Genomic DNA, 56817 nt, shown 5'->3' with positions numbered 1-56817 from the left:
GATCACGTCGTGCACGCCGTCGACGGCCTGCAGGTCGCTGCGGAAGGCGTCGAACGAGCGGGCGCCGAAGCGGGCGATGAAGTCGCCGGGCACCGGCCGCTCGATCAGCCGCTCGACGATGTCCAGCAGCACCGCTTCCGAGGTGCCCATGAAATGCGCGAAGGCCTGTTCCAGCGTTAGTTCGACACCTTCGTCGGCCAGCGTCTGCCGCAGGGCTTCATGACAGAGCCGCTCGCTGTCGACCAGCACGCCGTCGCAGTCGAAGATCACCAGCGCGGCGGACGGGGAATTGACCAATGACATGGGCGGCATTGTCGCCGCACCGATCCGGGGCTAACGCGCCTTCATCACCTTGACCACCGGATCGTCCCAGGCCGTCGCCACCACCGGCCGGCCCCAGAGCTCGATCGCCACCGGCGTGCCGGCATGCACCGCCTGCGCGGCCTCCCCGCGCACGTAGCCCAGGCCGACGCAGCGGCCGGCCGCGAGGCTCCAGCCGGCCGACGACAGCTCGCCGACCGGACGGCCGTCGATGAGGATGGACTCACCGCCCCAGGCCCAGGCCTCGCGGTCGTCGAGGATGAAGGACAGCAGCTTCTTCGCCGGCGGCTTGCCGTGCAGGGCGAGCAGCGCGTCACGGCCGGTGAAGCCCGGCTTGTCCAGCGCGACGCCGGCCCACAGCCCCGCTTCGTGCGGCGTGTCGTCCGGCCCCAGCTCGGCGCCCCAGGCGCGCCGACCCGCCTCGATGCGCAGCGCATCCAGCGCGTAGTAGCCGGCATCGACCAGGCCGCTGACGCGACCGTGCACGTGGTCCAGGCCGATCTGCAGCCCGGCCTCGTGCAGCACCGCGTCGACATGGCGCGCCATCTCCACCGGCACGTACAGCTCGTAGCCCGGCCCGCCGACGTAGCTCATGCGCGCCGCGCGCACCCGCGCCAGGCCGACGTCGACCAGCTTCGTCGTCGAGAACTTCAGCGCCGCCGGGGACAGGTCGTCGGGGCAGACCTGCGCCAGCAGCTCGGCCGCGCGCGGCCCCATCAGCGACAGCACGCACCACAACGCGCTGACATCGTCGAGCACCGCATGCTCGTGCGGGTGCACCTGGCGGCCGATCCATTCGAGGTCGCGGGTCACCTGCGCAGAGCCGGTGACGATCAGGAAACGCTCGCCGAAGCGGTCAGGTTCCAGCCGCATCACCGTCAGGTCGCTCTCGAAGCCGCCGCGGGCATTGAGCACCGCGCTGTAGACCATGCGGCCGGGCTCGACATCGGCATTCGCCGCGCAGGTGCGCTGCAGCACCGCCAGCGCATCGCGGCCGCGCAGCAGCAGCTTGCCGAAGCTGCTCTGGTCGTACAGCGCGACGCCTTCCCGCGTGGCGCGCATCTCGGCCTGCACCCACGGCAGCCAGCCGGGCATGCCCAACGTCGGCGCCGGCGTGCCTTCGCCCGCGGGCCGGACATAGTTGACCCGCTCCCAGCCGAACTTCGAGCCGAACTCGGCGCCGCGCGCGGCCAGCGCGTCGTACAGCGGCGAGGTGCGCAGCGGCCGCGCGGTGACCAGCTCCTGGCGCGGCCAGCGCATCGCGTAATGCAGCCCCAGCGTCTCGGCGGTGCGTTCGGCCAGCAGCCGCCGGTTGCCCATGAACGGGCCGAAGCGGCGGATGTCGACGTCCCAGAAGTCGCCCGGCGCTTCGCCCTCGGCAATCCAGTCGGCGATCAGCCGGCCCGCGCCGCCGCTGTTGGCGATGCCGGCGGAGTTGAAGCCGGCGCAGACGAAGTAGCCGTCCAGCCCGGGCGCGGCACCGAGGATGAAGTTGCCGTCCGGCGTGAAGCTCTCGGGGCCGTTCAGCAGCAGCTTGATCTCCGCGGTCTCCAGGCCCGGCGTGCGGTGCAGCGCGTTGTTCATCAGGATCTCGAACTGGTCCCAGTCCTCGCCCAGCAGCTGGAACTGGAAGGTCGACGGGATCGGGTCGACGCGCCACGGCTTGGCCTCGGGCTCGAAGCCGCCCATCACCAGGCCGCCGACCTCTTCCTTGTAGTAGATGAAGCCGTCGGGGTCGCGCATCACCGGCAGCATCGGGTGCACGCCGTCGACGCGGCCGGTGACGATGTAGAAATGCTCGGCCGAATACAGCGGCACGTTGACGCCGGCCAGCACGCCGAACTGCCGCGCCCACTGGCCGGCGCAGTTGACGAGGGTCTCGCAACCGATCTCCTGCTCGACCGCATCGGCCCCGCTGCCGCGGCGCACGCGCACGCCGGTCACCCGCCGGCCGCCCTCGCCCCTCGTGCTGCGCACCGCCAGCACCTCGACGTCCTCGATGAGCTTCGCGCCGCCCATGCGCGCGCCCTTGGCCAGCGACATCGTCAGGTCCGCCGGGTTGGCCTTGCCGTCGCCGGGTATCCACAGCGCGCCCTGCAGGTCGTCGGTGCGCATCGGCGGCCACAGCTCGCCGGCGCGCTGCGGCGTGATCACCTCGACCTCGACGCCGAAGCTGCGCGCCAGCGCGGCCTGCTTGTGCAGCGTCTGCATGCGCTCGGGCGTGCGCGCGACGTTGACGCTGCCGCAGGGCTTCCAGCCGGTCGCCAGGCCCGTCTCGGCCTCCAGCGACGCGTACAGCGCGATGCCGTACTGGCTCATGCGCGTCATCGCGCGGTTGGGCCGCATCTGCCCGACCAGCCCCGCGGCATGCCAGGTGGTGCCGCAGGTCAGCTTGCCCTGCTCCAGCAGCAGCACGTCGCGGAAGCCGCGCTTCGTCAGGTGGTAGGCGGTCGAGCAGCCGGCGATGCCGCCGCCGACGACGATGACCTGGGCAAACGAGGGCAGGTCCATGAAGCGCGCCTCCGGGCGATTCGGGATGGCCTGCATCCTAGGGGGTGTTGAAGCACGTGTTCGGCGCGCCCGTCCCGCTTGGGACGCTTTTGCAACGCCCGCTTCGAACAATCGCGGCCACGACCTCCACCCCTCGAAAGGCCCACGCCATGAACGCCCTGCCGTCCCTCGTCCGTCGCCTCGGCCCCGTGCTCGCGGCGACCGCCCTCGCCACGCCGTTCGCCGCGCCGATGAACGCCATTGCCGGGCCCTCGCTGCTCGTCAACGGCAGCTTCGAGGCCGACGTCATCGCCAACAACACCTGGCAGGTGCAAGCCTCGTGGACCGGCTGGCAGGGCGAGCCGACCATCGAGCTGCGCCACCAGAACTTCGGGCTCGCGCAGGACGGGCTGCAGTTCGTCGAGCTCGACACCTTCGGCAACAGCGGCATGCACCAGGACGTCGCGACGGCCGCCGGCGAGCACTACACGCTGAGCTGGTGGTACTCGCCGCGCCCCACGGTGGCCGCGCCGTCGAACCCGATCGAGGTCTACTGGAACGACCAGCTGCTGATGACCAATGGCGGCAGCGGCGTGGGCATCGGCGCGCACCAGTGGCAGCTGTTCACCTTCGACGTGATCGGCACCGGCGGCCTGGACCGCGTGCGCTTCCTGGCCACCGGCACGTCCGACTCGATCGGCGGCTCGCTCGACAACGTCGCGCTGGTCGGCGCCCCCGCCGCGGTGCCCGAGCCGGCCGCGCCGGCGCTGGTGCTGGCCGCGCTCACCGCGCTCGGCTTCGCGTCGCGCAACCGTCGCGACCGCCGCGACCGCTGACCCTCCCGCCTGCCCGCCCGGCGCACTTCGGGGTCGCGCCGGGCCTTCCGCTTGCTCCACAATCGCCGCTCCACGACCCCAACCCCCATTGCGCGATGAAGCAGGCCTTGTTGGTGATCGACGTCCAGGCGGGACTCTTCGACGGTGAACGCCAGCCCGGCGACGGCACCGCGGTGGTCGAACGCATCAACGCGCTGGCCGACCGCGCCCGCGCCGCCGGCGTGCCGGTGATCTACGTGCAGCACGAGCGAGAAGGGTCGCCGCTGGAATACGGCGCGCCCGGCTGGGCGCTGGCCAAGGGGCTGACAGCCCGGCCCGGCGACCCGCGGCTGCGCAAGACCACGCCCGACACCTTCCACCACACCCGGCTGGAGCCGCTGCTGCAGGAGCAGGACATCCGCCACTTGGTGATCTGCGGTTATGCCAGCGAGTTCTGCGTCGACACCACCACCCGCCGCGCCGCCGCGCTGGGTTACACGGTGACGCTGGCCGCCGATGCCCACACCACGCACGACAAGGACCACGCCAGCGCCGCGCAGATCCGCGCCCACGAGAACGCCACCTTGCCGAACCTGACGAGCTTCGGCCCGGTGATCCGCGCCGTGCCTGGCGCCGACATCCGCTTCGACTGACGTCGTGCCGGGCGAGGTCGCCGCACGCGCGGAATACGCGCGCCGCATGCAGCGCGTGCTCGAGCACATCGACGCCCACCTGGCCGAGCCGCTGGACCTGAAGGCGCTGGCAACGGTCGCTCACTTCTCGCCCTATCACTTCCACCGCCTGTTCGGCGCCTGGATGGGCCTGACCCTGGGCGACTACCTGCGCCACCGCCGCCTGGAAACCGCCGCGGCGCGCCTGCAGGCCGACCCGGCGCTGCCGGTGCTGACGGCCGCGCTCGACGTCGGCTTCGGTTCGGGCGAAGCCTTCAGCCGCGCCTTCCGCCAGCACTTCGGCAGCCCGCCCAGCACCTGGCGGCACCAGCACCCCGCGACGCAGGCGCCGCGCAAGGCCGATCAGGCGGTCGGCAATCCGGATCAGGCCGAAGGCAAGCCCGATCAGGCGCGGCCGCATGCCTGCCGCGACGATGGGCTTCCCTTCTACACCCTGGAGCTCACGAACATGGACGTACGCCTGATCGACCTGCCGCCCACCCGCATCGCCTACCTGCGCTACACCGGCCCCTACGGCCCGGCGCTGGGCGAATTTTTCGGCCGCGTCTTCATGCCCTGGGTGCACGCCCAAGGCCTGGGCGGCCGTACCACCTACGGCATTTCGCTGGACGACCCGTCAGTCACGCCGCCGTCCGAATGCCGCTGCGATTGCGCCGTCGAGGTCGACGACGGCTACCTGCCGCCCGGCGACGCGCACGTCACCACGCTGCCCGGCGGCCGGTATGCCGCGCTGCACTTCGAAGGCAGCGGGGCCGAGATCGGCGCCGCGTGGAAGGCGATCTTCGGCCAGTGGCTGCCGGCCAGCGGCTACCAGGTCGACCAGCGGCCGTGCTTCGAGCGCTACCTGCCGGAGCAACTGGCCCGGATGCAGGGCCAGGGCTTCGTGTGCGACATCTGCATCCCGGTGGTACCGCTGTAGCCGTCGACGGATCGCCCCGGGCTTCGGGGGCTTCCCCGCTGTCAGCGCCCGCTAACCGGACGTTACAGTGCCGGATGGCCAGCCCGTTCGGGCATTGAATGCATCGCGACTCCATCTTCCGCGACGGACAGCAGCGGCAACCCTACCAGGACGAGCTGCTGAGCCGCCTGCTGCGCTCGTGCTTCGGCGACATCGACGAGACCGCCATCGCGCTGCTGCGCCAGCACCTGGAGTGGGTGGAGATCGCCGGCGGGCAGACCCTGATCGAGCAGGGCGAGCCCGGGGATTCGATGTACCTGCTGGTCAGCGGCCGGCTGCGGGCCTACGTGCGCAACGACGACAACGGCAACGGCCATGGCCGCAGCGGCGCATCGTCCACCTCGCCCGGCGGCCAGCGCATGCTCGGCGAGATCACCCGCGGCCAGATCGTCGGCGAGATGAGCCTCTACACCGACGAGCCGCGCATGGCCACGGTCGTCGCGATCCGCGACTCGGTGCTGGTCAAGCTGGGCAAGGAAGCCTTCGACCGCCTGCTGGCCAGCAGCGCGCAGGTGTCGGTGGCGCTGACGCGGCAGATCATCCAGCGGCTGAAGCAGGCGCATCAGAACGCGCCCACCGTGTTCGTGCGGCCGATCACCATCGGTCTGCTGCCGATCAGCCCCGGCATCGACCTCGCCGAGCTCGGCGCGCAGCTGGCCGCGCAGCTGCAGCGCCTGGGTCGCGTCGAGGTCATCGACGCGCTGCGCATCGACGAGGAGCTCAATGCGCCCGAGGCCACGCTGGGCCCCGGCGCGATGGTCGACCTGCAGCGCCGCATGACACTGTTCCTCGACCGCGTCGAGGCCGACGCCGACTTCGTGCTGCTGCTCGGCGATGCGCTGCCCACCGCGTGGACCGAACGCTGCTGCCGCGATGCCGACGAGCTGCTGCTGCTGGCCGACGCGTCGCAGCCGCCGGCGATCCATTCGAACGAGAAGGCCTGCCTGCTGAACCGGCCGGCCCGCACCGAGGTGGCCGAGGTGCTGGTGCTGCTGCATGCCGCCGATGCGCCGGTGCCGGTGAATACGCGCGCGTGGCTGGACCGCCGGCCCGTCGCCGACCACTGGCACATCCGCCCGGCGCTGGAGCGCGACCTCGCCCGGCTGGCGCGCCTGCTGAGCCGCACCGCCACCGGCCTGGTGCTGGCCGGCGGCGGCGCCCGGGGCCTGGCGCACCTGGGCGTCTACCGCGCGCTGCAGGAGCAGGGCATCGAGGTCGATTGCGTCGGCGGCACCAGCATCGGCGCGGTGATGGCCACCTACGTGGCGTCCGACCGTCCCTGGGCGCAGGTGATGGCCAACGCGCGCCGCGCCTTCAGCACCAACCCCACCGGCGACTGGAATCCGCTGCCCTGGCTGTCGCTGTTCCGCGGCCGGCGGCTGAAACAGATCCTCGAGGTCGCGGTGCGCGACCTGCTGGGCGGCGATGCCGACGTCGAGGACCTGTGGAAGACCTGGTTCTGCGTCACGACGAACTACACCCATGCGCGCGAGCAGGTGCTGCGCCGCGGCCGGCTGGTCAAGGCGCTGCTGGCGAGCACCGCGATCCCCGGCGCGCTGCCGCCGGTGCTGCACGAAGGCGAGCTGCTGTGCGACGGCGGCAGCTTCAACAACTTCCCGGTCGACGTGATGCGCGCGCAGCGCGGCATTGGCCGCGTGATCGGCATCGACCTCGACTTCCGCCAGCCGCTGCGCGTCGACCTCGACGACGTGCCGGGCGGCTGGGCGCTGTTCGTCGACAGCTTCCGCCCGCTGCGCCAGCGCCGCTACCGGCTGCCCTCGCTGGCCGCCTACCTGATGACGGTGATGGTGCTGTACAGCATCTCGCGCAGCCGCCGTTCGCGTGCGCTGACTGACCTGTACTTCAACCCGCCGCTGGACCGCGTCGGCCTGCTGCAGTGGCACCGCTTCGACCGCATCGTGCAGCGCGGCTACGACCACGCGATCAACGTGCTGGGCGAGCAGGCCAAGGCCGCGGCAGCGATGCCCAGACCACCCGACGCGAACGACCTGAGCTGAAGAGCAGCGCCGAATCGGGGCACACTGCGCCCAACGCGGCGCCGTCGACGTGCACCGCAGGGGAGATTCGCCATGATCATCGCCATCTGGATCATCACGCTCGTGCTGCTGGCACTGTGGTCGGTGGCCGGCTGGGGGCTCTACGCCTTGCTCGCCAGCGGCACGCAGTGGATCGGAGACCTGAAGCCGCTGCTCGAGCAGATCCCGAACGCCGCCATCGTCGAGCGCTGGATTCCCGGCTGGATCGACGCGCTGAGGCTGATGCTCGACACGATGCAGGCGCTGTTCGCCTGGCTCGGCGGCGCCGCGCCCGTGCTGGTGTGGCTGATCTGGGGCGTCGGCACCAGCGTGCTGCTGCTGCTGGCGCTGGTCCTGACCATGGTCGTCGCGCTGATCCGCAAGAGCACGCCGCCGCCGACACCGCCGCAGCAGCCGAGCGCCGCCTGAAAGTCAAGCGCCGCTGTTCAGCCCGCGGCCGCTCGTCGACAGCACATGGCGGAAGGCCTTGCGCAGCCGGTACAGCTGCGCGGGCCGGTGCGCCCCGCCGGCGGTGAAGGCCCCGTCGATCGGCTCGACGATGCCCAGCTCGTCGATCTTGCGGCGGAAGCTCACCTTGTTGACCGGCTCGCCGAGCACCGCTTCGTAGGCCGCCTGCAGCTGCGGCAGGGTGAAGCGCTCGCCGCACAGATGCACCGGCAGCGACGAGTACTGGGCCTTGGCGCGCACGCGGGCGACCGCATGATCGACGATCTGGCGGTGGTCGAAGGGCAGCGCAGGCAGCCGCTCGACCGGCTTCCACGTCGCGGCCTCGGCCGGCGGGGGCAGCGCGGCCTCGGGCACCAGCGCGACGTAGGCGATCGAGACCGACCAGCCGCGCGGGTCGCGCGCCGCGCCGGAGAAGGTGGCCAGCTGCTCGAGGTACGGACTGCGGACGCCGGCCTTGTCGCGCAGCACACGGGCGGCGGCATCGGCCGCATCGAGGTCGGCCTGCGCATGGATGTAGCCGCCGGGCAGCGCCAGCGCGCCGGCAAAAGGCTCCGCGGCGCGGCGGTGCAGCAGCACCTGCAGGTCGCCGTCGCGCAGCGTGAGCAGCACGACGTCGACGGTGCACAGCACGTTGGGGTGTTCACGCGCCACGCTGGCGTTTCCTTTGTTCAGCTACGTTTGCAACGAAGCGACTATACCGCTCGACAAGGAAATCACGGTTACTTAGTTGCATTATTGATCTAACAAGCCTAGAGTCCGGCCAACGAACCGAGGAATCCGACCATGAGCCGCCTCCCCCGCACCCACCTGCTGATCATCGACCCGCAGAACGATTTCTGCGACCTGCCCGCCGAGGGCGCGAACCAGCCCGCGCTGCCGGTGGCCGGCGCGAACGCCGACATGCAGCGCCTGGCGCGCTTCATCGATGCCGCCGCGGCGCGGCTCGACGCGATCACCGTGACGCTGGACTCGCACCACCGCCTCGACATCGCCCACCCCGGCTTCTGGCGCACCGGGGACGGCGGGCCGGTGATGCCCTTCACCCCGATCACCGCCGCTGACGTGCGCAGCGGCCGCTTCCAACCGCGTGACGCCACGGCGCTGCCGCGCACCCTGGCCTACCTCGACGAGCTGGAAGCCCGCGGCCGCTACACGCTGATGGTGTGGCCTGTTCACTGCGAAATCGGCAGTTGGGGCCACAACGTGCACGACGCCGTGCGGGCCGCCTACAACCGCTGGGAGCTGCAGCACCAGGCCATCGTCGGCAAGGTGATGAAGGGCAGCAACCCGTGGACCGAGCACTACAGCGCCGTGCAGGCCGAAGTGCCCGAGCCCGGCGACGACCACACGCAGCTGAACCGCGCGCTGCTGGCCGAGCTGGACCGCGCCGAGACCATCCTGATCGCCGGCGAGGCCAGCAGCCACTGCGTGAAGGCCACCACCGAGCACATCGTCGAACACCTGCCCGGCGGCCGGCCCGAGCGCTTGGTGCTGCTGACCGACTGCATGAGCCCCGTCGGCGGCTTCGAGGCGCAGGCCGAGGGCTTCCTCGCCGCGATGCGCGCGCGCGGCGTGCGCACCGCGACCAGCGCCGAGGCGGCGGCGCTGACCGGTACCTGACGGTTCATGAAGCCTAACACCCGAAAGACACGAATGCCCTCCCCGATCACCAGCCTGCTCGAGACCGACCTCTACAAGTTCACGATGTGGCAGACCATGCTGCATCGCAACCCGCAGGCCCATGCCCGCTACCGCTTTGTCTGCCGCAACCAGCCCGCCTACCCGCTGGCGGAGCTGGTGCCCGACGTGAAGGCCGCGATCGACGAACTCTGCACGCTGCGCTTCCGTCGCGACGAGCTCGACTATCTGCGCGGCCTGCGCTTCATCAAGAGCGACTTCGTCGACTTCCTGCGCATCTTCCAGTTCCAGCGCGACTTCATCGACGTGCACGCCGACGGCGAGCGCCTGGTGGTCGAGGCCGCCGGCCCGCAGGTTCACGTGATGGGCTTCGAGATCTACGTGCTGGCGATCGTCAACGAGCTGTACTTCCGCCGCTTCGACACCGCCGCCGCGCTCGCCGAAGGCCGTCAGCGCCTGCAGGCGAAGATCGCGCAGCTGAAGGCCTTCAACCACGAGCCCGCGCGCCGCCACCCGTTCGAGTTCTTCGACTTCGGCCTGCGCCGGCGCTTCTCCGGCGCCTGGCACCGCGAGGTCGTGGCCACGCTGAAGGAACAGGTGCCCGAGACCTTCAAGGGCAGCTCCAACGTGCTGCTGGCGCGCGACCTCGGCCTGGTGCCCATCGGCACGATGGCCCACGAGTACCTGCAGAGCTATCAGGGCCTGGGCGTGCGCCTGCGCGACCACCAGAAGGCCGCGCTGGAGGACTGGGTGCAGGAATACCGCGGCGACCTGGGCGTCGCGCTGACCGACGTGGTCGGCATGGACGCCTTTCTCGCCGACTTCGACCTCTACTTCGCCAAGCTCTTCGACGGCCTGCGCCACGACTCCGGCGACCCGGTCGCGTGGGGCGAGAAGGCCCTCGCGCACTATGCGAAGCTGCGCATCGATGCCCACACCAAGCGCCTCGTCTTCAGCGACGGTCTCGACGTGCCGCGCGCCCTGGCGCTGTACCGCCACTTCGCCGACCGCGTGATGACCGGCTTCGGCATCGGCACCTCCTTGAGCAACGACGTGGGCCTGACCCCGCTGAACATCGTGATGAAGCTGATCGAATGCAACGGGCAGCCGGTGGCCAAGCTGTCGGACAGCCCGGGCAAGACGCTGTGCGAGGACGAGACCTTCCTGGCGTACCTGCGGCAGGTGTTCGGGGTGGCGCGATGAACATCACCCTCGCCCAGCTCAACCCCACCATCGGCGACATCGAAGGCAACGTCGCGAAGATCATAGTGGCCGCTCACGATGCGCGTCAGCACGGCGCCGAGCTGCTGGTCTGCCCCGAGCTGTCGCTGACCGGCTACTACCCGGGCGACCTGCTCGACGAGCCCGGCTTCATGCCGCGCGTGGCCGCCGGGCTCGATGCGCTGCTGCAGGCCTCGCGCGAACTGCCGGCGCTGTGCTGGGTGGTCGGCGCCCCGCGCCACCGGCCCGGCCCCGGCAAGCGGCTGCACAACGCGCTGCTGGTGCTGCAGGCCGGCGAGATCAAGCTCGAATACGCGAAGCAGCTGCTGCCGACCTACGACATCTTCGACGAGCGCCGCCACTTCGAACCCGGCCCGGATGTCGCGCGCGTGCTGCGCATCGGCGCCACGCAGGTCGGGCTGATGATCTGCGAGGACGGCTGGAACGACGAGGGCGAGGACTACATGGTCAACCCGTTCCAGCGCCTGGCCGACGCGGCGCCGGACCTCGTGGTGTCGATCAACGCCAGCCCGTCGAACGTCGGCAAGCGCGAGCAGCGCCACCGCATCTTCGGCGATGCCAGCCGGCGCCACGGGCTGCCGATCGTCTACGTCAACCAGATCGGCGGCCACGACCAGCTGGTGTACGACGGCGCCTCGTTCGCCGTCGAGCCGCGCGCGGGCGTGGTCTACGAGGCGAAGCGCTTCGTCGAGGACGTGACGACGCTGCGCTTCGACGCCGCCTCGGGCCGCTTCGCGCAGCTGGACGGCAGCCCCTTGCCGCCGGTGCCGGCCGCGGGCCTGCCGACGATGGCCTTCTACCAGGCGCAGATCCAGCTCGGGCTGGCGGACTACGCGCGGCGCTGCGGCTTCTCGCGCGTGGTGGTCGGCTCGTCCGGCGGCATCGACAGCGCGCTGACGCTGGCGCTGGCCGCGCAGGCGCTGGGGCCTGAGAACGTCGCGGCGGTGACGATGCCCTCGCGCTTCTCGTCGGCCGGCTCGGTCGACGATTCGGTGACCTTGTGCCGCAACCTCGGCATCGAGCTGCACACCCATCCGATCGCCGAGCTGGTGGCGGGTTATTCCGCCGGCTTCGACGCTGCGTTCGCGACGCCGCTCGAAGGCCTGCCGCTGGAGAACCTGCAGGCGCGCATCCGCGGCACGATCCTGATGGCCTACTCGAACCGCTTCGGGCACCTGCTGCTGACCACCGGCAACAAGAGCGAGGTGGCGGTGGGCTACTGCACCCTGTACGGCGACACCAACGGCGGCCTCGGGCTGCTGGGCGACCTGTACAAGACGGAGGTCTTCGCGCTGTCGCGCCATGTCAACGAGGCCGCGGGCCGCGAGCTGATCCCGGAGCCGATCCTCGTCAAGCCGCCGTCGGCCGAGCTGGCGCCCGGCCAGCGCGACACCGACAGCCTGCCGCCGTACGAGGTGCTCGACGAGATCCTGAAGGTGCTGGTCGAAGGCGAGCGCCTGGCCGCGCATGAACGCGCTTCAGCCGAGGCCTTCGTCGCCAGGCTGCGCGCGACGCCCGACGGCGCGGCGCTGGTCGACCGCATCCGCGGCATGATCGCGCGCAACGAATACAAGCGCCGGCAGTCGCCGCCGATCATCCGCGTGCGCTCTCGCGCCTTCGGCTTCGGCCGGCAGATGCCGATCGCCGCCAAGCACCACTGAGCCTTTCTCTGCCCGAACCCCGAAAGCCCTTCGTGACCACCGGACAACACCACGACGCCGCCGTCTTCATCGGCCGCTTCCAGCCCTTCCATTCCGGCCATGCGGCGCTGCTGCGCGCGGCGCTCGATGCGGCGCCGCTGTGCGTCGTGGTCATCGGCTCGGCCTTCCAGGCCCGCACGCCGAAGAACCCGTTCAGCTGGCAGGAGCGCGCCGAGATGTTCCGGCTGGCGCTGCCCGAAGAGCAGCGCGAGCGCCTGCGCTTCCTGCCGGTGCGCGACTACTACAACGAGGAGCGCTGGACGCAGCGCGTGCGCACCGGCGTGCATGCACTGCTGGCGCTGGCGGGCATCGAGAACCCGCGGGTGACGCTGGTCGGCCACTTCAAGGACGCCACCAGCGACTACCTGCGCGCCTTCCCCGGCTGGACGCTGCACAGCATCGACCGCAGCGGCCCGGTCGATGCCACCGGGCTGCGCGACGCCTACTTCGGCTGCGCGGGCGAGAACCTCGATGCGACGCTGGCCGCGCTGGTCGACCAGGCGCCGCCGTCGACCCTGGCGATGCTGCGCGCGTGGGCCGCGCTGCCGCAGTACCGGCTGCTGACCGCCGAGTGGCGCTTCATCCAGGCCTACCGCGAAGCGTGGTCCCAGGTGCCCTACCCGCCGGTCTTCGTCACCGTCGACGCGCTGGTGCGCTGCGGCGCCGAGGTGCTGCTGATCCGCCGCGGCGAAGCGCCGGGCAAGGGCCTCTACGCGCTGCCCGGCGGCTTCATCGACCCGCGCGAGACGGCCTGGCAATCGGCGCTGCGCGAGCTGAAGGAAGAGACCAAGCTGTCGCTGCTGGACGGCTCGATGCGCATGGCCCTGAAGGCCAACGTCGTCTTCGACCACCCCGACCGCAGCCAGCGCGGCCGCACGATCACCCACGCGTTCTACTTCGACCTCGGCGAGCGCGAGCGGCCCGAAGTGCTGGCCGGCGACGACGCGGCGCGGGTGGAATGGGTGCCGATCGAGCGCCTGGCCGGCCTGGAGGACCAGTTCCACGACGACCATTTCCACATGCTCGACCACTTCCTCGGGCTGACGGACGGTTGAGCCGCCGCCGGGCCGCCCCAAGGCGGCTCGCGCCCCCTCGGGAAGCCGGCGCATGTGACGAACTGCGGATTCCTGGGCACAGACGGCGGAAGTCCGAATTGACGGAGCGTGGGCTGCCGGCAACAGTCGCAGGCTTCATCCCATCCGCACGCCTGTTGCGGTGCGCCGCTACCCGCGGTGTGCCGGATTCGGGCGGCCCGTCGACGCCGTTCCCATGTTGCCCCTTCACGACCCGCACACCCCGTCCGCTGATTCCCGGCCCAATACCCCCCCGATCCCCCGCCCGCCGGCCGCGCTGCGACTGAGCGTGCTGGCCGCCGCCGCGCTGCTGCTCGGCGCCTGCGCGACGACACAGTCCGGCGCACCTGCCGCCGCGGCCACGCCGGCGTCGCCGGTCGCCCCGGCCACCGCCGGCGCCGCACCGTCGGCCCCCGCGCAGGCCGCCGCCGGCCCGGCCTCGGCCGCCTCCGGTCCGACCGCCACCGCCGCCGCGCGGCCGACGCCGCCGGACCCGAGCGCGCTGAAGCCCTTCGCCGAGATCTCCAAGGGCGCGACGCGCCAGGACGGCCTGTTCCCGATCTGGCGCAAGGACGAGAAGGTCTGGCTCGAGATCCCGCGCAGCGCGTTGAACAAGCCCTTCATGTTCGACGTCAACATCGCCAGCTCGATCGGCGAGCGCGGCCTGTACGCCAGCCAGATGGGCCCGTCGGCGCTGGTCGAATGGCGCCGCATCGGCAACCAGGTGCAGCTGATTGCGCTGAACACCGCGTTCCGCGCCGAAGGCGGCAACCAGCGCGCCGTCGAGCAGGCCTTCTCGCCCAGCCTGCTCGGCTCGATCAGCGCCGCGAGCGCCGACGATCCCGAACGCAAGGCCTTCCTGGTCGACGCCAGCTTCCTGCTCAGCGACATCCCCGGCTACTCCACCCGCATCGAGGCGGCGTTCCGCCTGCCCTACGGCCCGGACCGCGCGAACTCCTACTTCGAGGCGACGCGCGCCGAGGCGACGCTGACGACGCTGTCGGCCCGCATGCACTTCGCGACGCCGCGCATCCCCGCGCCGCCGCTGACGCCGACCCCCTTCCCGGTGCCGCCGCCACCGCAGGCCGTGCCCGATCCGCGCAGCTTCTTCGTCACCTACGTCTACAACTTCCAGGCCCTGCCCGAGGCGCCGATGCGGGCCCGGCTGATCGATCCGCGTGTCGGCCACTTCCCGCAGTCGCACACCGACCTGTCGTCGGACCTGAAGGCGAACCCGCGCGTGCACTACGTCAAGCGCTGGCGCCTCGAGAAGAAGGACCCGGCCGCCGAGTTGTCGGAGGCGGTGACGCCGATCACCTACTGGATCGACAAGAACGTGCCGCCGCGCTACCGCGGCGCGGTCGAGGCCGGCATCGTCGAGTGGAACAAGGCCTTCGAGCGCATCGGCTTCAAGAACGCCGTGGTCGCGAAGCAGCAGCCCGACGACGCGACCTGGGACAACATGGACGGCAACCATGCGTCGATCCGCTGGTTCGTCGGCGCCGACGTCGGCTTCGCGATCGGCCCCAGCCGCGCCGACCCGCGCACCGGCGAGATCCTGGATGCCGACATCGGCATGAGCGACGTCTTCGCGCGCGGCTCGCGCCGGCAGTTCGTCGAGGACGTCGGCCGCACCGCGCTCGCCGCGACGTTGCCCCACGCCCATGGCGCGCCGGGGGCGTTGCCGTCGTTCGGCGGCTACGGCTCTGACGCGCACTTCTGCAGTTATGCCCACGAAGCCGCGCAGGAGATGAGCTTCGCGCTCGACATCCTCGAGGCCCGCGGCGACATCGCGCCCGACAGCCCCGAGGCCGAGGCCTTCGTGCAGCAGGTGATCAAGGACACGATCATGCACGAGGTCGGGCACACGCTCGGCCTGAAGCACAACTTCAAGGCGTCGACGACGATCACGCGCGCGCAGCTGAAGGACAAGGCCTTCACCGACGCCAACGCGATCTCCGGCTCGGTGATGGACTACAACGCCCCCAACCTCGCGCTCAAGGGCGAGCCTCAGGCGGCCTATCACATGACGACGCTCGGCCCCTACGACTACTGGGCGATCGAGTACGCGTACAAGCCGATCGCGCCCGCCGACGAGGCCGCCGAGCTGGGCCGCATCGCCGCGCGCAGCACCGAGCCGGCGCTGGCCTTCGCCGACGACACCGACGCCGGTGGCTTCGGCCCCTACGACGGCATGGACCCGCTGGCCAACCGCTTCGACCTCGGCGACGACCCGCTGGCCTACTACAAGCGCCGGCTCCAGCTGAGCCAGGAGCTGTGGACCCGCGTGCAGGAACGCCCGCCGCAGGCCGGCGAGGACCCGCTGCGTCGCCCGCGCTCGTTGATGTCCGGCTTCCGCCAGCTCTACAACGCCGCCGAGCTCGTCGGCAAGTACGTCGGCGGCATGCACGCGGTACGCGACCTGCCCGGCACCACCGGCCGCGCCAGCCTGAAGCCGGTCGATCCGGCGAAGCAGCGCGAGGCGCTGCAGTTCCTGGCCACGGGTCTCTTCAGCATCGACAGCTTCCGCTTCAAGCCCGAGTTCCTGAGCTCGCTGACGGTCGATTACAGCGAATGGGAGCGTCCGGCGGTGAACGTGCCGGCGGCCGTCGCACGCGTGCAGCTCGTCGCGCTGGACCGCCTGCTCGGCGCGCCGACCGCGCAGCGCCTGCTCGACCTGCCGGGCTACGTGCCGGAAGGCCAGCGCAAGGGCCTGATCTCGCTGGCCGAGGTCTACGGCACGGTGCAGTCGTCGATCTGGAGCGAGTTGAAGACCGGCAGCAACATCGACCGCCTGCGCCGCAACCTGCAGCGCGAGCACCTGAAGCGCGTGCAGACGCTGCTGACCCGCGCGCCGGCCACGCTGCCGCCGGATGCGCTGAGCCTGGCGCGCCTGCATGCCGCGCAATTGCAGGCCGACCTGCGCAAGGCCGCCGCGAAACCGGGCCTGTCGATCGAGACGCAGGCCCACCTGAACGACAGCCTGGGCACGCTGACCGAAGCCTTGCGCGCGACGATGCAACGCAGCTAGCCCGCTTCCAAAAAGTGCTGCTATACTGCGAGGCTTCGCGGCTGTAGCTCAGTTGGATAGAGTACTTGGCTACGAACCAAGGGGTCGTGGGTTCGAATCCTGCCAGCCGCGCCAGAAAAACAAGAAACGGATCAACGGGTTAGATGCTTGAAGCGTCTAGCCCGTTTTTTTTTGCTGGGGGACTTTGGGGTCTTGGGGGACTCTCGACTTCCGCGTGACACGAACCGCCTGCGGCGGCACGCCACTTCGGCGCCGCACCCGGGGCGCCGCGCACGAGACGAGCGAGACGCCCGGCCATGCCTGCGAGACGCCGGGCCACCTCCGACGCGGCCGCGATTCCTACATTGACGGGCATGCCGCGACCGACGCGGCCCAACCCCCGCAAGAAAGGACCCTCCGTGAACCCGACCCCCGTCCGCGCCCGCCGGCTGGCCATCGCCGCCCTCATCGGCGCTGCCGCGACCCTGATGCCGCTGACCGGTCATGCGTACGACGAGAACTCCACCGCCGCCGTCAACGTCGACGCCAAGGGCATCGGCCTGAAGGGCCACGACCCGGTGGCCTACTTCACCGTCGGCGCGCCGACCGCCGGCAAGACCGAGTTCACGGCCACGCACGACGGCGTCACCTATCAGTTCGCCAGTGCGGCCAACCGCGACGCGTTCAAGGCCAACCCGGCGAAGTACGCGCCGCAGTTCGGGGGCTTCTGCGCGATGGGCGTGGCGCTGGACAGGAAGCTCGACGGCGACCCGACGGCCTGGACGATCGCCAACGACAAGCTCTACCTCAACGTCAACAAGGACGTGCAGAAGAAGTACCTGGAAGACGTCAGCGGCAACAACAAGAAGGCCGACGCCAACTGGCCGAAGATCCGCACCAGGACGCCGAAGTCGCTGGCTTGACGGTTCCGCGGCCCGCGCCCCGGCCATTGCGAGCCACACAACGCACTCTTGCCGCAGCCGGCGATTCCCCCGCCAGCGCCGGGGCGCCAACATCCACTCATGGATGACCGACTCTCGCCGCTGCTGCGGCGTTTCGAACTCAAGGCCCGTGTGTTCCACGCGGGCAACCTGTGCAGCCTGGTCGACTTCGACGCCGCCGACGGCGTGGGGCACTTCCACCTGCTCCATGCCGGACGGCTGCGCCTGGTGGCGCCGGATGCCCGGGTGACCGATCTGGACCAGCCGAGCCTGATCTTCCTGCCGCGCCCGAGCCGGCACCGCCTGGACGCCGGCGGAGGTGACGGCGCCGACCTGGTCTGCGCGTCGGTCGAACTGGGCGCTTCGGTAGGCCATCCGCTGCTGCACGGCCTGCCGCCGGTGCTGTTGCTGCCCCTGAGCGAAGTGCCCTCGATGGCGCGCGTGCTGGAGGTCCTGTTCGCCGAGGCCTTTGCCGAACACAGCGGCCGTGACGCGGCGCTGAACCGGCTGACCGAGGTGGTGCTCATCCACCTGCTGCGCCACGTGGTCGAGCGCGGGCTGCTGAAGGCGGGGGTGATGGCCGGACTGGCCGACACGCGCCTGGCGAGGGCACTGACCGCGATGCACGCCGAACCCGCCGCACCGTGGACGCTGCGCGAGCTCGCCGAGCTGGCGGGCATGTCGCGCGCCCGCTTTGCCGCGCACTTCGCCGGGGTGGTCGGCCAGCCCGCGATCGAGTACCTCGCCGGCTGGCGCCTGGCCATGGCGCAGCGGCTGCTGGCGCAGGGTCGGCAGCTCAAGACCATCGCCGACGAAGTGGGCTACGGCAGCCCGAACGCGCTCACGCGGGCGTTCACCCAACGCCTGGGCGTGTCGCCCATGCAGTGGCTGGCCCGCCGGGACGATCTCCCGGCCTGACCTGCGCCGGGCCGCGCGGCGCTCGCTGCGTAACCTCCGTGCTGCGCACTGCGGTGCGAGCCCGCTTCGGAACGGCAGGGCGGGGGCTCACGCGCCCGGACCGCAGTCCAGGCAGCGCTCGACCGGCACCGGTCCCATGTGCAGCGTGCGCTGCAACTGGCGCAGCGCGGTGCGCAGCCCCTCCTCCACCACCGGGTGGTAGAACGGGCTGTCGAGCATCTGCTGCACCGTGTCGCCGCGCTGCGCCGACCAGGCCAGCAGGTGCCCGATGTGCTCCGCGGCCGGGCCCAGCACCTCGGCGCCGAGGAAGCGCCCCGTGCCGCGTTCGCCGTAGACGTGGATTGCACCCTGGTTGCGGCCCATCACGCGGCTGCGGCCCTGGTCCTCGAACGAGGCGTGGCCGGTGTCGAAGGCCACGCCCGCGGCCTGCAGCTCGGCATGACTGGCGCCTGCCAGCGCGATCTGCGGCGCGCTGAACACCACCGCCAGCGGCGCGCGGCGCGGGCGCACGCGCACGTCCGGAAAGCGCCCGGCGTTGTCGCCGGCGATGCGGCCTTCGTCGGCGGCCTCATGAAGCAGCGGCCGGTCCGCGCTGGCGTCGCCGGCCAGGAAGACCGGGCGGTCGGCCACCTGCAGCGTGGCACGGTCGTGCACCGGAATGCCGGCGATGTCCAGCGGCAGCGTCGTGCGCTCGAGGCCGAGGTCATCGACGTTGGGCCGGCGCCCGGTGGCGGCGAGCAGCCAGTCGAACCGCTCCTCGTGCACGCGGCCGTCGCGGCCCGTGGCGCGCACGACGACGCTGTCGCCCTCGCGCCGCGGCTCCATGTGCGTGAGGTCCAGGCTCATCGGCAGTTCGGCCTCGAAGACCTGCCTGGCCAGTCGCTGCAGCGCCGGATCGGTCAGCGGGCCGACGCGTTCGCTGCGGCCGTACACGCGCACGCGCACGCCCAGGCGGTGCAGCGCCTGGGCCAGTTCGAGGCCGATCACGCCGGCGCCGGCCACCGCGACCGATCGCGGCAGGTCGGTCCAGTCGAAGAGGTCGTCGTTGACGATCAGCCGGTCGCCGAGCGCGCTGCGCCAGGCCTGCGGAACCGCCGGCCGCGAGCCGGTGGCGATGACGATGCGCCGGGCACGAACGCGTGTCGTGCCCACCTGCAGCAGGTGGTCGTCGAGGAAGCGGGCCTCGCCGTGCAGGCGGCGCTCGGCCGGCCAGCCCTGCACCGCATCGACGACGAAGCCGACGAAGCGGTCGCGCTCGCTGCGCACCCTGGCCATCACCGCCCGACCGTCGATCGCCGCGGCGCCGGCGGTCACGCCGAACCGCCCCGCGTCGGCCACGCCATGCGCGGCCTCGGCCGCGGCGATCAGCAGCTTGCTGGGCATGCAGCCCACGCGCGCGCAGGTGGTGCCGTACACGCCGCGTTCGATCAGCAGCACGTCCGGCGTGTGGGCCAGCGCTGCGCGGTAGGCGGACATGCCGGCGGTGCCGGCACCGATGACGGCGACGTCGGTCTCGATGAGCGAAGACGGGTTCATGCGGCCCTCCCGCTCACAGGCCCAGCGCGCTCAGGCCCGGATGGTCGTCCGGCCGGCGCCCTTGCGGCCAGTGGAACTTGCGGTCGGCGGCGGCGATGGGCTTGTCGTTGATGCTCGCGAAGCGGCGGTGCATGTAGCCGTGCTCGTCGAACTCCCAGTTCTCGTTGCCGTAGGACCTGAACCAGTTGCCGGCGTCGTCGTGCCATTCGTAGGCAAAGCGCACGGCGATGCGGCGGCCGTCGTGGGCCCAGAGTTCCTTGATCAGGCGGTAGTCGAGCTCGCGCGCCCACTTGCGTTCGAGGAAGGCCTGCACCTGGGCACGCCCGACCGGGAACTCGGCGCGGTTGCGCCAGACGGTGTCCACCGTGTAGGCCTGCGCCACCCGCGCGGGGTCACGCGTGTTCCAGGCATCCTCGGCAAGGCGCACCTTCTGCACCGCGGTCTCGAGGGTGAACGGCGGCAGCGGCGGGCGGGGCGAGGTCGTCTCGGGCATGGGGAGTTCCTGGTTGGTCATCGGCGGGCTGGTGTCGCAGCAGGCCCATCAAAGCCTGCATCACGTCGCGGCCCAGCCAGGCCGCCTCGTAGCCGAGGTCGTCGGGGACTTCACCGTAGAAGGGGGCGTTGAGCATGGTGGCGGTTTCGCAGGGACGCGACACCCGGACTGTCGGCCCTGCGGGCCGCGGCGAGAATCCCCGCGCCCGCCAACACAGCCTTTCTGAAAGGGAAACAGCGTGGACCGTCTGCAAGCCATGGCCACCTTCGTCGCCGTCGTCGACTGCGGCGGCTTCGCCAGCGCGGCCCGCAAGCTCAACCTCTCGCCGCCGGTCGTCACGCGCGCGATCGCCGAGCTCGAGGAGCGGCTCGGCCTGCGCCTGCTGGTCCGGACCACACGCGTCGTGCGCGTCACCGATGCCGGCGCCCGGTACTCGGAAGACTGCCGCCGCATCCTCGCCGAGATCGAGGAAGCCGAAAGTGCCGCCACCGGCGCCCACGCCGCGCCCCGCGGCACCCTCACGCTGACCGCGCCGGTGCTGTTCGGCCAGCTCCACGTGACGCCGATCGTCGTCGACTACCTGCGTGAATTTCCCGAAGTCGACGTGCAGTGCCTGTTCCTCGACCGCGTCGTCAACCTCGTCGAGGAAGGCATCGACGTCGCGGTGCGCATCGGCGAGCTGCCGGATTCCTCCCTGCAGGCCACCCGCGTGGGACGCGTCCGGCGCGTGCTGGTGGCCGCACCCGCGTACCTGGCGGCGCACGGCATGCCGCAGCGGCCCGAAGAGCTGGCCGGGCATGCCATCGTCTCGGCCGCCGGCGTGACCCCGGTGTCGGAGTGGCGCTTCAACGACGCCGGCAAGCCGCTGTCGCAGCGCGTGCTGCCGCGCCTGCGCACCACCACCAACGACTCCGCCATCGCCGCGGCGGTGGGCGGCCTGGGCATCACGCGGCTGCTGAGCTACCAGGTGGCCGAACACGTGCGCAGCGGTGCGCTGCAGTTGCTGCTGCAGGACTTCGAGACGGCGCCGCTGCCGGTGCACGTGGTGCACCACGAGGGCCGGCGCGCGACCCAGAAGGTGCGCGCCTTCATCGACCTGGTGGTGCAGCGGTTGCGCGGCGACCCCCGGCTGCACTGACGCCGCCGAAGACGCGCATCGTCAGAGGTCCAGTTCGATGCGCTCGCCGCCGCCCGCGGCCGGCACCGCGCAGCACAGCAGGACCTCGCCGTCGGCGGGCCGCCAGGCCGTGGGCTCCGGGTAGGTCACGCGGCCCGCAGTCATGCGGGTGGCGCAGGAGCCGCAGTGCCCGGCGCGGCAGGAGAACGGCGGACTGAGGCCCTTGCCCTCGGCGAACTCGAGCAGCGTGCCCCGTGCCGGCGTCCACTCGGCGGCCTCGCCCGCGCGCGTGAAGCTCACCGTCGCCTGCCGCGCCGGCGGCAGCACCGGTGCCGGCGCCGCGTCGGGGCTGTCCGGGCGCCGCTTCAGCGACGAGGGCCCGAAGGCTTCGGCGCGGATGCGGGCATCGCGCACGCCGAGGTCGCGCAGCCCTTCGTACAGCGACTGCATGAAGCCCGGCGGTCCGCAGAGCAGGAACTCGTGGTCGTCGAACGGCAGCAACGACTTCAGCAGGTCGATCGTCAGCGGCCCCTGGAGCGCGCCCGCGGGCGCGCCGTCGAGGCTGCCGAGCACCACGTGCAGCCTCATCGCGCCCTGGGCGCGCCGGACCAGTTCGTCCAGTTCGTCGCCGAAGGCGCGCACCGACGCGTCGTGCGCCACCTGGATGACATGCAAAGGACGCGTGCGACGGTGGCGAAACCCTTCGGCGACCAGGTGGCGCGCGAAGGCCACCATCGGCGTGATGCCCACGCCCGCGCCGATCAGCACCGCCGGCCGCCGCAGCGCGGCATCGATCGTGAACTGGCCGCGCGGGCCCAGCGCCTCGATCACGTCGCCCTCGCGCACGTGGTCGTGCAGGTGGCTCGACGCGGCGCCTTCGCGCTTGACGCTCAGTCGCAGGCCCTCGTCGCCGGGCGCCTGAGAGAGGGTGTAGGTGCGGCGCAGCTCGTCTCCCGCCGCGGTCTTGAGGCGGATCGGCAGATGCTGGCCGGCCTGGAACGGCGGCACCGCGCGGCCGTCGGCCGGCACCAGGTGGAAGGAGCGGATCACGGCGCTCTCGTCGACCACGCGGTTCACGCGCCACGGCCGCCAGGACTGCGCCAGTTGCGCGGCTTCGCGCCTGGCCTCGGCCTCGTGCCAGGTGCCGGTGATGAGCGAGTTGGCCGACCAGTCGCGGAACGCCCAGCGCAGCGGCAGCGCGTCGCGCAGGCGCCAGCCCGACTCGATGCGGAAGCGCCACGCACGCTCGGCGCCCTCGAAGGCCTTCAGGTCCTCCCCGTCCCAGACGACCTCCGCGCTGCCGGTCAGCGTGAGCAGGTCGCCGCTGTCGAAGTCGATGAAGAGCACGCCGGCGCGCGGGTCGAGCTGCAGGTTGCCCAGCGTCATGAAGAAGAAGTTGCCGGTGAAGTCGGGCACGAGCAAGGTCCGCTCGTCCTCGATCTTCACGAAGCCCGCGCGGCCGCCGCGGTGCGAGACGTCGGCGCCGCGGCTGCCGCGGGCACCGGCGATGCCATCGGCCGCGGGTGCATGGGTGGCGACGAACAGGGTGTCGGCGCGCGCGACCAGCGCCTGCGCCTGGGCATCCAGCGCTTCCAGCGCGTCGACGGCACGCGGGCGCTGGTCGCCGGCGTCGCGCACCCAGCGGAACTCACGCCCCTGGATGTACTGCGGGCAGTTGCCCACCGATTGATCGACGTCGACGGCGAAGCCGTGCTCGTCGGCGGCCACGACGTGGCCGTTGACCCGGTTGCGGCGGCGCGTGTGCAGCTCGATGCCCAGGAAGCCCAGCGACGCGCCGGGCGCCAGCCCCTGGGCGAGCGGGTCGCCGGGGATCGGGCGGGCGCGCAAGTCCAGCCGCGTCGGGCCCGGAGCCCGCACGAAGCCCGGCCGGCCCACCAGCGCGGAGGCCCAGGGCCGGCCCGCCGCATCGACCGAGCCGACCAGCATGAACGGCAGCTGCTCGAAGAAGCGCTGGTGCTGCTCGGGCATGAAGGGGCGGATCACCCGCTGCCCGACGCCGAGCATGCGCTCCCGGATGCCCAGCCGATCGTGCACGGCCTGCTCGCCGGGGTGAAACGGGTTGTCCTGGCGGGCGACGGTGGCGTCCATGGTCGGCTTTCGGTGGCAGGTGGAGTCGTGACGTCGCGTCAGGCCGCCAGGCCGACGGCCGTCTTCTGGAAAGGCACGAAGCCGGGCAGCGCCTCGACGCGGGCGAGCCAGGCGCGCACGCTCGGGTACGCCGAGAGGTCGACGTTGCCTTCGGGCGCGGCGGCGATGTAGCTGTAGGCCGCGACATCGGCCAGCGTGGCAGCGTCGCCGACGAGAAAGCCGCGCGAGGCCAGCACGCCCTCCATCACCTTCAGCAGGCCATGCGCGCGGCCGATGACGTCGTCGGGGTTGTACTTGGCGCCGAACACGGTGATCAGGCGCGCCGCCGCCGGACCGAAGGCGATCTGCCCGGCCGCCACCGACAGCCATGCCTGCACGTCGGCCTGCCCCTTGGGGTCGCGCGGCAGCCAGCGGCGATCGGCGTCGTACTTCGTCGCCAGGTACACGAGGATCGCGTTGGAGTCGAAGATCACGGTGCCGTCGTCGTCGAGCACCGGCACCTGGCCGAAGGGATTGAGCCTGAGGAACTCGGGCGCCTTGTGCGCGCCCTTCATCAGGTCGACGTCGACGAGCTCGTGCGGGACGCCGAGCAGCGACAGCGCAAGCTGCGCGCGGTGCGAGTGGCCGGACAGGGGATGGCGGTACAGCGTGACGGACATGGGGTTCTCCTTGTGGGGGTGGTGAAGAGCGGTCGTTCGCGGGAAAAGGCATGCCGGCGCCCCTGCGCGAACGAACCGAGGGGCGGACCGGGGTCGGGGTCGCGCGGCGGCGGCCGCGCCGCGTCAGGCCGGTGCGGGCGGACCGTCGGCGGGGCCGGCGCGTCCGTCGAGCGCCGCGAGCCTGCGCTCCAGCGCGGCGATGCGCTGGTCGCGTTCGTCGAGGGCGCGCTGCACATCCTCGGCGTCGAAGCGCACCGGGATGTGCTGCGGGCAGTTCCAGTCGAAGCCCTCGACGGTGACGCGCATCTGCCGCTGCGGCCGTGCGCGGTACGCGGGGTCGACGAGGACCGCGGCCGACGCATCGCCGGGCGCCAGGTCCCGCACGGACAGGCGGCCGAGGATCTTGAGCCGCACGCGCTGCGCGTAGTCGACCAGGATCAGCGCGACGCGGTCGTTCGCCGCCAGGTTGCCCACGCTGATCAGCTGGCGGTTGCCGGCGTAGTCGGCGAAGGCCAGGGTCCTGTCGTCCAGCACCTTCAGCAGGCCACGCGGTCCGCCGCGGTGCTGCACGTAGGGCCAGCCCGTCTCCGAGACGGTGGCCATGTAGAAGCTGCGCTGCGCGGCGATGAACTCGCGCTCGGCCTCGCCCAGGCGATCGTTGAACACCTCGGCATCGCCCTCGAAGCTGCGCGCGTAGCCGGCGCGGCTGCCGTCGCGCTGCTGCGCGGCCTTGACCGAGGGGGTGAATGCGATGTCGGCGAACGCGTGGGACACGAGGGGCTCCGGACGGTGCGGCGCCCGAGCGGCGCCGCATGACCGTGACTGTGTCCGACAGCGCGCCGCGGCGGAATACTCGCCGGCGCCAAGTCAGTATTCCCGGTCTCGCAAGAGTCGGCCGCCCGGGTGTGCCGCGCTCGCCGTGCTCACGCCTGCTGGAACGCGACCTCGCGCCTGGCACGCAGCGCCGGCAGGGTCGCGACCACGAGCAGGGCTCGACACCGCCGGCGGCATGCTGCCGGCATCCCTTTCGCGCGGCATCGCCGGCTTCAAAGCTGCCCTGGCCGCTGCCGCCCAAACGGAGCGGCGGAGCGTGGTTTCCATGCTGGAGGTGATGGTGCCGAGCTACTGCGGCGCGTGATGGGTCCAGCGAGCCGCCCGGCTCGACGTCTCGAGCGGGCGCGGACGCTGCTTCGGTGACATTGTCGGTTCGAGTGTTCCGTCCGACGACACGGCACCGTCAAACGGCCTGGAGCGCCACGGCGATCGGCTGGCGGCTTGCCGTTCGCGCCGGCATCCAGGCGGCGAGCGCCGCCAGCGTGGCATTGAGCGCGAGCCACACGACCACGCCCACCGTGTCGACGGCAAACGGCAGCGGCGCCACGAAGCCGAGGCGGCCGATCATCACGTCGAGCGCAGCGGTCACCGGCAAGGCCAGCAGCAGCGCCAGTGCCGCGCTGACCCAGGCGACCACCTGCGCCTCGCCCATCACCATCCGGACCAGCCGCGCCGGGCCGGCGCCGAGGGTCTTCATCACCGCGAGCTCGCGTTGCCGCTCGACGACGCTGACGCTCATGCTCGCCGCCAGCCCGAGTCCGCCGACGACGGCCATCACGCCCGCCATCGCCACCAGCGCGCGGATCAGGATCACGATGTGGTCGCCCATGGCCGTGCGCAGCTCCGACAGCGGCCGGGCGCTCTGCACCGCGACGCCGGCACGGGTCAGCGCCTCGTCGATCTCGTGGATGTGCCGCTGGCGCCGCTGCGCATCGCCGGCATCGGTCGAGATGCGCAGCACGCGGGCGTCGGTGGCCTCACCCGCCACCGCGGCCAGGGCGTCGCGACCGACATAGGCGATGCCCGCCGCGCCGATCTCCTCGACGACGCCGACGAGCCGCCACGGGCTGACCCGGCCACCGAACGACAGCCGCACCGGATCGCCCAGCCGCAGGTGCGGCTGCTGCGCGAGCGCGGCATGGTTCAGCACCACGCCATCGGCGTTGTCGCCGGCACGCAGCCAGCGTCCCTGCAGCACCGGGAAGGACACCATCGCCGCCGCCGGCGGTACGCCCATCACCGCGAAGCTGCCGTGGCCGCGATCGGGATAGGCATGCGACACGTCGATGCCTTGCGGCCGCGCGAACGCCGCTTCGGCGAAGCCCCAGGTCTCGACCGTGCGGATGCCTGGCATCGTCGCGATCCGAGCCGCCTCGGCCGACGGGATGGCGCGCGCGGCGCGCAGCTCCACGTCGTAGTGGCGCGTCGCGTAGACCTTGTCGATCGTGAGCTCCCAGCTGCTCGATACGTTGAGCGCCGTCATGAACATCGCGCCCGCGGCAGCGAGAAGTCCGACCGTCAGCGCGAGTCGTACCGGCCGGCGGGCGACGTTGCGCCACACGGCGGGCCACCGCGCCGAGAGCCGCCGGATGCGCTCACCGGCCACCCCGCGCTGATCGATCGCCTCGCGGATGCGGGTGCGGCAGGCGCGGCCGATCGGCCCCGTCGCCAGCGCGAGCGGCACGACGACCGCCGCCAGGCCTTGCGCCCCGAACACCCAGGGCGCCGGGTGATCGCTGGCGAGCGACAGGTTCAGCAAGTTGCCGACCGCGCCGGCAAACCCGCCGGCGGCCAGCCGGGCCAGCGGCATGGCGACGAGCCAGGCCACGAGGCCCAGCGCACCGACGAGGGCCGCGTACAGCCACGCCAGCTGGCCGGCGCGCGCGCCCAGGGTCTTCAACACCGCGATCTCGCGGGTCTGTCGCGCCAGCAGTGCGGCCAGCGCATTCGCCACCAGCACGGCGCTCAGCACCAGGGCCAGCGCGGCGAAGGCCAGCAGCATGAAGAGCACGGTCTCCATCTGCCGCTGGTGCGGATGCTGCCGTGGCGGCGGCACGCGCACCTCGTCCACCGGATGCCCGGCCGCGTGCAGCCGCGCCGCCAGCTGTTCGGCCTTCGCCTGGATGCGGTCCATCGTCTCGGGCGTGTCGCGCCAGCGCACGCGCAATTCGTGCAGCCCGGTGCCCGGCCATGCGCCGCGCAGCGTGGCGGCGTCGACGTAGGCGTAGCCGGCCCGTTCCTGCCAGGCCGGCGCCAGGCTGGGGTCGTGCACGAGGCCGGCAACGGTGAGCTGCCGCGGCGCCGAGCCCGGCAACAGCACGTCGATCCGACCGCCGGCGGCGGCGACGCCCAGCATGCCGGTCGCCGTGCGCTCGATCAGCGCCTGGCCCTCAGCGCCCGGCAGGGGGCCGTCCTGCGAGACGAAGCGGTTCAGGCGAAACGTTCGCAAGTCCTCGACCACGAACAGCAGCAGCGGACGCCACTCGCCTTCGACCCGTGTACGCGCCTGCAGCACATCGCCGGCTTCGGCCGTCTCGACATCGGGATCCAGGCGCGCCAGGGCCAGCGCCGCCGCATCAACGCCACCCGGCAGCTCCAGCGTCGCATGCGCCGGTGACGTGCCGAGGTAGTTGCGCGCCATCTCGCGCCGCAGCACGTCGCGCACGCCCAGCACCGTTCCGAAGGCCGCGACGCTGACGACGATCGCCAGCAGCATCAGCGCATAACGCCAGCGTTCGGCGGCCACGTCGCGCGCGAGCTTCGACCAGCGCGGGCTCATTGCAGCCCCGCATGCCGGTGCTCGGCGGCGCGTCCGTGGGGCCCGGTGGCGGGCGCGGCCGGCGGCGCGGCCGCGGGCGATCGGGTGTCGGCCACGACACGGCCGTCGGCCATCGTCACGACCCGATCGGCGCGCGCGCCGACATCGCGTTCGTGCGTCACCATCAGCACCGTCTTGCCCTGGCGGGCCAGGGCCACCAGCAGGTCGACCACGAGCCGCGCCGTGTGGCTGTCGAGGTTGCCGGTCGGCTCGTCGGCCACCAGCAGCGGCGGATCGTTGGCCAGCGCCCGGGCGATCGCCGCCCGCTGCTGCTGGCCGCCCGACAGCTCGGCCGGCAGCTTCGCTGCCTGGTCGGCGATGCCCATCGATTCGAGCAGCGCCGCGGCATGCCGCCGGGCATCGGCGCCGCGCCGCGTGCCGCACAGGTCCATCGGCAGCATGACGTTCTCCAGCACTGTCAGGGTCGGCAGCAGCTGGAAGAACTGGAACACGACGCCGACATGGCGGCCGCGCCAGGCCGCCAGCGCACTCTCGTCGAGGCGATGCACTGCCCTGCCGGCGACGAGCACATCGCCCGTCGTCGGGCGGTCGATGCCGGCCACCAGGTTCAGCAGCGTGGACTTGCCGCTGCCGGACTTGCCGACCAGCGCGACGAAGCGCCCCGGCTCGAAGGCGAGGGTCACGTCCACGAGCGCGGCGGTGCCGCCCGCGGGTCCGGGGAACACCTTGCCGACATGTCGCAGCTCTATCATCTTGGGCACCCGTTCGAAAATGGACACGTGCCCATGTTGTGTGGCCGGCGGCGGCGGCACCAATACGCCGGCCATCACGGCGTCCGCTACTGAACAAGACCGCACCCGATGTCCAGGAGTTCGAAGATGCCAGCCGAACGAGCCGGAACGAGCACAGGGGACCGGCGCACGGCCCGCACCCGGGCCGCGTTGCGCCACGCATTGCTCGCGCTGATGAGCGAGCGCGGCTGGGATGCGATCGGCGTGCAGGAGATCTGCGAACGCGCCAATGTCGGGCGCTCGACCTTCTACACGCACTTCCGCAACAAGGACGAGCTGCTCAGCGGCGGCTTCGACGACCTGCGGCAGGCCCTGCGCGGAACGCCCGCTGGCGGCGCGGCGCGTTCCTCCGCCACCGGCGGCGGCGTGACCGACATGCCCTTCGTGCTCGGTCTCATCGAGCATGCCTGCGAGAACCGCAAGCTCTTCCGCACGCTGATCGGACGGCGCAGCGGCTACGTCGTGCACCAGCGCTTCAAGCAGATGCTGGTGGCGCTGGTGGAGGAAGAGCTCCAGGCCGTCCCGCCGGACGTGCCACGCGCGGCCGCTGCACGATGGACGGCCGGCGCGCTGTTCGAGCTGCTGAGCTGGTGGGTGGAGTCGCGCAGCCCGGCCACGCCGAAGGACCTGCTCGAGATGGCGCGGCGCCTCTCGACGCTGTAGCCCGTCGAGTTCATCGACGACGCCACCGGCCGAATTGACACCGCCGCAGCCCAAGCGGCGGCCGAGTGGGTTGGCGCGTAGCAGTTCGATCCAGACTTGACGCCTTGCAAGAGATCATCAGGGCAGGCGATGGCATGTTCATTGCCCAGGGTTTGACGCCCGCCCAGCACACCCAGCATGCCCATGCCGATCAAGCTCAGCATCCCTCACCAGCTCGGACGCGTCGAAGCCCATCGCCGCATCGAGTCCGGCTTCGCGGACCTGATACGCCAGATGCCGGGCAGCGCCGGCGCCGTCAGTCAGCGCTGGGAGGGCGACCGCCTGAGCTTCAGCGTCGCCGTGATGGGCCAGGCGGTCAGCGGGGTGCTGGAGGTGCTGGAGTCGGAAGTGACGATGGAGATCGAGCTGCCGGGCCTGCTGGGCACGCTGGCCGGCCGGCTGCGTGGCCCCTTGCAGAAGGCGGGCCAGTTGCTGCTGACCCGCAAATGACGCGGCAAGCCCGTTGCCGGCCGGCAGACCGGCCGCCGCGCGTTCAGACCGTCTCGCTCCACTCGACGAGTGCCACGTCGTTGGCCGAGCGCAGCGTGTTGTGCACCTCGGCCACGGCGTCGGTTTCGCGCAGCAGCTGGACGACGCGTTCATGCGGCTCGTCGGTATCGATCCTGGCCTTGTAGCGGATGCTCGTCGCCGCGAGTCCGCGGCCGGCGAAGTCCGCGCTGGCCTGCACTTCGACCGCGCGCAGCACCATGCCGAGGCGGGTCGCCTCGCGGTAGAGGTCGTTGCAGTAGCAGGTGGCCAGGGCCAGCATCAGCAGCTCGCCGCCGTTCACCGCCGACCCGCCTTCGCTGCCCCGGGCCGGCAGCGTGAGCCGCTTGCTCACGCCGGCGGCGCTGACCTCGACGTCATGCTGCAGACCTGCGTTGCGCACGCGCGCGGTGATGTCCATGCCGGCTCCTGCCAAGTCGATGTGCCGGCTGATCGTGCGTCGCGCGCTCGCGGCTTGTCAACGCGGATCGCTCGGCCGTTCTGTTCCGAGACCGCGGCGATGGCCCCTCGCCGGTCGCGGCCGCCCGCTTCTAAGCCTGCGCTAAGCCGCGGCACCGATAGTGTGGCCAGGCCGTTCGTCGACCGGCCGTCACGCCAACGGGAATACACCATGAAGACTCCGATTCGCACGCTCCTCATCACCGCCGGGCTGAGCGCCCTGACCAGCCTGGCCATGGCGGCCGGAACCGCGGCCGCCGGCACCGAGGCGCCCACCGCCAAGACCGCCCAGGAAACCGGCGCGCAGCCGCCGGCATCGCCGGCCGCCCACAAGAAGGTCAAGAAGCACGCCGCGAAGGCGAAGTCGAAGAAGACGTCGGCGGACAGCCCGAAGAAGGCCTCCCAGCCCTCGTGAACCGCTGCCCGCCCGACCGCCGGCACGCCAGGCCGTGAGAGTCCTGCTCGTCGAGGACGATGACATGCTGGCCAGCGCCGTGTGCGTCGGCCTTGCGCGCGCGGGCATCACGGTCGATCGGGTGGCCGACGGCGCTTCGGGCATCGCCGCCGCGCGCAGCGAGCCCTTCGCAGCCGTGCTGCTCGACCTCGGCCTGCCGCGCCGCGATGGCCTGGACGTTCTGCGCGAGCTGCGCGACCGTGCATGCCGGGTGCCGGTCATCATCATCACCGCGCGCGACGGCGTCGAGGACCGCATCGCAGGTCTCGATGCCGGCGCCGACGACTACGTGGCCAAGCCCTTCGACATCGACGAGCTGGCCGCGCGCCTGCGCGCGGTGGTGCGGCGCCAGGAAGGGCCCGCAGCGCCGGTGCTGCAGGCCGCGGGCATGCGCCTCGATCCGGCGCGGCGCGAGGTCTTCGTCGACGGCCGCCAGATCGCGCTGTCGGCGCGCGAGTTCGCGCTGCTGGAGCTGCTGCTGAGGCGACCCGGCGTGCCGCTGTCACGCGCCCAGATCGAGGACCAGCTGCTCGGCTGGGGTGAAGAGGTGGTCAGCAACGCGATCGAGGTGCAGATCCACCACCTGCGCCGCAAGGTCGGCGCCGAGCGCATCCACAACATCCGCGGCGTGGGCTACTTCGTGCCGCGGTCCTGATGCGCTCGATCGAGTCGCGCATCAAGTGGCGGCTGCTGCTGGGCAGCCTGGGCCTCAGCGCGGTGCTCGGGCTGACCGCCTGGTGGTGGGTCGGGCGCCAGGTGCGGGACCTGCTGGACTACCAGCTCGAGCAGGTCGCCCGCACGCTGGTCGACCACGATTTCGCCCGCGCGGGCATGGCGTCGCAGGAAGACCCCGCCATGCACCTGGCCGTCGTCGCCTGGGACGACACGGGACGGCTGCTGTACCGCTCCAGCCCGGAGCTCGAGCTGCGCTTCGATGCGCCGCCGGGCTTTTCCCGCATGGACAGCGGCAGCCAGCCCGACGCCGTGACGCTGCGCGTCTTCACGCTGCGCAGCGGTGGCCGCGTGATCCAGGTCGCGCAGCCGCTGTCGCTGCGCCAGGAGCTGGCCCGCGAGGCCGGGCTCGAGATCCTCGCGCCCGCCCTCGCCGGCCTGGCGGCGCTGTCGCTGCTGATCGTCGTGACGGTGCGGCGCTCGCTGGCGCCGCTGCGCGACCTGGGCGAGGAGCTCACCCGCCGCGACGCCCAGTCGCTGGCGCCGATCGAACTGCCGCAGGCGCCGGGTGAACTGCAAGGCGCGTTGACGACGCTGAATGCGCTGCTGGAGCGCCTGCAGGCGAGCCTGACGCTGCACCGGCAGTTCATCGCCGACGCCGCCCACGAGCTGCGCACGCCGCTGGCCGCCGTGCGCGTGCAGGCCGACAACGTCGCGCACGCGGCCGATGCGCAGCAACGCGAGGCGGCGATGACGCAGCTGCGGGGCGGCATCGAACGCCTTCAGCGCCTGGTGGAGCAGTTGCTCGAGCTGGCGCGCATCGAATCCTCGTCCATGCAGCGGCGCACGCGCGTGGAACTGGTGCAGCTGGCACGCGACTGCCTGGTCGACCTGGCGGCACAGGCCGCGGTGCGGCGCATGGAGTTGGCGCTCGACAGCCGCGGCGAACACTGGATCGACGCCGACCCGCGCGCGATCCGATCACTGCTGGACAACCTGGTGGGCAACGCCCTGAAGCACGCGCCGGCGGGCACCGGCATCGTCGTCACCATCTCGGGCGGGCCCGGCGGTGTCGCGCTCTCGGTGCGCGATCACGGGCCCGGCATCGACCCCGGCCTGCGCGAGCGCATGCTGGAGCGCTTCCATCGCGGCGAGGGCGCTGCGCCCGGTAGCGGCCTGGGCCTGGCCATCGCCGCCGAGGCCGCCCGCCGCCACGGCGCGCGGCTCGAGCTGCGGGCGCCGGAGAACGGCCCGGGCCTCGAGGCGCGCGTGCTGTTCGCCGCCGGCCGTTGATCCGCAGGGGCGGTGGCCGCCCGCATCAACACCGGGCTGGCGCAGCGTCACCCGCCGCAGCCGCAGCAGCTGCCCTTCTTCGCGGGCTCATTCCCGGCCGGCGCCGCCTCGATGGCCACCGGCGTGTAACCCGCTTCGGTGATGGCATCGGCCACCTCGCGGGCATCGGCTTCGGTCGTCTCGACGGCGACGACGTGCTGCGCGAGATCGATCTGCACGCGGGCCCCGCGGTCGACCGCCCGCACGGCGCTGGTGATGGTGCTGGCGCAATGGCCGCAGGTCATGTCGTCGACTCGGTAGGTCAGCATCGCAGGCTCCTTGGTGGATGGATGCGCCCAGTCTCGGGCTTGACGCCGTGGCAAGGTCAAGCGGTCGCGCGTCGAGCCGAAGGCGGCCCCCGATGCGCGCGCAACATCCGGCCGGCGCCAAACGCGCACGCCGGACGCTCTGCTACGCTGCTCGCCGTGAAAGCGTTGCGCGTGTGGTTCGTGGTCCTGCTGGCCTGTCTGCTGCCCTTCAAGGGCGCCATGGCCGTGACGATGCCGCGCGTCTCGGCAGGCGACGTGCACGCCGTGGACCTGCAGGGGTCGAACAGTCACCAGCCGCACGCTGATCCAGCCACCGGACACGGGCATCCCTGCCTGGCCGAGACGCAGCGCGCGCCCGCGCACGACGACGGCGCGGACCCCGCATACAACCCCGCCGGCCCCGGCCAGCACACCCCCTGTTCCGCATCCTGCGCCGTGCCGCCGCTGCCGAGCGCGGCGGTGGCGGTGGCCGAGCCGCCGGCGCGACGCGCCGCGACCTTCCCGCGCCTGCGCGCACCGGCACCGACCTTCCAGTCGGACGGGCCGGAGCGTCCACCGAAATCACGCTGACTCCGCGCGGCCTCCGCCGAGAGGCCGATGGAGCTCGTGCGTCCGCTGCGCGGTCGTCGCGAGCGTCTCCAGGCTGCGGCATCGCCGCACCGATGAATCACGGGGTCCCGAACCATGACCATGTCCTTCCGCCAGCGCGCGCTGCGCTGCGCTCGTCCCCACCGCCGGGTGGATGGCTTTCCGACACGCAGCTGCTTCCTATGAAGATGCTCTCCATCCGTGCCGCCGCGACCGTCGCGGCCACCTGCGCCATCGTGGTGAGTGCGATGCCGGGCCACAGCGTCGCCCAGCATGCGGCACATCCGGCTGCGGCACATCCGGCCGCGGCGCATCCAGCATCGGCCCAACAAAGCGGCTATGCCGGCATGCAGTCGCGCGAGATCAAGGCGCTGTCGCCCGAGCAGGTCGCCGACCTGCGTGAAGGGCGCGGCATGGGCGCCTCCTTGCCGGCCGAGCTGAACGGCGTGCCCGGACCGCTGCATGTGCTGCAGCTGGCGCAGCAGCTCGAGGTCACGCCGCCGCAGCGCGACGCGCTCGAACGCCTCACCGCCGAGATGAAGGTCCAGGCACAGCACCTGGGCGCGCAGCTGATCGTCGCGGAAGAGACGCTGGACAGGGCGTTCCGGACCCGTTCGATCGACGAACGCGGGGTGCAGGAGGCGACGCGTCACATCGCATCGCTGCAGGGCCAGCTGCGCGCGGTCCACCTCGTCGCCCACCTGAAGACACGCGGGCTGCTGTCCGACGAGCAGGTGGCGGCCTACAACCGCGCGCGTGGCTACGCGGCCAGCACGGAATCTGTCCACCGGCATTGACCTGCCCGGCCGGCGCTCGCGGGGCGTAGTCCCGCGCGGGCAGCGACCGCGCTGACGCCCCGCCGCAGCGGCCGCGGGACGGGTCGCTCGCGGGCGTCCCGCATGCGGACCTTGACCTTCCCGTCAGGTCAACGATGAACCTGCAGGGCCTCGCCAACCACTGGCCGTCCGCAGGTCATCACCGCCATGCTGCTCATGCACCTGATCGATGCCACCGGCATCGCCGCGCTGTCGCTGAACATCAGCGGCCTCGTCCGACCGGGTGACGGTCGCCTGCTCAGGACGTCGGGCTGGGCGTCGGCCCTGTGGGCGCTGAACAGCCTGATGCTCGGCGCACCGACGGCCGCCGCGTTGAACGCGCTCAGCGTCGGACGCCAGGCCAGCGCCGCCGCGCTGCTGAACCGCCCCGGCCGGCTGAAGGCCGCGGCCTTCGCGGCCTTCGTGGCGGTCACGCTGGCGCTCGCCACGATCCTGTGGAGCGGCGCCCTCGGCCTCTTCGCCGTGGCCGGCTCGCTGCTCGGCACCTACGCGATGTTCTACCTGCGCGGGGCCTCGCTGCGCTGGGCGCTGGCGCTCGTCAATGCGCTGTGGCTGAGCAACGCCCTCGTCTACGACGCGTTCTGGCAGGTGGCCGCCAACCTGGTTTGCGGCATCGCGGCCGCGATCGGCGCGTGGAAGACGCGCGGCCACTGAACACACCGCCGCGCTTGACCTTGCCACCGCAGCAATGTCGAGCATCGCGCCACTTCGACCAACCACCCCAGGGCACCCCATGACGACGCCTCACGATCTTCCCCCGACGCCCGCCGCCGCGGCCTATCGCGTCGGTCTCGTCGCCGCCGCCTCGCTGCTCGCCGCAGCGGTGCTGGTGGCCTGCCAGCCGGCGATCGCGCCGGCGTCGGCGGCACCGGCCAGGGCCGCGCCGGCCGCACCCGCCGTGATGGTTGCGCCGGTGCTCGAGCGCACGATCGAGCAGCCGGTCACGCAGGTGGGCCGCGTCGAGGCCTCCCGGCGCGTCGAGCTGCGGCCGCGCGTGGCCGGTCACGTCGACGCGGTGCTCTTCACCGAAGGCGAACGCGTGCGCGCGGGTCAGCCGCTGTTCCGCATCGATCCGCGACCCTTCGAAGCCGCCGTGTCGCGTGCACGCGCCGACCTGGCCATGGCCCAGTCGCGCGAGATGCTCGCCCGCAACGAGTTCGAACGCGCGCAACGCCTGGCCGCCGACAACGCGATCGCCGCCGAGGAGCTCGAGCGCCGCCGTGCCGCGTTCGCCGAGTCGCGTGCGCGCACCGAAGCCGCGGACGCCGCGTTGCGCACGGCGGCGCTGGACCTCGAGTTCAGCGTGGTGCGGGCGCCGATCGACGGCCGCATCGGCCGCGCGCTGGTGACCGCCGGCAACGTCGTCGCGGCCGGCGCCGCGCAGCCGCCGCTGGCGACGCTGGTGGCCACCGCGCCGCTGCACGTGCACTTCGACGTCGCCGACCCGTCGACGCTCGAACGGCTGGGTGCCGGTCGTGGCAAGGGCGACTGGCGTGCGCGCGTGCTCGATGCGCGCAGCGGCCGGGAGCTCGCGGTCGCCCCGGTCGATTTCAGCGACAACGAGATGGCCCCCGGTTCGGGCACGCTGCGCCTGCGCGCGCGCATCGACCAGCCGGGCGCGCACCTGGTGCCCGGCCAGTTCGTGCGCACCCAGCTCACGACGGGCGACGCGACGTCGGCGCTGCTGGTGCAGGACAAGGCCGTCGGCACCGACCAGGGCCGGCGCTTCGTGCTCGTCGTCGACGACGGCGGCGCCGTCGAGTACCGCCCCGTGACGCTGGGCGCGCTGCACGGCGGCCTGCGCATCGTGACGTCCGGCCTGAAGGCCGGCGAACGCATCGTCGTCTCGGGCCAGATGCGCGCCCGTCCCGGCATGACGGTGCAGCCGCAGATGACCGACATGACCGCGGCGCCCGCCGCGCAGGCCGCGCGTGCCGAACCCGCCGCGCCAGGCGCGGCGTCGAAGCCGGCCCACTCCTGAAAGGCACCCCATGAAGTTCGCACGCCTGTTCATCGACCGGCCGATCATCGCGATCGTGCTGTCGCTGATGATGCTGCTCGCCGGACTGGCCAGCCTCGGCCGGCTGCCGCTGACCGAATACCCGAACGTGATGCCGCCGACGGTGACCGTGCGCGCGGCCTACCCCGGCGCCAACCCGCAGGTCATCGCCGACACCGTGGCCACGCCGCTGGAAGCCGAGCTCACCGGACTCGCCGGCCTGCAGTACATGGGCTCGCAGTCGACCGGCGACGGCCGCTACAGCCTGCGGCTGACCTTCGCGCAGGGCATCGATCCCGCGCGCGCCGAGACCGAGGTGCAGAACCGCGTCGCCCGGGCGCTGCCGCGGCTGCCTGCCGAGGTGCAGCGGCTGGGCGTGGTCAGCGAGCACGTGGCGCCCGACATGCTGATGGTGGTGCACCTGGTCTCGCCCGGCGAGCGGTACGACATGCTGCACCTGTCGAACTTCGCGCAGCTGAACGTGCGCGATGCGCTGCTGCGCGTGCCTGGCGTGCAGCGCGTCACCGTGTGGGGCGCCGGCGACTACAGCCTGCGCGTCTGGCTCGACCCGGACCGCATGGCCGCGCTCGGGCTCACCGCCGGTGATGTGATCGCTGCGATCCGCGCGCAGAACATGCAGGTGGCGGCCGGCTCGGTCGGCGCGCCGCCGGACGTGCGCACGGCGCAGCAGCTGCCGCTGACGGTGAGCGGCCGCCTCGGCTCGGTCGAGGCCTTCGGCGACATCGTGGTGCGCACCGGGCCGCAGGGCGAGCAGCTGCCGCTGAAGCGTGTCGCGCGCATCGAGCTCGGCGCCAGCCAGTACGCGCTGCGCAGCCTGCTCGACAACCAGCCGGCCGTCGCGCTGCAGATCGTGCAGGACCCGTCGGCCAGCGCGATCGAGGTGGCGCAGGCCGTGCGCGCGGCGATGGCCACGCTGCAGCAGGACTTCCCCGCCGGCATCGAGCACCGCGTCGCCTACGACCCGACGATCTTCGTCAAGGCCTCGATCGCCAACGTGCTGCAGACGCTGGGCGAGGCGGTGGTGCTGGTGGTGCTCGTCGTGCTGCTGTTCCTGCAGCGCTGGCGCGCGTCGCTGATCCCGATCGCCGCGGTGCCGGTGTCGCTGATCGGCACGCTGGCCGTGATGCAGCTGCTGGGCTTCTCGCTGAACACGCTGAGCCTCTTCGGCCTGGTGCTGTCGATCGGCATCGTCGTCGACGACGCGATCGTGGTCGTCGAGAACGTCGAGCGCCACCTGCGCACGGGCCGTTCGCCGCGCGACGCGGCACTCGCCGCGATGCGCGAGGTCACCGGCCCGATCCTGGCGATCACCGCGGTGCTGGCGGCCGTCTTCGTGCCCACCGCGTTCATGGGCGGGCTGACCGGCCAGTTCTACCGGCAGTTCGCGCTGACGATCGCCATCTCGACCCTGCTGTCGGCGGTGAATTCGCTGACCTTGAGCCCGGCACTCGCCGCGCTGCTGCTGCAAGCCCATCACGACGGCGCGCCGCGCGGGCTGGCGCGCTGGCTCGGCGGCTTCAACCGCGCCTTCGATGCGGCCGCGGCGCGCTACGGCCTGCTCGCGCGGGCCGGCGTGCGCCGCACGGGGCGCCTGCTGGTGCTGTACGCCGCGCTCGTCGCCGGGGCCGCGTGGAGCTTCCATGCGATGCCCACCGGCTTCGTGCCGGCGCAGGACAAGTACTTCCTGGTCGGCATCGTGCAGCTGCCGCCCGGCGCGTCGCTCGACCGCACCGAGGCGGTGACGCGCGAGATGACGCGCATCGCGCTGAAGCATCCGGGGGTCGAGAGCGTCGTCGCCTTCCCGGGCCTGTCGATCAACGGCTTCGTCAACAGCCCGAGCGCCGCGGTGCTGTTCGCGATGCTCGATCCGTTCGAGCGGCGCCGGGACAAGTCGCTCGCGGCCGGCGCGATCGCCGGTGCGCTCAATACCAAGTTCGGCGCCATCGACGAAGGCTTCGTCGCCATCTTCCCGCCACCACCGGTGCCGGGCCTCGGCATGACCGGCGGCTTCAAGCTGCAGGTGCAGGACCGCGCGCAGCGTGGGCCCGAGGCGCTGAACGAGGCGCTGCAGAAGGTGATGGCCGCCGCGGGCCAGGACCCGCGCATCGCCGGCCTGTACTCGGGCTACCAGGCCAACGTGCCGCAGCTCGCCGTCGACATCGACCGCGAGAAGGCGCAGGCGCTCGGCGTGCCGCTGCCCGCGGTGGCCGAAGCGCTGCAGGCCTACCTGGGCTCGGTCTACGTCAACGACTTCAACCACCTCGGCCGCGCCTGGCAGGTCAACGTGCAGGCCGATGCCGCCTACCGCGCCGACGGCGATGCGCTGTCGCGGCTGTGGACGCGCAACACCACCGGCGACATGGTGCCGCTCGCTTCGCTCGTCAGCACGCGGCCGGCGGTGGGGCCCGATCCGGTCAGCCGCCACAACGCCCATGCGTCGGCCGACCTCTCCGGCGGGCCGGCGCCGGGCGTCAGCGCGGGGGTTGCGCTCGATGCGATGCGCGAGATCCTGGCGCGCGAGCTGCCGCCGGGTTTCGGCTACGAATGGACCGACCTGAGCTACCAGCAGCAGCGCGAGGGCTCGAGCGGCCTGCTCGTCTTCCCGCTCGCCGTGGGCCTGGCGTTCCTGATCCTGGCGGCGCTCTACGGCAGCTGGAGCCTGCCGTTCGCGGTGCTCGCCGTCATGCCCACCGTCGTGCTCGGCGCGCTGGGCGGGGTGTGGCTCGCCCGGGGCGACAACAACCTGTTCACGCAGATCGCCTTCGTCGTGCTGGTCGGGCTGGCGACGAAGAACTCGATCCTGATGATCGAGTTCGCGCGCACGCTGCAGCGCGAGGGCCTCAGCGCGCTGGAGGCCATCGTGCAGGCGGCAAGGTTGCGGCTGAGGCCGATCCTGATGACCTCGCTGGCCTTCGTGATGGGCGTGCTGCCGCTGGTCTTCGCGACGGGCGCGGGCGCCGAGATGCGCCAGGCGGTCGGTATCGCGGTCTTCGCCGGCATGCTGGCGGTGACGCTGGCGGGCCTCGTCTTCACCCCGATGTTCTACGTGCTGCTGCAGCGGCGGCGTGCGGTTTCCGCGGCCGCGCCGGCGGCGACGGCCGCCTGAAGGAGCGTGTCATGCGTGCACTGAGACTCACCCTGGTCGCGGCTGCGGCCGCCTTGATGGGCGCCTGCGCGGCGGTGCCCGATCCGTCGGCCCCGGCGCCCTCCCTGCCGCCCGCCTTCAGCCAGGCGCAAGGCCTGCCGCAGGCGGCGACAGCCGACCGGGCGTGGTGGCTGGCGCTGCCCGACCCGGTGCTGGCGCAGCTGATCGAGCGCGGCCTGCAGGTCAACCTGGACCTCGTGCAGGCCGGCGAGCGCGTGCAGCGTTCGCGCGCACTGGCAGCCGGCAGCCGCGCCGCGCTGGCCCCCGCCGGCGGCGCGTCGATGCGCATGCAGGCCGCCCAGGCCAGCGCGCACGAGGCGCCCGGGCTGAGCAGCGACCGGCGCCGCGTCGAGACCACGAGCGTCGGCATCGAGCTGCAATGGGAGCTCGACCTGTTCGGCCGCCTGCGGGCGCAGGCCGCCGCCGCCGGCGCACGCCTGCAGGCCACCGAGGCCCAGGCGGCCGCGATGCGCCTGGCCGTCAGCGCCGAGATCGCCCAGGCCTACTTCACGCTGATCGGCGCGCGCGAGCAGCTGCAGCTGGCGCGCACGCTGATCGACAACCGGCGCAGCACCGTCGACCTGGTGCAACGGCGCGCCCGCGCCGGCCTGGTGGCGCCGATCGACGATGCGCGCGCGCGCGCCGATCTCGCCGCTGCCGAGGCGCAGGCGCCGGTGCACGAGACCGAGGCCACGGTGGCGACGCACCGGCTCGCGGTGCTGCTCGGCAGCGCGCCGTCGGACTTCGAGCTGCCGCCGCTGCAGGGCATCGATGCGTCGCAGGTCGCCGTCGACGTGCCGGCGCCGGCGCAGTGGCTGTCGCGGCGTGCCGACGTCGCCGAGGCCGAAGCCGCGCTGCGTGCCCAGGCGCTCGACGTCGCCGCGGTGCGCGCGGAGTTCATGCCGCGCGTATCGGTCACCGGCCTGCTCGCCTTCGTCGCGGGCTCGGCCAGCGGACTGGGCGCCGCGGGCAGCGCATCCTGGCTCGCCGCGCCGGCGCTGACGGTGCCCTTGTTCGACCACGCCCGCATCGACGCGCGGCTGGCCGCGGCCCGGGCGCAGCAGCGCGAGGCGCTGGCCGCGTACCGCCAGCGCATCCTGCTGGCGCTGGAAGAGGTCGAGAGCGCCCTCGCGCGCTACCGCCAGGCACAGCTGCAGCTTGCGGCGCTGCATGAGCGCAGCCGCCAGGCGACGGCCGCCGAGCGGCTCGCCCGCGTGCGCTACGACGCGGGGGCCTCCGACCTGCTGGAGCTGCTCGATGCCCAGCGCGGCGCGCAGCAGGCGCAGATGGCCCTGGCACAGGGGCTCGCGCAGCAGCGGCTCCAGGTGGTCGCGGTGCTGCGCGCGCTCGGTACGAGCGCATGACGGCGTGCCGTCGTCGCCAGGCGCCGGGCGCAGGCCCGGCAGCTCGGCGAGCCCCTGGCCGGTGCGTGGCAAATCGCTTGACCTTGACATGATGGCAAGGTCGAGACTGCCGGTACCGCTGACCCACAGGAGACGCACCATGGCCTACCCGATGAACATTGGCGAGGCAGCCCAGGCCGCCGGCGTGACGGCCAAGATGATCCGTCACTACGAAAGCCTGGGGCTGATTGCGCAGGCCAGCCGCAGCGACGGCGGCTACCGCCAGTACGGCCCGCGCGACGTGAGCGTGCTGCGCTTCATCCGCCAGGCCCGCTCGATGGGGTTCTCGATCAAGCAGATCGAACAGCTGCTCGGCCTGTGGGCCGATACGCAGCGCGAGAGCCGCGAGGTGATGGCGCTGGCGCGCGAGCACATCGCCGAGCTCGATCGCAAGATGGCCGAAATGGCCGAGATGAAGGCCGCGCTGCAGCAGCTGTCGCAGCACTGCCATGGCGACGACCGGCCGGATTGCCCCATCCTGGGCCAGCTCGCCGGCGAATCGGCCGCCCCGGCGGCCCGGCCGCCGGCTGCGCCGGCGCCGAAGTCGGCCCGCCCGGCACGTGCCGCGCGGGCAGCCGGCCTGCGCGACGAGAGCACGGCGCACGGCGGCCTGATGGCCTGGATGCAGGGCCTGCACCGCACCACGGCGGCCGGACATCCCTGATTGCGCTTGACCTTGCCCTGGCGGCAAGGACGAACCTGCGGCCTGTCGCGCTGTTGCGACCGCACTTCAGGACTCACGCCATGACCATCGCCCTCATCGCAGGCCTCGCCAGGATCTTCTGGCGCATGCTCGAAAGCCGCCGCCTTCGCGCGAAGGCGCGGAAGTCGGATCCGGCGGCCGGCGCCCGCGGGTGACGCCCGACGCAGCGCGGGCTCGGCATGCTTTCAAGCGCCGCCCCTGGCGCCGAGCTTGCGCAGGATGATCTCCAGCGGGCACCAGCGCGTGAACGCGCTCTGCAGCAGGTTCGCGCCGACGAAGGCGGTCAGCGCGAGCCACCAGGGGCTGACGAACAGCGGGCTGCCCGGGATGCCGAGCGCGAGCGAGACGAGGATGAAGGTGCCGGCGAACATGCGAACGATCTGCCAGGACGTCATGGGGGTGCTCATGCGGAAACTCCTTGCGGGGTGGACGAAATCGGGGCGGGCTGCGCACGCCGTCGCCAGGCGACGAAGTACAGCAGCGGAATCACGACCAGCGTCAGCACCGTGCTGACGAGGATGCCGAAGATCAGAGAGACGGCCAGGCCGTTGAAGATCGGGTCGTCGAGGATGAAGAAGGCGCCCAGCATCGCGGCCAGGCCGGTCAGCAGGATCGGCTGCGCGCGCGTGGCGGCCGAGCGCATCACCGCGTCCTTCAAGGCGACGCCGCGGTTGATCTCGAGCTCGATGAAATCGACCAGCAGGATCGAGTTGCGCACGATGATGCCGGCCAGCGCGATCATGCCGATCATGCTGGTGGCGGTGAACTGCGCGCCCAGCAGCGCGTGGCCGGGCATCACGCCGACGATGGTCAGCGGGATCGGCGCCATGATGATCAGCGGCGTCAGATAACTCTTGAACTGCGCGACCACGAGCAGGTAGATCAGCACCAGCCCCACCGCGTAGGCCAGGCCCATGTCGCGGAAGGTCTCGTAGGTGATCTGCCACTCGCCGTCCCACTTGACGGCATAGCCGCGCCAGGCGTCGTCGGGCTGGCGGATGAAGTACTCGGCCAGCGGGGCGCCGTCCGGCGCGACGATGCCGGCGAGCGCCGCGCGCATGCCGAACATGCCGTACAGCGGGCTGTCGACCCGGCCGGCCATGTCGCCGACGACGTAGCTCACCGGCAGCAGGTCCTTGTGATGCACCGGCTGCTCGCGCATGGTGTCGCTCACCGTCACCAGCTCGCGGATCGGCACCAGCTGCCCGGCCGCGCCGCGCACGGCCAGCTGCAGCAGCGCATCGAGCTCGCCGTGCCGCTCGGCCGGCAGCTGCACCACCGCCGCCGCGGGGTACTTGCTCTCGTCGTGCAGGTACGCGGCGGCGTCGCCCGCCAGCCCGGTGCGCAGCGTGGCGACGATCGCCTGCTGCGGCACGCCCAGCAGCGCCGCCTTGCGGCGATCCACCAGCAGCAGCTTGCGCGGCGCGGCGGCGATGCTGCTGTCGTCGACGTCGACGACGCCCGTCGTGCGTTCGAACACCGCGCGCACGGCCTTGGCGACCTGGCGCCGGCCCTCGGCCTCCGGCCCGTAGACCTCGGCCACGATCGGGGCGAGCACCGGCGGACCGGGCGGCACCTCGACCAGCTTGACGTTGGCGCCGAAGCGCGCGCCGATGCGCTGCAGCTCGGGGCGCAGCCGCGTCGCGATGGCATGGCTCTGCGCGGCACGCTGGTGCTTGTCGACCAGGTTGACCTGCAGGTCGCCGACCTCGCCGCCGGCGCGCAGGTAGTACTGGCGCACGAGGCCGTTGAAGTTGATCGGCGACGCAGTGCCGGCATAGGCCTGGTACGTCGTGACCTCGGGCTGGCGCGCGATGTGCGCGCCCAGTTCGCGCAGCACCGCGGCGGTGCGCTCCACCGGCGTGCCGGCGGGCATGTCGACGATCACCTGCAGTTCCGACTTGTTGTCGAAAGGCAGCATCTTCAGCACCACGAGCCCGAGCACCGGCAGCGCCAGCGACAGCGCGATCAGGCCGGCCACCGCCAGCCCCAGCAGACGGCGCCGGCGGGCGCCGCGCTGCTCGTCCAGCAGCGGGCCGAAGACCGCGGCGGAGGCCTTCGCGAAGCGGCCGGCCAGGCCCGAACCCTCGGCATGGCCCGCGTGCGGCGCCTGCTTCATCCACAGCCGCGCCAGCCACGGCGTCACGACGAAGGCGATCGCCAGCGACAGCAGCATGCCCATGCTCGCGTTGATGGGGATCGGGCTCATGTACGGGCCCATCAGCCCGCTGACGAAGGCCATCGGCAGCAGCGCCGCGATGACGGTCAGCGTCGCCAGGATCGTCGGCCCGCCGACCTCGTCGACCGCGCCGGGGATCAGCTCGACCAGGCGCTTGTCCGGATGCAGCGCCATGTGGCGATGGATGTTCTCGACGACGACGATCGCGTCGTCGACCAGGATGCCGATCGAGAAGATCAGCGCAAACAGCGACACGCGGTTGAGCGTGAAGCCCCAGGCCCAGGACGCGAACAAGGTCACCGTCAGCGTCAGCACGACCGCGGCGCCGACGATCGCCGCCTCGCGCCGTCCGAGCGCGAAGAAGACCAGCGCGACGACCGAGGCGGTCGCGAACAGCAGCTTCTGGATCAGCTTGGTGGCCTTGTCGTTCGCCGTCTCGCCGTAGTTGCGCGTCACCGAGACCTCGACGTCGTGCGGGATCACCGCGTTGTGCAGCGACTGCACGCGCCGGATCACGGCGTCGGCGACGTCGATGGCGTTCTCGCCGGGCTTCTTGGTCACGGCCAGCGTCACCGCGGGGTACTCGCCGCCCTGAACGCCATCTTGAGCGCCATCGTGGGCGCCCGCGATGCCGTGCCAGACGTGGCGCTGCGCCGGCAGCGGGCCGTCGCGCACCGCGGCCACCTCGTGCAGGAACACCGGCTTGCCCGCGCGCACGCCGACCACCAGGTCCGCGACGTCGCGCGCATCGCGCAGGAAGGGGCCGGCTTCGATCGCGACGGCGCGGTTGCCGCCCAGCAGCTCGCCCACCGGCAGGCCCAGGTTCGCCGACTGCAGCGCCTGGCGCAGGTCGGTGACCGTGACGCCGGCACCGGCCAGGCGCGCCGGATCGATCTCGACCAGCACCGCGCGTCCCGGGCCGCCGATGGTGATGACCTCGCGCGTGCCCGGCACGCGCTTGAGGTCGGCCTCGACGCTGTGGGCCACGCGTTCGAGGTCGAAGGCGCCGCGGGCGGCATCGCGCGTGAAGAGCGTCAGCGCAACGATGGGCACGTCGTCGATGCCCTTGGGCTTGACCAGCGGCGCGCCGACGCCGAGCCCGGCCGGAAGCCAGTCGGCATTGGCATTGACCGTGTCGTACAGGCGCACCAGCGCCTCGGTGCGCGGCACGCCGACCTTGAACTGCACGGTGACGATCGCCAGCCCCGGGCGCGAGACCGACATCACGTGCTCGATGCCGGCAATCTGCGACAGCACCTGCTCGGCCGGCGTGGCGACCATCTGCTCGACGTCGCGCACCGAGGCCCCGGGGAACGGGATCAGCACGTTGGCCATCGTGACGTTGATCTGCGGCTCTTCCTCGCGGGGCGTCACCAGCACGGCGAAGGCGCCGAGCAGCAGCGCCACCAGCGCCAGCAGCGGCGTCAGCTGGGCCGCCTGGAAATAACCCGCGATGCGGCCGGAGATCCCGAGCTTCATGGCCGGACCTCGCGCTGGCTGCGGCCGGCGGCCTGCGGCTCGATCGCGACGCGCTCGCCGGCGGACAGGCCGGTCAGCACTTCGACGTCGCCGCCGCTGGTGCGCCCGAGGCGCACCTGCCGCAGCATCGGGCGGCCATCGGCCCCGACGACATAAACCGCGCTCAGCTCGGCACGGCGCACCACCGCCGCCGCCGGCACGTACAGCCGCGTATCGGCCGAATCCGCCGGCAGCCAGGCGCGCGCGAACATGCCCGGCGCGAGCCCGGCGAGGCCGGGCGGCAGGTCGAGCCGCAGCTCCTGCGTATGGCTGGCCGCATCGACCATCGGCAGCACCTGCACGCGCAGCGGCGCCAGGCGGCCGGCGATGACCCCCGGAACGTCGGCCGTCACCGCGGCGGACTGGCTCAGGCGGGCGACGGCGGTCCGGGGCACGGCGACGCTGATGCGCAGCACCGACGGGTCGTACAGCGTCAGCAGCGGGCGGCCGGGCATCGCCATGTCGCCCTGCACGACGGCGACGTCGGCCACCACCGCCGCGTACGGCGCACGCACGACGTAGAAGCCGGACTCGGTGCGCGCGGCGCCGGCGCTGGCCAGCTGCGCCGCGGCCTGCGCCTGGGCGGCCTTGTGCTGCGCTTCGGCGCGCTCCAGCGCGGAGCGGCTGATGAACTGCTTCTCGTAGAGCTGCTGCTGCCGTTCGAACTCGCGCGTCGCGGCGTCCTGCGCCGCCTTCGCCGCCAGCACCTGGGCGGCACCAGCCGCCGCCACCTGATCGGCCGCCCGCGCGTCCAGGCGCAGCAGCACCTGGCCGGCCTTGACCGCATCGCCGGCCCGCACTTCGATCGCCACCACCGCGCCGGGAACCTGCGCGCCGACCGTCGTCTGGCGCACGGCCTGCACCACGCCGTCGTAGCTGGCACCGTCGACGGACCCGGCACTGCGCACGGCCACCGTCGCCAGCGGCGCGCGGACCGGGCCGTCCGGCGCGGCGGGCGTGCCGCCCGCCGCCGCGTCGGCCAGCAGCGCGGCTGCGCACAGGGCCGTCGCGGCAATCACGGCGGCCGATCGGCGGGGGGCTTGCAGGATTCGATTCATATCGATAGTATTTAACTAGATACGCAAATAGTCAAGTAGGCAGTTTGACCTTGAACTCACTGAGCAACAACGCGTTGGGGCATCATCGCGATCCCGTTCCCGCACCCTGCCCGCTCATGGAAGGCCTGCCGCCCGAGGCGCTGCAACGCGTCGCGACCTACTTCCAGGCGCTGTCCGATCCGACGCGCCTGCAGATCCTCAACCTGCTGCGCAGCGGCGAGCGCAACGTGGGCGATCTGGCGCAGCTGTGCGGCTACACCTCGGCCAACATCTCGCGCCACCTCTCGTTCCTGATGCAGAACGGCCTGGTGCAGCGTGAAGGCCGCGGCACGTCGGTGTACTACCGCATCGCCGACGAGTCGGTCTACGCGCTGTGCGACCTGGTCTGCGGCAACATCGCCCGGGCCTTCGAACGTGCGGCCGACGGCCACAAGGCGTTCGCACAGGGCGCCAGGCAGCCGCCCAAGGCGCCACGCGCAGGGCGCCGCTGAACCGGCTCGGCGTCGCCGTCCCGACAGTCGCATGGGCGGTTTATGCGGCGCCACCCCCACCGCGGCATTGCGAAGCGTCAATCGGATGCGCGCCGTCGCCCCGGCCCGGGGCGATCGCGCCGCACGAATTCAGGCCGAATTCAGGCCGCGCTAAGGACGCTTCAGCACCCCCCTCTCGACACTGGCCCTACCGCCAACGTCGACCCAGGAGGTGCCGCGTGAACATGACCGCTGAAGTGATGGCCTGCGTCAAGCGTCATCCGACCCTGCATCGATGGGCGCTGAAGGCGTACGCGGTGAAGCATCCGCCGCCGTACCGGCGGGCGAACATGGAGTTCGAGTACGACGCGTGGGCCGGCATCTCGTCGCTGCATAACCGGGTCGGGCGCCAGATCGGCGAGGACAACGCCGGCCCCTACCCCTACGGGCAGGTCACGCAGAACCGGTACGAGACGTGCAAGTTCGCGGATTCGCGCCGCGGGATGCCGATGAACATCACCAGCCTGCGGCTGATCATGCCGCACGCCAAGGACGCCTACCGGCTGACGACGGCGCTGCGGGACCGGTACATCGCGCACCGGGGCCTGCCCGGCCCGCGTTTCAACCTCATCCAGGCCTACCTGTTCTCGAAGTTCTCGGTGGGCCTGCCGGCCTACCTGACGCGGCGCCGCGAGCGTCCGGTCCAGGAAGGCGAGCTCGGGCCGCTCGAGACGGCGTTCTACATGCTGGCGACGGCGCCCTTCATGCTCGTGCGGCAGACGATGGCCCGTGGCGATGCGATCAGCCTCGACCCGGCGCCGATGAGCGGGCAGCGCTTCTACGAGCTGGCCGATGCATCCGGCGTGCTGATCTCGCCGCGGGACTGCGTCTGCCCGGCGAGCACGCGGCTGATCGGCGAGTTCTTCGACGTCATCATGAACGGCGGCTACGAGGGCGAGGTGAATTCGCCCGAGGTGCAGCGCGTGCTCGAGCTGATCGGCGACTGGGATCGCTTCTACGCCTACATGCAGGCCTCGTCGCGGGTCGAGCTGCTGGTCAAGCTCGGCCAGGCCTGGACGGCCTCGGCCCTGCTCGCCCTGCACCGCGGCCGTGTCGCCGAAGGCAGCGCGATCGAGCCGGCGCTGCAGTCGGTGCTGGCTGTCGCGCTGCGCCGCAGCTACGTGAAAGCCTCGCCGGAGCGCGACGAAGCGACCGTCCTGCGCTGCATCCGGAAAGTGCTCGCCGCGCTGCTGCGCGACCATGGCGACGAGCAGACGCTGCAGGCGCTGCCACCGATCGACGGCCCCGGGTCGGCGCTCGCGTCGTCGCCGCCCACCCCGGTCGCCACCGCCGAGCGCATCCGCCGCAGCACCGGGGTGATCCTGAACGCGTGCCGGCGCGACCTGCTGGCCGTTCAGCAGGCGCTCGGCCAGCCGTGCCGGCACAGCCTGTCCGAAGCCGACATGCTCGAACGCACCGGCGGGCCCGATCTGGCCGCGCTGATCGACCGCCTGCGTGCCATCGACTGCCGAGGACGGCGCCCGCGCGAGGTCCTGGTGCCCCGCCCCTGCTGACCGGCCGCCTGCGATCGCGATCGCGGGCGCGGGTGCCGCGTGCACCCGGCGCCCGCTCATGCGCGATCAGCGCGTGTTCCGCCCAGGCCTGACTTGTGCCGGCAATGCCGCCACGCCCGTCAACGCCGTCACCGCCGCCGCCGCCGCAAGCGCGTCGCGCACGCCGTCGTCGAGCCGCGCATTGCAGCCCTGGCGCTGCGCCGCCTGGAAGTCGGCGTCGGCCAGCGCGCCCGCTGCCCGCGCCAGTGCGCCGTGCAGCCGGCGCTCGGCGCGCGGCGTGCGCATCAGGCTCAGCCGCTCGCGCGCCGCGGAGGCCGTGGCATACAGGCGCACGGCGTGCCCGGGGTCGCCGCAGGCCTGCGCCAGCGCGGCGAAGTCCTCCAGGCACGCGACCATCTCGGGCTTCATCCCCAGGCCCTGGAACACACGCATCGAGGTCTCGAGCTGGCCACGCGCCTGCGCGGTGTCGCCGGCGGCGAGGTCGGCGCGCGCCATGCAGCACAGCGAGATCGCCTCGTTGCGCCGATCGCCCGCCTCCCGGCATGCCGCCAGCGAGGAGCCGAAGCGCAGGCGCGCGCCGGCGACGTCGCCGTGCTCGAGCGCCAGCTCGCCCAGCATGCGCTCGCACTCGCTGCGCACTTCGGCGTGGCCGAGCTCGCGGGCGATCGCCAGGCAGGCCTCCAGGCGCTCCTGCGCCCGGCCGTCGTCGTCGACGAACATCTCGATCTGGCCGAGGTGCAGCAGGCCGATCGCTTCGCCGATGCGGTCGCCGAGCTCGCGGAAGATCGCCAGCGCCGCCTCCTCGCCTTCGCGTGCGCGCACCGCGTCGCCCTCCTGCAGCCGGAGCAGCGCCAGCGTCGACAGCGTCGCCGCGGTGTCGACGGGGTTGCCGATGCCGCGGCGCAGCGCCAGGCAGGCCTGCAGCAGCCGCGCCGCCTCCGCGCAGTCGCCCTGGTTGGCCGCCAGTCCGGCGGCCACGTACAACGCGTGGGCATGGGCCACGTCGGCGGCGCGCACCGCGGGCAGCTCGAGTGCGGCATGGATGAGCTTGCGGCCCTCGCCGACATGGCCGCGCACCAGACGGAACTTCAGCAGCGCGACCTCGAACTTCACCGCCACGATCGGATCGACGCCGCCCGACAGCGCCAGGTCGATGGCCGCGCGCAGGTTGTCGAGCTCGGCCTCGATGCGCTCGGTCCAGGCCCCCTGCTGCGGGCCCCGCACGCCCTGGTTGGCCGCCTTGGCGACGGCCAGGAAGTGATGGCAGTGGCGCTGCGACGTCGCTTCGACCTCGCCGCGCGCCGCGAGCTTGTCGCGCGCGTAGTCGCGCATCGTCTCGAGCATGCGGTAGCGCGTGACGTCGCGCGAGGGCACGGCCAGCACCAGCGACTTGTCGGCGAGCGACGACAGCAGGTCGGCGATGCCCTCGGGCGCCAGCGGCGCATCGCCGCAGACCGCCTCGGCGGCGGCCCCGTCGAAACCGCCGCAGAACACGCTCAGGCGCTCGCACAGCACGCGCTCCTCGGGCGACAGCAGCTCCCAGGACCAGTCGAGCAGCGCGCGCAGCGTGCGCTGGCGCTCGACCAGCACGCGACCGCCATCGGCGAGCAGCCTGAAGCGGTCGCGCAGGCGGCGGTTGATGTCGCCGATCGACAGCGTGCGCATGCGCGCCGCGGCGAGCTCCAGCGCCAGCGGGATGCCCTCCAGGCGGGTGCAGACCTCGGCCAGCAGCGGCAGCTCGCCCGCGCCGGGCATGAAGCCGGGCTGGTGCAGCCGCGCGCGATCGACGAACAGCCGCACGGCGTCGCCCGACTCGGCCGCGTCCGCGCCGCCCTGCGGCTCCACGCCCATCGGCAGCAGGGCATAGAGCTGCTCGCCGGGCACGCGCAGCGGTTCGCGGCTGGTGGCCAGGATGCGCAGGGCCGGCGCGGCGCGCAGCAGCCCATCGCACAGCGCGGCGCAGGCGTCGATCAGGTGCTCGCAGTTGTCGAGCACGATCAAGGCGCGGCTTGCCTGCAGGTGCGCGCACAGCGTGTCCATCACCGCGCGCCCGGCCTCCTCCTGCACACCGAGCGCCTGCGCGACCTGGTTCGCGACCAGCGACGGATCGCGCAGCGGCGCGAGATCGACGAAGCACGCGCCTTCCGGGCCGGCGTGCTCGGCATCGGCGGCCAGCCGCAGCGACAGGCGCGTCTTGCCGATGCCCCCCATGCCGACCAAAGTGAGCAGCCGCGATGCGGCGAGCAGCCGCGCGGTCTCGGCGATCTCGCGTTCGCGGCCGATGAACGAGGTCAGCTGCACCGGCAGCCGCCCCGGCGCCGACGGCGGCGCGCGGCGCTCCGGCAGCCGCTGCGGCTGCAGCTCGAAGCGGTAGCCGCGACCGGTGACCGTGCTGATCGCGTCGGCGCCGACCAGGCGGCGCAGCACCGCGATCTGCTGCTGCAGGTTGTTGTCCTCGACGATCAGCCCGGGCCACACCCGCTCGTGCAGCTCGTCCTTGGTCACGAGGTGGTTCGCGCGCTCGACGAGGGCCAGCAGCACGTCGAACGCCCGCGGCGTGAGCACGGCCGGCTCGCCCCCGGCCAGCAACCGGCGCTCGGCCGGCTGCAGCTCGAACTGGGCGAATCGATAGACGCAGGCGCCAGCGTGCTCGGGCATGGGGGCGGCGCACAACGATCACGCCGGTTCGCGGCAGTGTAGTCCCCGACTCAGGCGTCGGCCGGCGCCGTGCGGCGCAGCGCCGACGGCGGCACGCCGAGCAGGCGCAGGAAGCTGCGCCGCATGCGCTCGACGTCACCGAAGCCGCAGTCGAGCGCCACGCGCTGCACCGAGGCCGCGCCTTCTTCCAGCGCGGTGCGCGCCGCCTCGACGCGCAGGCGCTCGACCGCCTTGGCCGGCGTGACGCCGGTGCGGGCGCCGAACTCGCGCGCGAAGTGGCGCGGGCTCATGCAGGCGCGCTGCGCCAGGTCCTCGACGCTGTGGCGGTCGGCCAGGTGGCGCCGCACGTGGTCGAGCAGCGCATCGAAGCGGCTCTCGCCGCCCTGCAGCGCCAGCAGCGACGAGAACTGCGACTGCCCGCCCGGCCGGCGGTAGTAGACGACCAGTTCCTGCGCCACCGCGCGCGCCAGCGCCTGGCCATGGTCCTCGGCGATCATCGCCACCGCCAGGTCGATGCCGGCGCTGATGCCGGCACTGGTCCACACCGACCCCTGCTTCACGAAGATGCGGTCGGCGTCGAGCCGGATCTGCGGGAACAGCTGCTGGAACTGATCGCTGCGCGACCAGTGGGTGGTGGCGCTGCGGCCGTCGAGCACGCCGGCCGCGCCCAGCAGCAGGCTGCCCGAGCAGACGCTGGCCACACGCGCGCGCTCACGCGCGGCGACGCGGCGCACGAAGCGCAGCAGCCGGTCGTCCTGCAGCGCCTCGTCCACGCCCTGGCCGCCGGACACCAGCAGCGTATCGATCTCGCTGGCGCGCGGCAGCGCATCCGTGATCCAGGTGATGCCCGACGAGCTGCGCACCGGCCCGCCGTCGCGCGAGACCACGCGCAGGCCATAACGCCCGGCCACCTCGAAGGCCGCGATCGGCCCGGCCGCATCCAGCAGCTGGAAGCGCGGGAACACCAGCATCGCGATCCGGTGCGGCATGGCAGAAAAGGAGGCTTCCTCGCTGTGGCTGCCAGCACGATAGGCAGCGCGACCGGGGCTGTCAAACATCGCGGCGCACGCTCAGGCGAGGTCCAGCCGCGCGGCCGCGCGCGCGATGCGCTCTTCCACCGCGGCGATGCGCGCCGCCTGCAGCGCACGCAGGTGGGCGACACGCGCCGCGCCGGCCTTCTCCGGCGAACCGCAATCGAAGGGCGGCGCGGGGTCGTATTCGAAGGCCAGCTGCAGCGTCCGGGCGAGCTCGTCGCCGGCCAGTTCCGCGGCCAGCGCCAGGCCGAAGTCGATGCCTGCGGTGACGCCGCCGCCGGACAGGCGGTTGCGGTCGCGCACGACGCGCTCGGCCACCGGATGGGCGCCGAAGCGGGCGAGGTACGGCCGCCAGAGCCAGTGGCAGGCGGATCGATAGCCCTTGAGCAGGCCCGCGGCGCCGAGCACCAGCGCACCGTTGCAGACCGACGTGACGTAGCGCGCGCCTTCGGCCTGGCGGCGCAGGAAGTCGAGCGTCTGCGCGTCCTCCAACTGCTCGCCGATGCCGAAGCCGCCGGGCACGCACAGCACCGTCAGCGGCGGGCAGTCCGCGAAGGTCGTCGTCGGGTTGATGGTGAAGCCGACGTCGGTGGGCACCGGGTCGAGGTTCTTCCACAGCAGGTGGACCTTGGCGTCCGGCACCCGGCTCAGCACCTGGGCCGGGCCGGTCAGGTCGAGCTGGGTGACCATCGGAAAGAGCAGGAAGCCGATGTGCAGCGGTGGGTTCATGGCGGCGATGTCGAAGGTGGTCGGACCCCTCAGCATCGCTGCCCGCCGCCGTGGCGGCAATGTCGTTCCGGCCTCGTTTCCTGCCAAGCCCCCGGGTACGCCCGGCTTGAGCCCGGCTCAGCCCGGCTCAACCCGGTTCGCCCCGGCTCAGGCCACCGGCCGCTTCAGCACCAGCGTCAGGATGTCGTAGCTCGCGACCAGCTCGCCGTGCTGGTTGGTGACCTGCACGTCCCAGGCGACGACCCCCTGCGGCGCGGTGCCGGGCTTGGCCGGCTTGTCGATCTTGCGCTTGCAGGTCAGGCGCGCCTGGATCGTGTCGCCGATGCCCACCGGCTTCACGAAGCGCAGCGTGTCGAGCCCGTAGTTGGCGAGCACCGGTCCGACCTGCGGCCAGACGAACAGCCCCGCGGCCGCTGACAATACGAAATAGCCGTGCGCGATGCGCTTGCCGAACTGCGAGTCCTTCGCGGCGATCTCGTCGAAGTGCATGTAGAAATAGTCGCCCGAGATGCCGCCGAAGTTGACGATGTCGGCTTCGCTGACCGTGCGGCGGTGCGTCAGCAGCGAGTCGCCGATCTGCAGCTCGTCGAAGTGGCGGCGGAACGGATGCAGCTCGGACTCGTTGAGCGCCGCGCCGCGCACGTATTCGCCGCTCGCCGCGGCCAGCATCGTCGGCGAGCCCTGCACCGCCGCACGCTGCAGGTAGTGGTGCACCGCGCGCACGCCGCCCAGTTCCTCGCCGCCGCCGGCGCGCCCCGGGCCGCCGTGCTTGAGCATCGGCAGCGGCGAGCCGTGGCCGGTGGACTCCGGCGCCGCTTCGCGCTCGAGGATGTGCACCCGGCCATGCCAGGCCGCGAGCTGCGGCACCACGTGCGCCGCGGTGCGCGGGTCCTTCGTCACCAGCGAGCAGACCAGGCTGCCGCGGCCGCGCGCGGCCAGCGTGACCGCCTCGTCGATCTCGTCATAGGGCATCAGCGTGCTGACCGGACCGAAGGCCTCGACCTCGTGCACCGCCGCGTTGGCCAGCGGCTGCTCGCACAGCAGCAAGGTCGGCGCGAAGAAGGCGCCCTCGCCCACCCCGTCGCCACGCGGCGCGAAGCCTTCGGCGCCATGCAGCACCGTGTTGCCGCGCGCCAGCTGCTCGACGCGCTCGGCGACGTCGCGCTGCTGCGCCTTCGAGGCCAGCGCCCCCATCTTCACGCCCTCCAGCGCCGGGTCGCCGACCACCGTCTTCGCCAGGCGCTCGCGCAGGCGCGCCGCCACCGCATCGAGGTGCCGCCGCGGCACGATCGCGCGGCGGATCGCGGTGCACTTCTGCCCGGCCTTGACCGTCATCTCGCGGTGCACCTCGCGCACGAAGAGATCGAACTCCTCGTCGTCGGGCGTCACGTCGGGCGCGAGGATCGCGCAGTTCAGCGAATCGGCCTCGGCATTGAACGGGATGCCGTTCCTCAGCAGGTTCGCATGCGCGCGCAGTTTCGCCGCGGTGTCGGCGCTGCCGGTGAAGGTGACGACGTCCTGGCCGTCGAGGCGGTTTAGCAGGTCGCCGGTGCCGCCGATCACCAGCTGCAGGCTGCCCGCGGGCAGCAGGCCGGAGTCGAGCATCAGCCGCACCGTGGCTTCGGTCAGGTAGCTGGTGGCGCTGGCCGGCTTCGCGATGCAGGGCATGCCGGCCAGGAAGCTCGGCGCGAACTTCTCCAGCAGGCCCCAGACCGGGAAGTTGAAGGCGTTGATGTGCACCGCGACGCCGCGCCGCGGTACCAGCAGGTGCGTGCCGGCGAAGCGGCCCTGCTTGCCCAGCGGCAGCGCCGGGCCTTCGTGCACCACGTTGCCCGACGGCAGCTCGTTGGCACCGATGCCGGCGTACGCGATGAGCGTGCCCGCGCCGCCTTCGATGTCGATCCAGCTGTCGCTGCGCGTCGCGCCGGTGTGCGCGGAGACCGCGTACAGCGCCTCCTTGTGCTCGGTGAGGTGCTTGGCCAGCGCGCGCAGCCGCTGCGCGCGTTCCTGGAAGTCCAGCGCCAGCAAGGCCGGCACGCCGGTGCGGCGCGCGTGGTCCACCGCCTCGCCGAAGTCGATCGCCTCGGCATGCGTGTGGTAGACGGTGCGGCCGTCGATCGCGCTGGTCAAGGCGCTGGCCGGCGCCGCGCCGAGCCAGCGGCCGGCGATCAGGCTCTGCACGGTGGGAATGGTCGTCGTCATGTCGGTCTCCTGGTGCGGATTCTGCGACGGCGGCGGTCATGCCGCCGCTGCGGCCGCACGGCAGGTCGATCCGAAGGGCGGCTGGGCGCGGCGCGGGGCGCCGCGCGCGCCGAAGGCTACTTCAGCACCAGCACCGGGATCTTCGACAGCGCCAGCACCTTGGTCGTGACGCTGCCCAGCACCAGGTGCTCCAGGCCGCTGCGCCCGTGCGAGCCCATCGCGATCAGGTCGGCGCCGCAGGCCTGCGCCGCGTCGACGATGCCGGCGGCGGTGTGGTGGTTCTCGACCACCACGGTGTCGACCGGCACGCCGGCCTCGCGCGCGGCCTCGGCGATCTTCTGCGTCGCGGCCAGCCCCTGCGCGCGGGCCGCGGTCGTGTAGGCCAGCACGCCGGCGGCGTTGGCCTCGCCGATGCCGCCGTAGGCATAGACGTCCTGCACGTACACCACCGTGGCGGCGGCACCGGCCAGCCGGGCCAGGCTGACGGCGCGCACGCCGGCCTCGTTGGCGATGTCGGAGCCGTCGGTCGGGATCAGAACCTTCTTGAACATGGGCGTTCTCCTTGTCTGGACACCCGAGTGTGCGGCAGCTTGGCGGCGCCGCCTGGACCGGCGTCAAGGAATGACTTCGACGGCAACTGGCCTGGCTGGCATGGAGCCCTCCATCGATGCCGTTCTTCGACACCGAGCGTGGCTCGCCGACATCGCCGCGGACGGTGCACTGATGGCGCCGCGGCGGATCGCCACGACCGGTCATGGCCGCGCCCATCGCGAGCTATTGGATCACCGCAGCGTGAGCGCCTCCGCGGGGAGATCTCAAGGCGGTGGCGCAGCCCCCCGGCCTCCGGGTGCGCCTGGACGAATTCCGAGGCCGCATCGAGCGGGCCGGACGCCAATCGACCTGCGGCGCGCTACTTCAGCCGGCCCGGGGGAACCGCAGTGCCGACCCTGGGTAGCATCCCTGCGCGCGCCATCCGAGGCATCGGCTTGCACACTTCGATGAACTGCGCGCGAACATCCGGCGGCAGCTTGCCGCTGCGCGTGGCCACCCCCCGGAGTCGGTCGACCAGGCGTTCGATCCTGTCCAGGCTGCCGACACCGCCAGCGCCGGAAGTCGCTCCCTGCCCTGGGGTCACGCCGCCGCCGGCCGGCGCTCGGCCGCCGACCGCTGCGGCTGCCTCGCCGACCAGCCTCGCGGCCCGCCTGAGGTGTTCGAGCATCGCTTCGCGCTCGGGACGCCGGGCATCGATGCGGTCGGCGTCATCTCTGCGGGCCCGGAGTCTGCCAATCTCGGCTTCGAGGTTGGCCACCGCCGTCCGGATCGAAGCCGATTCACCGCGCAGGCGTTTCCCGACTTCCCGGCCCTCCGCGACGGTACGCGCCACTGCAAACGCCGCCACTGCAACGCCGACACGGATGACGCCAGTCGCGACGCGCTCCGCTGCCTGACTCGTCGTCTTGTAGCCGGCCACGACGATCCCGATGATCGTGACCAACACGGCCACGCTGACCATGATCACGGCGCCTGTCACATCGACCACGCTCGTCACGCCCTCGTCGACGCGTGCCACGAGGCGACCGCGAGCTTCTTCCTGGGCGGCCATCGCCAGCAGCAGGCTCGCTTTGAGCACCTTCAATGCCTCTTCGGCGTTCTCCGGCGACACCTCCCCAGCGGCACCGATCAACGCCTCGAACACCTGCTCCGCG

At 72.2% G+C, this 56817-nt stretch carries 49 protein-coding genes and 1 tRNA gene (2 of these 50 cut by a window edge); 29 read left to right on the top strand and 21 right to left on the bottom strand.

The features are described 5' to 3' along the window. Nucleotides 1-303: the beginning of an HAD family hydrolase gene (locus tag P1K89_RS15160; protein WP_284617273.1), read on the bottom strand. 357 nt of this gene lie to the left of the window's left edge; only the first 303 of its 660 coding nucleotides appear in the window; it begins with the start codon at nt 301-303; its stop codon lies off the left edge, out of view. Between the two features lie 30 nt (nt 304-333). After that, entirely contained in the window at nt 334-2832 is a 2499-nt protein-coding gene (locus P1K89_RS15155; RefSeq protein WP_284617272.1) for a GcvT family protein, read from the bottom strand. 149 nt (nt 2833-2981) lie between these two features. Here P1K89_RS15155 and P1K89_RS15150 point away from each other — a divergent pair, with 149 nt between their 5' ends. The 5 genes from P1K89_RS15150 (at nt 2982) to P1K89_RS15130 (ending at nt 7741) form a co-directional block, all read left to right on the top strand. After that, nucleotides 2982-3647 carry a PEP-CTERM sorting domain-containing protein gene (locus P1K89_RS15150; protein ID WP_284617271.1) on the top strand — a complete coding sequence of 222 codons (666 nt, stop codon included), beginning with the start codon at nt 2982-2984 and terminating at the stop codon, nt 3645-3647. 95 nt (nt 3648-3742) lie between these two features. After that, a complete protein-coding gene (locus P1K89_RS15145) occupies nt 3743-4279 on the top strand; it encodes a cysteine hydrolase family protein (RefSeq protein WP_284617270.1) in 537 nt (178 codons plus the stop codon). A 4-nt stretch (nt 4280-4283) separates the two neighbouring features. Continuing rightward, complete coding sequence (locus tag P1K89_RS15140) at nt 4284-5237, top strand: AraC family transcriptional regulator (RefSeq protein ID WP_284617269.1); 954 nt, start codon at nt 4284-4286, stop codon at nt 5235-5237. Between the two features lie 98 nt (nt 5238-5335). After that, nucleotides 5336-7294 (top strand): patatin-like phospholipase family protein, encoded by a 1959-nt coding sequence (locus P1K89_RS15135; protein ID WP_284617268.1) that lies wholly within the window; start codon nt 5336-5338, stop codon nt 7292-7294. A gap of 72 nt (nt 7295-7366) precedes the next feature. Beyond that, nucleotides 7367-7741, top strand: coding sequence for a hypothetical protein (locus P1K89_RS15130; RefSeq protein ID WP_284617267.1), 375 nt, complete (start codon nt 7367-7369; stop codon nt 7739-7741). A gap of 3 nt (nt 7742-7744) precedes the next feature. Here P1K89_RS15130 and P1K89_RS15125 read toward each other — a convergent pair whose 3' ends face one another. Continuing rightward, nucleotides 7745-8431 (bottom strand): NUDIX hydrolase, encoded by a 687-nt coding sequence (locus P1K89_RS15125; RefSeq protein ID WP_284617266.1) that lies wholly within the window; start codon nt 8429-8431, stop codon nt 7745-7747. A 132-nt stretch (nt 8432-8563) separates the two neighbouring features. On the opposite strand from P1K89_RS15125, the gene P1K89_RS15120 reads away from it, so the two are divergent. From P1K89_RS15120 to P1K89_RS15085, 8 genes are all read left to right on the top strand, one after another. Then, the gene (locus P1K89_RS15120; protein WP_284617265.1) at nt 8564-9400 is read left to right on the top strand and encodes a cysteine hydrolase family protein; all 837 of its coding nucleotides are present in this window, start codon (nt 8564-8566) and stop codon (nt 9398-9400) included. 33 nt (nt 9401-9433) lie between these two features. Next, nucleotides 9434-10621, top strand: coding sequence for a nicotinate phosphoribosyltransferase (gene pncB, locus P1K89_RS15115; RefSeq protein ID WP_284617264.1), 1188 nt, complete (start codon nt 9434-9436; stop codon nt 10619-10621). Next, nucleotides 10618-12321, top strand: coding sequence for an NAD+ synthase (locus P1K89_RS15110; RefSeq protein ID WP_284617263.1), 1704 nt, complete (start codon nt 10618-10620; stop codon nt 12319-12321). The genes pncB and P1K89_RS15110 overlap by 4 nt, the downstream gene beginning before the upstream one ends. Before the next feature lie 32 nt (nt 12322-12353). Beyond that, entirely contained in the window at nt 12354-13415 is a 1062-nt protein-coding gene (locus tag P1K89_RS15105; RefSeq protein WP_284617262.1) for a bifunctional nicotinamide-nucleotide adenylyltransferase/Nudix hydroxylase, read from the top strand. A 214-nt stretch (nt 13416-13629) separates the two neighbouring features. Beyond that, nucleotides 13630-16464 (top strand): zinc-dependent metalloprotease, encoded by a 2835-nt coding sequence (locus tag P1K89_RS15100; protein ID WP_284617261.1) that lies wholly within the window; start codon nt 13630-13632, stop codon nt 16462-16464. A gap of 37 nt (nt 16465-16501) precedes the next feature. Then, a tRNA-Arg gene (locus P1K89_RS15095) sits at nt 16502-16578 on the top strand. A gap of 284 nt (nt 16579-16862) precedes the next feature. Beyond that, nucleotides 16863-17366, top strand: coding sequence for a YHS domain-containing (seleno)protein (locus P1K89_RS15090; RefSeq protein ID WP_284617260.1), 504 nt, complete (start codon nt 16863-16865; stop codon nt 17364-17366). A gap of 99 nt (nt 17367-17465) precedes the next feature. After that, a complete protein-coding gene (locus P1K89_RS15085) occupies nt 17466-18302 on the top strand; it encodes an AraC family transcriptional regulator (RefSeq protein ID WP_284617259.1) in 837 nt (278 codons plus the stop codon). Between the two features lie 87 nt (nt 18303-18389). Here P1K89_RS15085 and P1K89_RS15080 read toward each other — a convergent pair whose 3' ends face one another. After that, a complete protein-coding gene (locus tag P1K89_RS15080) occupies nt 18390-19838 on the bottom strand; it encodes a dihydrolipoyl dehydrogenase (RefSeq protein ID WP_284617258.1) in 1449 nt (482 codons plus the stop codon). A 13-nt stretch (nt 19839-19851) separates the two neighbouring features. Next, on the bottom strand, nt 19852-20331 hold the full coding sequence (locus tag P1K89_RS15075; RefSeq protein WP_284617257.1) for a nuclear transport factor 2 family protein: 480 nt from the start codon (nt 20329-20331) through the stop codon (nt 19852-19854). Between the two features lie 238 nt (nt 20332-20569). Here P1K89_RS15075 and P1K89_RS15070 point away from each other — a divergent pair, with 238 nt between their 5' ends. Next, nucleotides 20570-21469, top strand: a complete 900-nt coding sequence (locus P1K89_RS15070) for a LysR family transcriptional regulator (protein WP_284617256.1) — start codon at nt 20570-20572, stop codon at nt 21467-21469. A gap of 21 nt (nt 21470-21490) precedes the next feature. On the opposite strand, the gene P1K89_RS15065 is transcribed toward P1K89_RS15070, so the two are convergent. The 3 genes from P1K89_RS15065 to P1K89_RS15055 all read right to left on the bottom strand — a co-directional run bounded on the left by P1K89_RS15065 (nt 21491) and on the right by P1K89_RS15055 (nt 24990). Beyond that, on the bottom strand, nt 21491-23557 hold the full coding sequence (locus P1K89_RS15065) for a pyridoxamine 5'-phosphate oxidase family protein (protein WP_284617255.1): 2067 nt from the start codon (nt 23555-23557) through the stop codon (nt 21491-21493). Nucleotides 23558-23595: 38 nt separating this feature from the next. Next, nucleotides 23596-24216, bottom strand: a complete 621-nt coding sequence (locus tag P1K89_RS15060; protein ID WP_284617254.1) for a glutathione S-transferase family protein — start codon at nt 24214-24216, stop codon at nt 23596-23598. A 123-nt stretch (nt 24217-24339) separates the two neighbouring features. Continuing rightward, nucleotides 24340-24990 carry a pyridoxamine 5'-phosphate oxidase family protein gene (locus P1K89_RS15055; protein ID WP_284617253.1) on the bottom strand — a complete coding sequence of 217 codons (651 nt, stop codon included), beginning with the start codon at nt 24988-24990 and terminating at the stop codon, nt 24340-24342. A gap of 235 nt (nt 24991-25225) precedes the next feature. Here P1K89_RS15055 and P1K89_RS15050 point away from each other — a divergent pair, with 235 nt between their 5' ends. Further along, nucleotides 25226-25354, top strand: a complete 129-nt coding sequence (locus tag P1K89_RS15050) for a hypothetical protein (RefSeq protein WP_284617252.1) — start codon at nt 25226-25228, stop codon at nt 25352-25354. A gap of 99 nt (nt 25355-25453) precedes the next feature. Here P1K89_RS15050 and P1K89_RS15045 read toward each other — a convergent pair whose 3' ends face one another. Further along, nucleotides 25454-27829 (bottom strand): ABC transporter permease, encoded by a 2376-nt coding sequence (locus tag P1K89_RS15045; RefSeq protein WP_284617251.1) that lies wholly within the window; start codon nt 27827-27829, stop codon nt 25454-25456. After that, nucleotides 27826-28581: an ABC transporter ATP-binding protein gene (locus P1K89_RS15040; RefSeq protein WP_284617250.1), complete on the bottom strand. Its 756-nt coding sequence runs from the start codon at nt 28579-28581 to the stop codon at nt 27826-27828. Before P1K89_RS15040 ends, P1K89_RS15045 begins: the two co-directional genes overlap by 4 nt. 126 nt (nt 28582-28707) lie before the next feature. Between P1K89_RS15040 and P1K89_RS15035 the strand changes: the two genes are divergently transcribed. Together P1K89_RS15035 and P1K89_RS15030 are read left to right on the top strand one after the other, a co-directional pair. After that, nucleotides 28708-29283 carry a TetR/AcrR family transcriptional regulator gene (locus P1K89_RS15035; RefSeq protein ID WP_284617249.1) on the top strand — a complete coding sequence of 192 codons (576 nt, stop codon included), beginning with the start codon at nt 28708-28710 and terminating at the stop codon, nt 29281-29283. 177 nt (nt 29284-29460) lie between these two features. Then, nucleotides 29461-29772, top strand: coding sequence for a polyhydroxyalkanoic acid system family protein (locus P1K89_RS15030; RefSeq protein ID WP_284617248.1), 312 nt, complete (start codon nt 29461-29463; stop codon nt 29770-29772). 43 nt (nt 29773-29815) lie between these two features. On the opposite strand, the gene P1K89_RS15025 is transcribed toward P1K89_RS15030, so the two are convergent. Continuing rightward, nucleotides 29816-30229 (bottom strand): OsmC family protein, encoded by a 414-nt coding sequence (locus tag P1K89_RS15025; RefSeq protein WP_284617247.1) that lies wholly within the window; start codon nt 30227-30229, stop codon nt 29816-29818. A gap of 210 nt (nt 30230-30439) precedes the next feature. Between P1K89_RS15025 and P1K89_RS15020 the strand changes: the two genes are divergently transcribed. From P1K89_RS15020 to P1K89_RS15010, 3 genes are read left to right on the top strand one after another with little or no spacing between them, the layout of a single operon-like run. Next, nucleotides 30440-30682 (top strand): hypothetical protein, encoded by a 243-nt coding sequence (locus P1K89_RS15020; protein ID WP_284617246.1) that lies wholly within the window; start codon nt 30440-30442, stop codon nt 30680-30682. Nucleotides 30683-30716: 34 nt separating this feature from the next. Beyond that, nucleotides 30717-31376, top strand: a complete 660-nt coding sequence (locus tag P1K89_RS15015; RefSeq protein ID WP_284617245.1) for a response regulator transcription factor — start codon at nt 30717-30719, stop codon at nt 31374-31376. Then, the gene (locus P1K89_RS15010) at nt 31376-32686 is read left to right on the top strand and encodes a sensor histidine kinase (RefSeq protein ID WP_284617244.1); all 1311 of its coding nucleotides are present in this window, start codon (nt 31376-31378) and stop codon (nt 32684-32686) included. Before P1K89_RS15015 ends, P1K89_RS15010 begins: the two co-directional genes overlap by 1 nt. 47 nt (nt 32687-32733) lie before the next feature. On the opposite strand, the gene P1K89_RS15005 is transcribed toward P1K89_RS15010, so the two are convergent. Next, nucleotides 32734-32994, bottom strand: coding sequence for a heavy-metal-associated domain-containing protein (locus tag P1K89_RS15005; RefSeq protein ID WP_284617243.1), 261 nt, complete (start codon nt 32992-32994; stop codon nt 32734-32736). A gap of 156 nt (nt 32995-33150) precedes the next feature. Between P1K89_RS15005 and P1K89_RS15000 the strand changes: the two genes are divergently transcribed. From P1K89_RS15000 to cueR, 7 genes are all read left to right on the top strand, one after another. Beyond that, nucleotides 33151-33564 carry a hypothetical protein gene (locus P1K89_RS15000; protein WP_284617242.1) on the top strand — a complete coding sequence of 138 codons (414 nt, stop codon included), beginning with the start codon at nt 33151-33153 and terminating at the stop codon, nt 33562-33564. 200 nt (nt 33565-33764) lie between these two features. After that, nucleotides 33765-34379, top strand: a complete 615-nt coding sequence (locus P1K89_RS14995) for a Spy/CpxP family protein refolding chaperone (RefSeq protein ID WP_284617241.1) — start codon at nt 33765-33767, stop codon at nt 34377-34379. 186 nt (nt 34380-34565) lie between these two features. Beyond that, nucleotides 34566-35072 (top strand): YgjV family protein, encoded by a 507-nt coding sequence (locus P1K89_RS14990; RefSeq protein ID WP_284617240.1) that lies wholly within the window; start codon nt 34566-34568, stop codon nt 35070-35072. Between the two features lie 79 nt (nt 35073-35151). Continuing rightward, on the top strand, nt 35152-36399 hold the full coding sequence (locus P1K89_RS14985; RefSeq protein WP_284617239.1) for an efflux RND transporter periplasmic adaptor subunit: 1248 nt from the start codon (nt 35152-35154) through the stop codon (nt 36397-36399). 10 nt (nt 36400-36409) lie between these two features. Beyond that, nucleotides 36410-39544: an efflux RND transporter permease subunit gene (locus P1K89_RS14980; protein ID WP_284617238.1), complete on the top strand. Its 3135-nt coding sequence runs from the start codon at nt 36410-36412 to the stop codon at nt 39542-39544. An 11-nt stretch (nt 39545-39555) separates the two neighbouring features. Further along, nucleotides 39556-40947 carry an efflux transporter outer membrane subunit gene (locus tag P1K89_RS14975; protein WP_284617237.1) on the top strand — a complete coding sequence of 464 codons (1392 nt, stop codon included), beginning with the start codon at nt 39556-39558 and terminating at the stop codon, nt 40945-40947. A gap of 139 nt (nt 40948-41086) precedes the next feature. After that, nucleotides 41087-41650, top strand: coding sequence for a Cu(I)-responsive transcriptional regulator (cueR, locus tag P1K89_RS14970; protein WP_439897981.1), 564 nt, complete (start codon nt 41087-41089; stop codon nt 41648-41650). A gap of 224 nt (nt 41651-41874) precedes the next feature. Here cueR and P1K89_RS14965 read toward each other — a convergent pair whose 3' ends face one another. The 3 genes from P1K89_RS14965 to P1K89_RS14955 are packed head-to-tail and all read right to left on the bottom strand — an operon-like array spanning nt 41875 to nt 46405. Further along, nucleotides 41875-42084 (bottom strand): YgaP family membrane protein, encoded by a 210-nt coding sequence (locus tag P1K89_RS14965; protein WP_284617518.1) that lies wholly within the window; start codon nt 42082-42084, stop codon nt 41875-41877. 8 nt (nt 42085-42092) lie between these two features. Next, on the bottom strand, nt 42093-45347 hold the full coding sequence (locus P1K89_RS14960; protein WP_284617236.1) for an efflux RND transporter permease subunit: 3255 nt from the start codon (nt 45345-45347) through the stop codon (nt 42093-42095). Continuing rightward, nucleotides 45344-46405 (bottom strand): efflux RND transporter periplasmic adaptor subunit, encoded by a 1062-nt coding sequence (locus P1K89_RS14955; RefSeq protein ID WP_284617235.1) that lies wholly within the window; start codon nt 46403-46405, stop codon nt 45344-45346. Before P1K89_RS14955 ends, P1K89_RS14960 begins: the two co-directional genes overlap by 4 nt. A 155-nt stretch (nt 46406-46560) precedes the next feature. Between P1K89_RS14955 and P1K89_RS14950 the strand changes: the two genes are divergently transcribed. Together P1K89_RS14950 and P1K89_RS14945 are read left to right on the top strand one after the other, a co-directional pair. After that, nucleotides 46561-46935 (top strand): ArsR/SmtB family transcription factor, encoded by a 375-nt coding sequence (locus P1K89_RS14950; RefSeq protein WP_284617234.1) that lies wholly within the window; start codon nt 46561-46563, stop codon nt 46933-46935. Nucleotides 46936-47153: 218 nt separating this feature from the next. Beyond that, nucleotides 47154-48488, top strand: coding sequence for a hypothetical protein (locus P1K89_RS14945; RefSeq protein WP_284617233.1), 1335 nt, complete (start codon nt 47154-47156; stop codon nt 48486-48488). Nucleotides 48489-48554: 66 nt separating this feature from the next. On the opposite strand, the gene P1K89_RS14940 is transcribed toward P1K89_RS14945, so the two are convergent. The 6 genes from P1K89_RS14940 to P1K89_RS14915 form a co-directional block, all read right to left on the bottom strand. Beyond that, complete coding sequence (locus P1K89_RS14940; RefSeq protein WP_284617232.1) at nt 48555-51146, bottom strand: ATP-binding protein; 2592 nt, start codon at nt 51144-51146, stop codon at nt 48555-48557. A gap of 50 nt (nt 51147-51196) precedes the next feature. Beyond that, the gene (locus P1K89_RS14935) at nt 51197-52135 is read right to left on the bottom strand and encodes a GlxA family transcriptional regulator (RefSeq protein WP_284617231.1); all 939 of its coding nucleotides are present in this window, start codon (nt 52133-52135) and stop codon (nt 51197-51199) included. A gap of 81 nt (nt 52136-52216) precedes the next feature. After that, nucleotides 52217-52909 carry a DJ-1/PfpI family protein gene (locus P1K89_RS14930; protein ID WP_284617230.1) on the bottom strand — a complete coding sequence of 231 codons (693 nt, stop codon included), beginning with the start codon at nt 52907-52909 and terminating at the stop codon, nt 52217-52219. A gap of 147 nt (nt 52910-53056) precedes the next feature. Continuing rightward, the gene (gene paaZ / locus P1K89_RS14925; RefSeq protein WP_284617229.1) at nt 53057-55111 is read right to left on the bottom strand and encodes a phenylacetic acid degradation bifunctional protein PaaZ; all 2055 of its coding nucleotides are present in this window, start codon (nt 55109-55111) and stop codon (nt 53057-53059) included. 116 nt (nt 55112-55227) lie between these two features. Further along, nucleotides 55228-55662, bottom strand: coding sequence for a universal stress protein (locus P1K89_RS14920; RefSeq protein ID WP_284617228.1), 435 nt, complete (start codon nt 55660-55662; stop codon nt 55228-55230). A 359-nt stretch (nt 55663-56021) separates the two neighbouring features. Then, on the bottom strand, nt 56022-56817 hold the 3' portion of the coding sequence (locus P1K89_RS14915; protein WP_284617227.1) for a hypothetical protein. It continues 74 nt past the right edge of the window; only the last 796 of its 870 coding nucleotides appear in the window; its start codon lies off the right edge, out of view — the gene reads right to left on this strand; it ends in the stop codon at nt 56022-56024.

The sequence above is a fragment of the Aquabacterium humicola genome (assembly GCF_030167915.1).
Classification (GTDB): domain Bacteria; phylum Pseudomonadota; class Gammaproteobacteria; order Burkholderiales; family Burkholderiaceae_C; genus Pseudaquabacterium; species Pseudaquabacterium humicola.
This window is presented reverse-complemented; position numbering and strand designations above follow the sequence as displayed.

Bases quoted from the DNA above. Each gene is read 5' to 3' on its own strand.
- P1K89_RS15155 (WP_284617272.1), bottom strand. From the start codon at position 2,832: ATGGACCTGCCCTCGTTTGCCCAGGTCATCGTCGTCGGCGGCGGCATC.
- P1K89_RS15150 (WP_284617271.1), top strand. From the start codon at position 2,982: ATGAACGCCCTGCCGTCCCTCGTCCGTCGCCTCGGCCCCGTGCTCGCG.
- P1K89_RS15145 (WP_284617270.1), top strand. From the start codon at position 3,743: ATGAAGCAGGCCTTGTTGGTGATCGACGTCCAGGCGGGACTCTTCGAC.
- P1K89_RS15135 (WP_284617268.1), top strand. From the start codon at position 5,336: ATGCATCGCGACTCCATCTTCCGCGACGGACAGCAGCGGCAACCCTAC.
- P1K89_RS15130 (WP_284617267.1), top strand. From the start codon at position 7,367: ATGATCATCGCCATCTGGATCATCACGCTCGTGCTGCTGGCACTGTGG.
- P1K89_RS15120 (WP_284617265.1), top strand. From the start codon at position 8,564: ATGAGCCGCCTCCCCCGCACCCACCTGCTGATCATCGACCCGCAGAAC.
- pncB (WP_284617264.1), top strand. From the start codon at position 9,434: ATGCCCTCCCCGATCACCAGCCTGCTCGAGACCGACCTCTACAAGTTC.
- P1K89_RS15110 (WP_284617263.1), top strand. From the start codon at position 10,618: ATGAACATCACCCTCGCCCAGCTCAACCCCACCATCGGCGACATCGAA.
- P1K89_RS15100 (WP_284617261.1), top strand. From the start codon at position 13,630: ATGTTGCCCCTTCACGACCCGCACACCCCGTCCGCTGATTCCCGGCCC.
- P1K89_RS15085 (WP_284617259.1), top strand. From the start codon at position 17,466: ATGGATGACCGACTCTCGCCGCTGCTGCGGCGTTTCGAACTCAAGGCC.
- P1K89_RS15080 (WP_284617258.1), bottom strand. From the start codon at position 19,838: ATGAACCCGTCTTCGCTCATCGAGACCGACGTCGCCGTCATCGGTGCC.
- P1K89_RS15075 (WP_284617257.1), bottom strand. From the start codon at position 20,331: ATGCCCGAGACGACCTCGCCCCGCCCGCCGCTGCCGCCGTTCACCCTC.
- P1K89_RS15065 (WP_284617255.1), bottom strand. From the start codon at position 23,557: ATGGACGCCACCGTCGCCCGCCAGGACAACCCGTTTCACCCCGGCGAG.
- P1K89_RS15060 (WP_284617254.1), bottom strand. From the start codon at position 24,216: ATGTCCGTCACGCTGTACCGCCATCCCCTGTCCGGCCACTCGCACCGC.
- P1K89_RS15050 (WP_284617252.1), top strand. From the start codon at position 25,226: ATGCTGCCGGCATCCCTTTCGCGCGGCATCGCCGGCTTCAAAGCTGCC.
- P1K89_RS15045 (WP_284617251.1), bottom strand. From the start codon at position 27,829: ATGAGCCCGCGCTGGTCGAAGCTCGCGCGCGACGTGGCCGCCGAACGC.
- P1K89_RS15040 (WP_284617250.1), bottom strand. From the start codon at position 28,581: ATGATAGAGCTGCGACATGTCGGCAAGGTGTTCCCCGGACCCGCGGGC.
- P1K89_RS15035 (WP_284617249.1), top strand. From the start codon at position 28,708: ATGCCAGCCGAACGAGCCGGAACGAGCACAGGGGACCGGCGCACGGCC.
- P1K89_RS15030 (WP_284617248.1), top strand. From the start codon at position 29,461: ATGCCCATGCCGATCAAGCTCAGCATCCCTCACCAGCTCGGACGCGTC.
- P1K89_RS15025 (WP_284617247.1), bottom strand. From the start codon at position 30,229: ATGGACATCACCGCGCGCGTGCGCAACGCAGGTCTGCAGCATGACGTC.
- P1K89_RS15020 (WP_284617246.1), top strand. From the start codon at position 30,440: ATGAAGACTCCGATTCGCACGCTCCTCATCACCGCCGGGCTGAGCGCC.
- P1K89_RS15010 (WP_284617244.1), top strand. From the start codon at position 31,376: ATGCGCTCGATCGAGTCGCGCATCAAGTGGCGGCTGCTGCTGGGCAGC.
- P1K89_RS15005 (WP_284617243.1), bottom strand. From the start codon at position 32,994: ATGCTGACCTACCGAGTCGACGACATGACCTGCGGCCATTGCGCCAGC.
- P1K89_RS14995 (WP_284617241.1), top strand. From the start codon at position 33,765: ATGAAGATGCTCTCCATCCGTGCCGCCGCGACCGTCGCGGCCACCTGC.
- P1K89_RS14990 (WP_284617240.1), top strand. From the start codon at position 34,566: ATGCTGCTCATGCACCTGATCGATGCCACCGGCATCGCCGCGCTGTCG.
- P1K89_RS14985 (WP_284617239.1), top strand. From the start codon at position 35,152: ATGACGACGCCTCACGATCTTCCCCCGACGCCCGCCGCCGCGGCCTAT.
- P1K89_RS14980 (WP_284617238.1), top strand. From the start codon at position 36,410: ATGAAGTTCGCACGCCTGTTCATCGACCGGCCGATCATCGCGATCGTG.
- P1K89_RS14975 (WP_284617237.1), top strand. From the start codon at position 39,556: ATGCGTGCACTGAGACTCACCCTGGTCGCGGCTGCGGCCGCCTTGATG.
- cueR (WP_439897981.1), top strand. From the start codon at position 41,087: ATGGCCTACCCGATGAACATTGGCGAGGCAGCCCAGGCCGCCGGCGTG.
- P1K89_RS14965 (WP_284617518.1), bottom strand. From the start codon at position 42,084: ATGACGTCCTGGCAGATCGTTCGCATGTTCGCCGGCACCTTCATCCTC.
- P1K89_RS14960 (WP_284617236.1), bottom strand. From the start codon at position 45,347: ATGAAGCTCGGGATCTCCGGCCGCATCGCGGGTTATTTCCAGGCGGCC.
- P1K89_RS14950 (WP_284617234.1), top strand. From the start codon at position 46,561: ATGGAAGGCCTGCCGCCCGAGGCGCTGCAACGCGTCGCGACCTACTTC.
- P1K89_RS14940 (WP_284617232.1), bottom strand. From the start codon at position 51,146: ATGCCCGAGCACGCTGGCGCCTGCGTCTATCGATTCGCCCAGTTCGAG.
- P1K89_RS14935 (WP_284617231.1), bottom strand. From the start codon at position 52,135: ATGCCGCACCGGATCGCGATGCTGGTGTTCCCGCGCTTCCAGCTGCTG.
- P1K89_RS14930 (WP_284617230.1), bottom strand. From the start codon at position 52,909: ATGAACCCACCGCTGCACATCGGCTTCCTGCTCTTTCCGATGGTCACC.
- paaZ (WP_284617229.1), bottom strand. From the start codon at position 55,111: ATGACGACGACCATTCCCACCGTGCAGAGCCTGATCGCCGGCCGCTGG.
- P1K89_RS14920 (WP_284617228.1), bottom strand. From the start codon at position 55,662: ATGTTCAAGAAGGTTCTGATCCCGACCGACGGCTCCGACATCGCCAAC.